Genomic DNA, 55,708 nt, shown 5'->3' with positions numbered 1-55,708 from the left:
CTGCTGGTGGCTTTCGGTATCAAGGCGGCTGTCTTCCCGCTGTCCTTCTGGCTGCCGGACTCGTACCCCACCGCGCCCGCGCCGGTCACCGCCGTGTTCGCGGGCCTGCTCACCAAGGTGGGCGTTTACGCCATGGTGCGTACCGAAACCCTGCTCTTTCCCGGGGACACCCTGAACACACCCCTGATGGTGGCCGCGCTGCTGACCATGGTGGTGGGAATCCTTGGTGCGCTGGCCCAGGACGACATCAAACGTCTGCTCTCGTTCACGCTGGTCAGCCACATCGGCTACATGGTGTTCGGCCTGGCCATGTCTTCCACCGCAGGGCTGGGGGCGGCTGTCTTCTACGTGGCCCACCACATCACCATCCAGACCAGCCTCTTCCTGGTGACCGGCCTGATTGAACGCCGCGGCGGCAGTTCCTCGGTGGACCGACTGGGCGGCCTCGCCAAACTTTCGCCGCTGCTGGCGCTGCTCTTCTTCGTTCCCGCCATGAACCTGGCCGGCATCCCGCCGTTCTCCGGGTTCCTGGGGAAGGTGGGGCTGATGCAGGCCGGCATTGAGCTGGGCACTCCGCTGGCCTACGCCCTGGTGATCGGCGGGGTCCTCACCAGCCTGCTCACACTTCTTGCAGTCGCCAGGGTCTGGAACCGCGCCTTCTGGCGCAGCCCCGCTGACGCCGAACATCCGGATCCCGTACTGCTTGCCCCGCCGCTGGCGCGAGTGGCCGGCCCGGGTGCCAAGCGGAACACCGTGACCCTCCTGCCGCGCACCATGGTGGGTTCCACGCTGGGACTGGTGGTTCTCGGCGTCGCGCTTACGGTCTTCGCCGGGCCGTTGTTTACGGTTTCGGACCAGGCCGCGGAGGACATGCTGGACAGGACCTCCTATATCCACGCCGTTCTGGGCGAGGACACCGTGGTTCCGATGGTCCTGACGTCCGGAGGGGGAAAATGAGCCGTCGTCGCATTTCACTGCGCCAGGAGCTTCCCCTCCTGGTGTGGCTGGTCATTGTCTGGGGTGCCCTCTGGCAGGACTTCAGCCCCGGAAATCTCCTGTTCGGTGCACTGCTGGCCGTTGCCGTCGCCAGGTTGTTCTATCTCCCGCCGGTGGAATTGAGCGGCCGGTTCAACGTTCTTTACGCCGTACCCTTCGCCCTCGTGTTTTTGGCCAAGGTGGTGGTTGCCAGTGCGCAGGTCCTGTACCTGGCCGTGGTGCGCGGACCGAGGGTGAAAAACGCAGTGGTGGCCGTGACGCTGCGGAGCCACCAGGACCTGCTGGTCACGGCGACGGGGCACGTGATTTCCCTGATCCCGGGGTCGCTGGTGGTGGAGGTGGACAGGTCCACGTCCACCCTCTACCTGCATGCACTGAACATCAGTTCCGCTGCGGACGTTGACAACCTGAAGAAAGAGGTGCGTGCCATCGAAGCCGGGCTGATCAGGATCATGGGCACCAAGGAAGAACTCGACGCCGTCCGGCTGGAGGCATCGGCATGATGCAGACAGTCCTGGTCCTTACGGCCGTCATTTTCTCGCTCGCCGCAGCCGGTGCCATCATCAGGATCGCCCGCGGGCCCTCGCTGCTGGACCGCGTGCTCGCAGCGGACGTCCTGCTGGCTATCCTCGGCGGCGCCCTGTGCGTGGATATGGCCGTGAACCGGCACCTGAACAACCTGATGCTGGTGGTGGCCATCTCCATCATCGGCTTCTTGGGGTCCGTGACCGTTGCCCGGTTTGTGGCCGACCGAAGGGAGGTGCCAGGTGAGTCCTGACGCTACCGGCATGGACTACTGGGTGGACCTGGTGTCCGCCGTCTTTATGGTGGTGGGTGCCGTTATGTCCCTGGGGGCCGCGATCGGCCTGCTCCGCTTCCCGGACCTCCTGAGCCGCATGCACGCCGCCACCAAGCCGCAGGTGCTGGGGCTGTTCCTGCTGCTGGCGGCCATCGGTCTGCAGATGCGCACTTGGTGGGTGTGGCCCGTCCTGGTGGTCGCCTGGATCTTCCAGCTTCTGACGGTACCGGTGTCCGCCCACATGGTGGGCAGGGCGGGTTACCGCACCAAACACCTGCACCGCGAGTTGCTGACGTCCGACGAGTTGGAGGCAGTAGTGCAAAAAGCCGCCGCCAAAACCGCCCGTGAGGACGATTCCGGCGACGGCTCTAAAAAGTAACTGCTGAACGGTCCCGTCTGGTCAGGCGATGTCCTTGCTCTTCGCGAACCGGGTGATGGCCCGCTGGGTACCGCGGTTGGCCAGGACCTGGATGATGGTGCTTACCGAGGCCGAGATGAGCGCGAAGGTCAGCGCGGACTGAAGGCTCGTGGGGATGTCCTCGTCTTTGCCGGTAGGCGGCTTCCGTCCGGTGGATTTTTCCCAGATGGTGTTGACCAGCTTGGTCCCGACGAAGCCGGCGCCGAGGCTCACACCGGTGCCGAGCAGCTTGATGAAGAGATTCATTCTTGGTACTCCTTGGGGGCGGAAAACAGGCTGTACCCAGCCTAACTGCCCTCTGCCGTTCAACAGCACAGGCCCGCCAGCCACGCAGCGGCAGTGAGTAGCCCGGAGGACCAGACGGCGCCGCTACGGCGCCTTGACCAGGCCTTCCCAAACCACGGTCCAGTCCGGCGGGAAGCCCGGGGCATGCCGGTCCGGTCCGCCGTCCCAGCCTGCAGCCATCAGGGCGACGGCCGCCAGCAGCCCGCCGTTGCCCGGCAGATACAGGGGCAGCGGGTCGGTTTGCCGGTTGTGCCCGTTGGGCAGCACGGTGTTCTTGGCGGCGTCCAGCAGCAGGGCGTCGACGGCGGCTTCCGGATCATCCATGCGCGCCGCCGTCATAGCCATCACCGGGTAGTCCCAGCCCCAGGTGCTGTCCCAGTCCCAGTCCGTGAGAACTCCGGCCAAGGTGGCCCGCATGATTTCCGGATCGATGAGATCGGTCAGCGGCAGGACGCCGAGGGCGCAAAGCATGGACGGGTGGTCGGTGCGGATGGTGAAAGGCTCGACGCCGATCGCGGCGTAGGTGCCGTCGATGACCTTTGGCCGGACCAAGCCGTCCGCCACCGCCCGCCAGTGCTCCCGCGGTTCCAGGCCAAGGCGTGACCGCCAGCTACTTGCAACGCGCAGGGCCCACTGCCAGTAGGCGAGCTCGAAGGTGGGGTTGGTGACAGCGCCCCTCATTGCCTCGTAGCTTTCCTGCGCCGGGACCAGGGGCGGGCCCAGTTCGAACCCCCGCACCGTGGGGTGCGAGAAGCTGGCCATAAATTCCGCCGTTTCGAACACGATCCCTGCGAACTCCTCCAGCAGCTCCCTTGACGGCTCGGCGCGGTAAGCCAGTTCAGCGAGGTGAATCGGGTGCGGCTGCTGCCAGACCAGGAAGGTGCCGATGGTGCTGGGGCTCTCCCGCCCGTCCGGCCCCACCTGCTTGGGCCAGCGGACGCCGTCGAACCCTTGGCTCCTGGCTGTTTGGCCCGCCCGTTCCAGGATGGAGCCGTACCAGCGCAGCGCCGGGAGCAGGAGCGTGGTGCGGTTCCAGTGCGCGAAGTGGGCTGCGTGCCACCAGTGCATTTCAAGGTGGAAGCGGCCGCGCCAGGAGTTGCACACCAGCCCGGTCTCCTGCGGTGGCAGGGAACCCGCGCAGTTGATGGCCGTCAGGTACTGGGAGAGGACTATCCTGCGTTCCAGTTCCGCTGCCCGGGGATCATCCGTGCCTGCGAGTTCGACGGCGCCTCCTGACTTCCAGAAGTCCGGCCAGTAGGCCCGGGATGCCTCCACCACGGCGGTGCCCGGCATGGCGGTGGCCGACGTGCCGGATCCGGACTCGCCCTTGCCGTGTGCAGCGCCGCCACGAAGCAGGCAGTCACCTTGACCGGTGCTGATGAAATGAACGGCGACGTCCAGGACGTCCTGTCCGCCTGCGGCGCGCAGCAGAAGCTCGTGCGGACCCGTGGAAATGAGTTCCACCCCGGCCCCCGTGACCGCCACCTGGTAGCCGGAGGCGTCCAACTCCCGGTGTATCAGCCAGCGCCGGCAGGTTCCGTCCCCGGGCAACTCCAGGAGCGCGGTGGTGTGGGCTTCAGGGTGGGACCAGTCTGCGGCGTCATGCCAGGCCTCGGAACCGTAGGGGAAAGCGAAGGAGATGCCCAGGCCTTCGCGGAGGGCGGAGGACTCCACGCGAATCCCTAATTCGTCCCGGCGCGGATGGCACGCCGTCGTCACGCTCACCGGATGGCCCCGGAAGGTGAAGCTGCTGGTGACCGTGCCGGTCCACAGGTCGAGTGCCTGGCAGGGGCCCAAAATGTCTTCATCATCCAAAGGGCCCGCGTTGCTGCCGGAAAGGGCGAAGCCTATCCTGCCCAGGTCGAGGCGGTGCGGGTTGGCGCGCAGCCAGGCCTCCGAAGGGGACGTCCAGGTCTCCTCCCCGTCCACCATGCCGCCTGCCATGTCCACGTACGGCACCGGTCCCCGCGGCGAGTCGTAGAGGACGACGGAATCGTCCAGCCGGTAGTCCCCGTCCGGAGGAACGGAGTGCCAGCCCCACTGGGACTGCGTGCCCAGCAGCGTGCCCGGTGGCAGTTCGCCTCGGGCCCCCACCGGGTAGGCCGCTGGGAAGCTTTGCAGGCCGGTGAGGTCCACGGTGAAGCAGAACTCCCCGTTTCCTACTGTGACGGGACTGCGGGGATCAAGGCTTCGTTGTTCCACGTTGTGGCGGCGGACCAGGGACTTCCGGTCGATGGCGGTGTACTGGCTGTGCAAGACACACACCCTCCTGCCGAGAAAGCGATTTCTGGAACAGCACCTATCCTTCTGGACCAGCCCCGGACTGTCAACAGCGGGGCCTGACGCTGATCCTCGGCGCGGCGTTGTCAGTCCGCCGGCGGTTCCGTCCTGAACTTGATCATTTTGTGCGTGCCGTCGCAGTAGGGCTTGATGGCCGACGCGCCGCAGCGGCACAGTGCCACGGTCTGGCGCTGGCGGGGGACCGGGGCCCCGGAGGGCGTCACGATTTCAAAGTCGCCCCGGACAATCAGCGGCCCGTCGGGGCACACCACTATTGAGCTTTCGGCGGGTTCCTGGTTCATTGCTGCTCCTGGTGGGGATTGCGGGCGGAAGTCTGTGTGTCTTGCTGGTGCATGGCGGCCAGTTTTCCGGAGTGCCGGCGCTTGAGCTCGGCCTCAGAGTGGGCTGCGGTCTTGAGCCGGGTCCCGGCATAGGGGATGCCCCCGCCCAGGCGGTAGGCAAGGGCAATCCAGATGCAGACCGCCCGCTCCAGAACCCATAGCGGGGCGCACCACACCGCGCGGAAGGGAAAGACGGTTGTCCCGTTGTGCCGCCGTCGCCCGATTCCGGCAATGATGACCGGTGCCGCCGCCAATACCAGGAAGGCTTTCCCGCGGTGCCTTGCGGGGAGGCAGGCTGCTGCGGCAATCACCGGAAGCAGGGAAAGTTCCGCGGCGAGGCGGAGCGGCTGGGCGAAATCGTCGTATGCCTGGCGGGTGCGCTGCTTGAGGAAGTGGCGCGGCCCGGGCGGCTTGCGGGCAACGAACAGGTCCGGCAAGACCTTCTCCACGCCGCCCGCTGCAATAACGGTCCTGATCAGCTCGAGGTTCTCGAAGAGGACCGGACCGTAGCCGCCGGTGGCCAGCAACGCGCTCCGGCGCACGGCCAGGGTGCCGGGGAAGTCCGCGGACCAGGCCCGGTTGATCAGGGTCCTGGACGTGTCCCACCAGGCGTGCCACGGCAGGGGGTCGAAGTAGTTCTGCGGCCGCACAACATCCGCTGACCGAAGGTGATTGACGACGGCGGCGAGCGATTCACGCGTGTAGCGCACGTCGTCGTCGGCGATCACCAGCAGCTCCGCCCTGGCAGCCCCGACGCCGGTCATCACACCGGCCACCTTACCGTTGCCGCCGCCGTTGCCCCGCCTGCGGCCGAGGCCGCCCGGCTCCGGACGGATGTGGCGAACGGCAGGCGGGAAGGCGGCCCGATGCCGCTCGAACAGCTCCGGTGCGGAGCCGTCCACCACGGTGACAGGTATCCACCCGGAGAGGCGCCCGAGGTAGGCAGCAAGGTCCGGCAGTCCCGAATCCTCGGTCCAGCGCAGCGGCAGGATGTACTCTGCAGACTGCCCCATGGCTGCAGTGCTCACGCTGCCGCCGGCACTGCCGCCCTCAGTGAGGTCTCTCCGCTTTCCCAGCAAGCCAAAAGGTGCGTCGAAAGCCTGCCATCGATCGCCATCACAGCCGTCGCCCCGAACAGGACGTCCCCGAGCAGCTCGGGTTCGGCCTCCACAAGACCTCCTGCGAGGTCGCGGCCGGCGATCTGCTCGTGGACCGCGTCGGCTTCCACGTGCTCGTCAAAGTAGTGGGTGACCTCGGCGTCAAAGCCGTGCCGGCGGAAACCGTTGCCGTACAGGCGGTTGGGCTGGGAAGAGGTCATTTCGTAGATGGCCAGGTGTCCGGTGATGGCGCCCCGGAGACGCCGGTTAAGCCCGAACAGGGACATCATGTTGACCGCCGAAAGGGACACGGCCGGTACTGCTTCGACGTAGGCGCCGTAGTGGTCGTCCATTCCCAGGCCCCGCATGGTGCGGGCAAAGAGCGCACTGTGCATGCGTTCAGGGCGCCCTCCGCCGTACTCGTCGGCCTGGATCTCCACCAGTGCAGCCTTCGGCCTGCCGGTGAGCCGGGGGATGGCCCAGGTGTGCGGGTCCGCTTCCTTGAGCTGGTAGACGGACTTGTGGACCAGGAACTCCTTGAGCTGCTCCAGGGTCGCCTTCTTGGCCACATAGCGGGAGACGCTGGGTCCGGTGTCGGTGGCGGCCAGGCCGAACAGGACGTCGGCGACGGCGTCACTGGTCATCTCTGCCGCAGGTGGCAGGTCCAGCTGGCCGGCTGCGGACTGGGCAGCCGCCCGCAGCGCTTGCTCGAATGGCCTTTCGAGCAGGCGGCGGACCTGGATGAGGTCCGGCTCCCATTCCCACTCATCATCCACGCCTTCAAGGCCGGAGTAGTGGAGCTCGTAGAGGCAGAAAAGTGCCAGCTGGACGTCGTCGTCCCCGATGATGTCAGTGGTTGCCGGCAGCTGTTCCGTGACCAGCCGGCGCAGTTCCTCGACGCCCGCTGCGGCGTGGTCGGTCCCGGCTGCAGCTGCCAGGGCGCTGAACAGGGCGGTACTGATGGGACCTCTGGGTTCCGGGATCTTCATGATGCTCCTTCGGGCGGCAGCGGTGCTGCCGGTGCTGCGCCGTCGACGGTGGCGGCTTCGGTTAGGACTGGGCGTTCAGGCCGCGTTCGCGGCTGCGCCGTGGGGTGGTTCGCGGGGAAAGCAGGATGGCGAGGATGATCATGGCCAGGCCCAGGGCAAGGTGCAGCCAGTTGTCAGCGCCGTTGACGGGGACAAAATTCGCGGGGGTGTCATCGCCCACCAGGAGGCCGTACAGCCAGAGGACCAGGTAGATAACGCCCCCGTAGATGAGGAAGCTCCTTGCCTGTTGGTGGGTCCTTGCCAGCAGCAGTCCGGCCGCCCCGAAGGCCAGGTGCACGATATTGTGCAGGCCTGACACCTGGAAGACACCCATAAGCAGGGCTCCCGAGCCGTGCCCGGCCATGCCCAATGATTCGTAATTAGTGGTGATCCCGGGGATGAATCCCAGGACACCCACCAGCAGGAAGAGGGCGCCCGTGGCGAGGGCAGCCTTTTGCAGGCCTGTCCTCGCTCCGGTGGCGCGGGTGCTGACTGTCATGACCTGTCTCCTCAAAAGCCTGGAGACAACATAGTAAGCATGATTACTAATTTAAGCTAAGTGCGGCCATCCTGCTGAGGGGTCCGCCGCGCCCGGGTGCCCTGGCAGCCCCCGCCCGCAGCTTCCGCACCGTTGGTGGCCCTTAGTCCTCCGAGCTGCTCCACACATAGGGGTTTGAATGGTGCCCGCCGCGGCGGCCGTGCTCGTACCCCTGCTGCCAGGCATTTCCGACGGCGGACACCAGTTCCGCCAGCAGGGGATAGTAAGGGTGGTCCGGGCCAATGTAGATCATTTCCTCCGCGGCCTTGTCCACCGCCGCCCGCACCTGGTTATCGGCTGCATTACCGAGCATGGCGCCCCTCCTTTGGAACTTCCGCCACCCGCTTTGAATGTACTCCGGGCGTTCCGGGGGATCCATTGCGCTGGTTAAGGCGGGCGTCAGCCCGTCCGCATGGAGCTGAGGACCTCGCGCAGGGCCTGTACCACCAGTTCGTGGTCCTGCACCTGGGGAAGCCCTGAGACAGTTACCGTAGCGACCGCGCCCACCCCAGTGACGTATACGGGGAAGGAGCCGCCGTGAGCTGCATACCGGCTCTGGTCGAACCAGCCCTGGTCTTCAATCCGTCCGCCGCCGAGCCGGGCGCGCAGCCCCACCAGCAGGGAGGGCGCCTCGTACCGGGCAGCGGTTCGCTGTTTGGCCCGGATCCAGTGCTCGTTGTCAGGGGTGGCGCCGGTCAGGGCCACATGGAACAGGACCTGCTCGCCTTTGGTGATGTCAATCGCGATGGGGAACTGGCCCTCCTTGCCCAGCTCCACGAGCAGCAGCCCCAGGTTCAGTGCATCGTCCATGGAGAAGGCAGGGAACTGGAGCTCCCGGATTTCGCCCTCGATGCGGGCAATAAGTGCTTGCAGCGAACCTTCGGGCTGCGTGGCATCGGAATCCGGATCGAACTCAGTCACATGCGGGGAATTGGCAGTCATGGCCCACAATCTACCCCTCCTCCGGTGTAAACTGGAGCCCGCCCACCAGGGCAAATATTTACCCACAGAAACATTCAACGACAGGGGAGCGCCGCCGTCGGGCATCACTGGCCAAGCCAGGATCCGCAGGTGGGCGCTGAGAGTGCGGACAGCCGCAGACCCTCGAACCTGATCCGGTTAGTACCGGCGCAAGGGAGTCGAGTTCTCGAAGCACCGCAGCGGCGTGCCGTTGCCGTGCTTTCCCCTCCTGTTCCTCAGGAGGATCGCATGGCAACTACAGCAATCAAGAAGACCACCAGTAAGTCCTGGCGCGTCGTGGACATCGTGGTGGCAGCGTTGATCGCCATCGCAGGCGGCGTCATTTTCTGGGCCTGGTCCCAGGGGGCCGCCGCAGTCTCGGCACCCATGAACGCCCTTTACCCGCCGCTCACTGGCTTGTTGGCCGGCGGCTGGATGATCCCCGCGGTGCTGGGCATGCTCATCATCCGGAAGCCAGGAGCCGCACTCTTCTGTGAGACCGTTGCAGCCACCGGTGAACTGCTCATGGGTTCGCAGTACGGCGCCTCCGTGCTGTTCTCCGGGTTTGTCCAGGGCTTGGGCGCCGAAATCATCTTCGCGATTTTCGTGTACCGGAAGTTCAACCTGCCGGTATCCCTGCTCGCCGGCGCTGCTGCCGGGCTGTTCTGCGGCCTGAATGACTCCTTCGCGCCCTGGGGCTGGAACATCGCCTATTCCGGCGGGGACAAGCTGGCCTACATCGTCTTCACCGCGATCTCCGGTGCCGTGATCGCCGGAGTCCTGTCCTGGATCGCCACCCGCGGCCTGGCGAAGACCGGAGTCCTGAGCTCCTTTGCGTCGCGCAAGGCAGCTACGGAGCCCGTCTTCTCCTGATGACCGCTCCTTCCCTTCACGGCGCGTCGGTGGCGGCGCGGCCGGCTGCCGTCACCGCCCTCGGCTGGGGCTGGCGGCACGCCGGGAGGTCCAAGCCTGCTGTGCGTGCCCTTGACCTGGACATCCGGCCGGGGGAGCGCGTGCTCCTGCTGGGCCCGTCCGGCGCAGGCAAGTCCACGCTCCTCCATGCGTTGGCAGGGGTGTTGGGGGATGCAAACGACGACGACGGCGCGGCCAGCGATTCCGATGAGTCGGGTTCGCTGCTGATTGACGGCGCCTCCCCCCGCGAGCAGCGCGGCAGGGCCGGACTGATGCAGCAGGACCCGGAGACGCAGGTGGTCCTCTCCCGGGTGGGTGACGACGTCGCCTTCGGTGCCGAGAACCTCGCCGTGCCGCGCGCCGACATCTGGACCCGAGTGCACGAGGCGCTGGACGACGTCGGGCTCTCCCACCTGCCGCTGGACCACCCGACGTCCGCCCTGTCCGGGGGGCAGAAACAGCGGCTGGCGCTCGCCGGCATCCTTGCCATGAGGCCGGGGCTGATTCTCCTCGATGAGCCGACGGCCAACCTGGACCCCGCCGGGGTGGTGGAGGTGCGTGACGCCGTAGGCCGTTGCCTCGACAAAACCGGGGCAACGCTGGTGGTGGTGGAGCACCGCGTGTCTGTCTGGAAGGACCTGGTGGACCGGATTGTGGTGCTGCAACCCGGTTCTTTAACGGATCCTGCCGTGCTGCTGGATGGGCCGCCGGACCAGGTTCTCAGGGAAGCCCGAAGCATGCTTGTTGCGGCCGGGGTCTGGGTGCCTGGTTATGTTCCGGCTACGCGTCTCCGTGCGGCGGATCCTGCTCCCGGTACTGGGGATCTGCTGCTTGCCGCCGAGAAACTGGCCGTATCGCGGGAACGTGCCCGCCGCAAGGGTTTCCGCAAACTGGCGCCCGTGCCGGTGCAACAGGGCATTTCCGCACAGGTCCGGGCAGGGCAAGCCCTGGCCATCACCGGGCCCAACGGCGCAGGGAAATCGACGTTTGCACTGACCCTCGCCGGGTTGCTGCAGCCTGTCGCCGGCGAGGTTTCCGCCACCTTGGCGCTTAGCAGGGGCGCCGGAGTCGACCCGTACAGGTGGAAAGCCGAGCAGCTGATCGAGCGTGTGGGTACGGTTTTCCAGGAACCCGAGCACCAGTTCGTCACCGGAAATGTGCTGGACGAACTGCGCTTTGGCCCGCGGCACCTCGGGCACGGCCAGGAGCGGGTGGATGAGCTGCTGGAGCGGCTCCGGCTCACCGGACTCGTTGACGCAAATCCATATACGCTCTCCGGCGGCGAGAAGAGGCGGCTCTCGGTGGCCACAGTCCTGGCCGCGCATCCCCAGGTCCTGGTCCTCGATGAACCCACCTTCGGGCAGGACGCCAACACCTGGGCGGAGCTGGCATCGTTCCTGTCCGAACTCCTGGACGCCGGCGCCGCGGTGGTGTCCGTGACGCACGATGCCGAGTTCACGGCGGCGCTGGGCGGAACGGAATTGCGCTTGGCGGCAGCGGCGGTGGCGCCATGAGGGAGGAGCTGAACTTGCACGGCAACCACGCCCTCCTGACCCGCGCTAACCCGCTGAGTAAGTTCGCCGCCGTCTTCCTCATCACGGCCGTGCTGGCGCTGTCCATCGACTGGGTGTCCGCCTCCGTGGCGCTGGCCTTTGAGTTCCTGCTGTTCCCGTTGGCGGGACTCACTTTGACACTGCTGTGGCAGCGGGGGTGGCCGCTGATCCTCGCCGCGGCCGTCGGCGGCTGGAGCACCTCCATCCTGGCGGCGGACAGCGGAAAGACGCTGATCGACGTCGGCATCTGGACCATGAGCGAAGGCTCGCTGGAGCTGGGGGTCGGCTTTATGCTTCGTGGCCTGGCGATTGCGCTGCCGGCGGTGCTGCTGATGAGCTGCACCGATCCCACAGACCTAGCCGATGCGCTGGCGCAAAAGGCGCGCCTTCCACACCGGTTTGTGCTGGGGACCTTGGCCGCCATGCGCTTGGTGGGGCTGATGGCGGAGGAGTGGCAGACCATCGGGATGGCCCGCCGTGCCCGCGGCGTCGGTTCCCGCGGAAGTGCCCTGCAGCGGGTGAAGGCGACGCTGGGCCAAAGTTTCGGGCTCCTGGTTCAGGCCATTCGGCGTGCCTCAAGGCTGGCCGTCACCATGGAGGCGCGCGGTTTCGGCGGCGGAAGGCGGACGTGGGCGCGGGAATCCACCTACAGCGGACTGGACGTGTGGGTTCTTGGTGGTGGCCTGCTGATGGCGGGTGCAGCCTTTGCTGCGGCAGTCTGGGCAGGCACGTGGAACATGGTGTGGCTGGGAAGCTGACTGGGGCTTCTGCTGTTCGGCGCGACGGCGCCAAGGGCAGGCCCTCGCGCCGGAGTTCAACCGCAGTACGCCGGACGCAAAAGTTCAGTCGCAGGAGTGGTTGTAGTCGAATTTCCTGGACACGAACTGGGTAAGAACGACTTCGCCGCCGTCGGTCAGCGGCGGGTCTGAGCAGTTGGCTTTGGCCCCGGTAACGGAGCGCGCTCCGGCCAGCCAGCTTGGCAGCGAATAGAGGTTGCTCGAGTTGCTGACGGTACCCACGATCCGGCCCCATTGGAGGCCGGTCGAATAGATCCCGACTCCCTTGACGTCGATGCTGTGGAAGAAGTCCGTCATGCCCTCCAGCACCGTGCGGTTCGCATCCTTGTCTGTGGTGGACCAGCTGTTCTCGGTTTCCACGTCCAGCCACCAGAAATAGTCCGAGGGGTTGGTGATCCCGCGGATGTAGGCGTCGTCGTAGGCCTTGGCATAGCCGTACATGTAAGCGCAGGCTTTCCCGTAGTCGTTCTCCTCGCAGGAGCCGTAGGGGTTATGGACGGCCGATAATATGGGGTATTCGTTGCTGGTGGGCCACCACGAGCCGCTGCTTCCAGGGTTGGCCGTATTGACGTAAAGGGACACCTTCGGCTGGGGCGTAATGCCGGATGAGGTTTCCGCCCATTCGAGCTGTTCCCTGAGGCAAGGGTTGGTGTTGTTGGCCAACCCGTTGTTGACGCCGACGATGGCAAAAGCCTGGTCTGCGGGGAAAGGCTTGTCGCATTGGGGCCAAGAGATATCGTTGCCCAGGGTGGACTGCTGGCCTTCACCCGGCGAGGGCGCCGCGGAGGCGGGCCAGACGGGGCACAGGAGCAGGACAGCTGACAGCAGGGCGGCCAGCTTGGCCGCTACCCGGGCGTCTCGAGTTCGGCGCACTGTCACCTCCGTCGTCGTCGAAGTAAGAGGGTCTATCCAGTTTCCTCCGGTTGGGCAGGCGAGGTCAACAAAGGCGGCAGCGCCACTGCTATCGCATGTAGTGGGTAAATGCTCTTATGATGGCGCCAAACGGACCGGTACGGCTGTTCCTTAGCTCATTTGTGATATATTTGTGGCATGACGCAGGAAACTACGGAACACGTTGCCGCCATGCTCAGGGATGCCCGGGGCGAGAAGGGCTGGACCCAGGGCCAGCTGGCCTCCGAGCTCGGAACCAGCCAGAGTGCCATTGCCCGTATGGAGCAGGGCAAGCAGAACCTGAGCCTGAAAATGATCCAGCGCCTTGAGTCGATCTTCGGCAGGAGCATCGTCAACGTGGGAAAACCGCAGATGACGCACCTAAGGGTGGAGGGCGGCCGCACGCTCTCCGGCTCCGTGGACGTTAACAGCAGCAAGAATGCGGGCGTCGCGCTGCTGTGCGCAAGCCTCATTAACCGGGGGACCACCATTCTTCGGCGTCTTGCGCGGATCGAGGAAGTGAACCGCATCGTTGAGGTGCTCAGCAGCATCGGTGTGGAGTGCACCTGGCTCAACGATTCCGACCTCCAGCTCCGCAGGCCTGCCGTCCTTAACCTGGACGCGATGGACGTTGAAGCCGCCCGCCGCACCCGCAGCGTCATTATGCTGCTGGGGCCGCTGCTGGACGAGTCTTCGCAGTACCGCCTCCCATACGCGGGTGGCTGCGACCTGGGCACGCGCACCGTTGAACCGCATATGCAGGCCTTGCGCCAATTCGGACTCACAGTGGAAGCAACTGCCGGTTTTTATGCAGTGCAGGCACCGTCGGCTGATACCCGCGACCGTTCCTTCGTGCTGACGGAGCGCGGCGATACTGTCACCGAGAACGCCATCATGGCAGCGGCGCACCGTGAGGGGACAACGGTGATCCGCAACGCCAGCCCGAACTACATGGTGCAGGACCTTTGCTTCTACCTGCAGATGCTGGGTGTGACCATCGACGGCGTCGGCACCACCACCTTGAAGATCACCGGGCGTCCCGTAATCGATGCCGAGATTGAATACTTCCCGTCGGAGGACCCCATTGAGGCCATGAGCCTTATCACCGCCGGCATTGTCACAAACTCTGAGGTGACCATCCGCCGGGTGCCCATCGAGTTCATGGAGATCGAGCTGGCCACGCTGGGGCAGATGGGCCAGCAGCTGGAGATATCGGGCGAGTACGTGGCCCGCAACGGCCGGACCCGGCTGGTGGACGTGACCACCAAGCCTTCGGAGCTGCACGCCCCGGAGGACAAGATCCACCCGATGCCTTTCCCTGGCCTGAACATCGACAACCTGCCCTTCTTCGCCGTCATTGCCGCCAACGCCAGCGGGCAGACCATGATCCACGACTGGGTCTATGAAAACCGGGCCATCTACCTCACGGAGCTGAACCGGCTGGGTGCACAGGTTCAGCTGCTGGACCCCCACCGCATCTACGTCAACGGGCCCACCAAGTGGCGCGCTGCAGAGGTCGGCTGTCCGCCGGCCCTGCGCCCGGCAGCATGCCTGCTGCTGGCCATGCTCGCCGCCAGGGGAGTCTCCGAACTTCGGAACATCTACGTCATCGAACGCGGGTATGAGGAACTCGCCGAGCGGTTGAACGCTATCGGCGCCAAGGTGGAGTACTTCCAGGACTGACCATTCACCTCTCGTCATGAAGCCCTGAGGGCCGTCAAAAGGCGCTCGCCTGCCGCAGAATGTGAGTATGCGAACATTCGGCGTTGAGGAAGAACTCTTGATCGTTGATCCGGAGAGCGGAGAGCCGCTTGCCCTCGCTGATGCTCTCCTGTCGGGCCGCCGATTGGCTGCCGATGACGCTCCGAATGACCCTCGGGATCTCGAAACGGAAGACAAAACCGTTTACGACGACGACGAGATGGGCCTGAGTGCCGAACTCAAGCTGGAGCAGATTGAGACGCAGACGCGGCCTTGCCTGGAGTACGGTGTGCTGCTGGACCAGGTCCGAGCCGGGCGGGCGCTCGCTGACAAGGCTGCCAGGAAGAATAATGCCCGGGTGGCCGCGTTGGCCACTTCACCCCTTGGGCTGGCCAGCCACACCACTCCTGATCCGCGCTACGCAAGGATGCTGGAGCGTTTTGGCCTGACCGCCCAGGAGCAGCTGACCTGCGGCTTCCACGTCCACACCTATATTGAGTCCCGGGACGAGGGCGTGGCTGTACTGGACCGGATCCGCGACAAGCTTGCGGTTCTCACGGCACTGAGTGCGAACTCGCCGTTCTGGAACGGTCTTCAGACGGGTTTTGAAAGCTACCGTACCCAGGCGTGGAACCGCTGGCCGACGGCCGGTCCCGCCGGTATCTACGGAACTTATTCTGCCTATCGGCGGGTGGTCACCCGGCTTTTGGACAGCGGGGTGATGCTGGACGAAGGGATGATGTACTTCGACGCCCGATTGTCCCGGAACCACCCCACCGTGGAGGTCCGTGTTGCAGACGTCTGCCTCCGGGCCGAGGACGCGGCCCTCATTGCTGTTCTCGTCCGGGCGCTTGTGGAGACCGCGAGCCGTGAGTGGCACGAGGGCGTCGAGCCCGCGCCCGTGCCCACTGTACTTTTACGAATGGCTTCCTGGCAGGCGAGCAGCGACGGACTCAGCGGAGAACTACTCGATTTCGGTACCTTCCGGCCAGCCCGTGCTGCCGACGTGGCGCGTTCGCTGGTGGAGTACCTCGCCCCGGTCTTGCAGGAGCAGGGCGAACTTGCCTTGGCCAGGCAGGGGGTTGAAGCCGTTATTGCCCGTGGGACAGGGGCGGCTGAACAGCGGCGCATCCGGGACAAGGCTTTGGCCACCTGTACGCCTGAGGACTTGGGCTTTGGTGCAGTGGTCAAGCATGCAATAGACGTGACTATGCGCGGCTCCTTGGATTTTTCGAAGGTCGATGAGGCCCCGGATCTGCTGCGGGTCCGCCAGCCCTGACATCTCCGGAGCTGTCTGGGAAGGACTAACGCAACTCCTATCAGCGGACGGAAAGCGACCGCTCAGCCAGAGGTGCCAGTCCGGAAACGGGTCTTTGGGCAGTTCGCCTTCAGAAGCTTGGCAAGTCTTGCGGCAGGCCAAAGTCTTCCGGTACAGCAAAGTATTCAGGCACGTACAGGGCGGGCGGCTCTGGACCCCTTTCTGCGGCTGCAGTCCATAGCTCTGCAAACCAACTGGGCCAGTGGGGTGGTTCCCAGTCGTGGTGTTCGGCTTTGTAGTGTCGGCCGGTGGGGGAGGTCCAGGCGGGTGGTTCGTTTTTGGTGGCTGGGGTGGGTGTCCAGCCGGTGGCGTGTTTGAGGTGGTGGTGTTTGGGGCAGAGTTGGCCGAGGTTGGTGATTCCGGTGGTGCCGCCGTGGTGCCAGGCGGTGAGGTGGTCGGACTCGTCGTCGAGCGATGGGTTGTTGCAGCCTGGGAAGGTGCATTTGCCGTCCCGAAGCAGCAGTGCTTTTTTCATGGCTTTGGTGAGGCGGTAGTTGGTGCGTCCGATTTCCAGTGGTGCGCCGTCGCGGGGGTCCACGAGGACCCGGTAGAAGGAGCTTGTCCCGTCTGCGACGAGTTTGCGGGCCATGGAGGCGGGTATCGGGCCGTAGCCGTCCAGCAGGGCGGGTTCGTCGGTGGCGCCGAGCAGGGCGAACACCGGGACGGTGACGAGCACGTCAACCTTGGGTGCAGGGATCTTTCCTAGTTCGACAAGGTCGTCACTGCCACCGTGTTCGTTGCGGTGGTTGCCCGTGGAAGGTGCCTGGAGGAGCAGGCCGGCGGCGATGTCGGGCCGTATTTGTGCGAGCGTCCGGTCTCGTCGGGGCGTTGGAGGCCGCGGGCGAGGGCGGTGGTGCGGTTCCAGATGGCGCAGGCGGTGTCACCGGGGAGGTACAGCGAGATCCATGCCATCCCGTCCCGGTCCGGGGCGTATTCCATCCGCCGGTCCGCGGCGCACTTGGCGTGGCGTTTTTCGAGTGTTTCGGGGTGGTGGCGTTCGCGCCAGGCACGGACCTTGCGGCGGAACCGTGAGGGCACCAGTTCACCGGGGGCTGCTCCGCGGGCCGGGTGGGGTGCCTTCGGGTCGAAGAAGTGCGCTACGAGGGCTGCGGCGCCGGCAGGGTCAAGCCCTTCGGTTTCGTCGGCGATGATCCGGGCGTGCATCCAGGACATGGCCCCGGTTGACAGCGCCGCCATTGCTGGTGGCAGGGAGCAGATCTGCCGGGACGCGGTGATGAACGCCGCGGCGGCGCCGGAGCTTACGGTCAGGACGCCCGCGATTTCCTCGACTGCGGACATTTCGGTGTACGTCCGCTCGTGCACGGGCGCTTCCGGCGGGGTCATCGCGTGCTGCAGCTCCACACTCTCCGCGATGTCCCGGGCCTTGATGGCAGCAAGTTGTCCTTCCAGACGTTTCATCAGGGCCAGCCGCTCCAGCCGGATATCGAGCTTCTGCCGCAAAACATCAACGACAGGGTCATCAACAACGGAGTCCGCGGCAGCGTGGCCAACAACAGCAGTCGGATCTGACCCAGCAGCAACAGCGGCAGGACCTGAACGTGCAGTCTCGGCATCCAGCCGGGCGTCCTTCAGGAACAGGGCATCAAGGCGGGCAACGGAGGTCCGAATACCCTCCACCGCCACTGCTGTACCCGTCCCGATTCCCATAAAAACATCTTCTTACAGGGGTCTGACATTATGACTTAGCCAGCCGGCCAGCTGGAAAAACGTGAAAACTTTTTCGACGGCTCATCCGAGGGACCGATCGTGACATACTCGCCGCGTGGCGGCGTCGTATTCCTTCAAAGCTGAACTGTGGCTTTACCCCGGTGAGGCTGGCTGGCATTTCCTGACCCTGCCTGCAGACATTGCGGACGATATCCACGAACGAAGCGCCGGCTCCAACAAGGCGTTCGGCTCCATTAAGGTCACAGCTGAGGTTGGAGGACCTTCCTGGCAGACTTCGCTCTTTCGAGACACCAAGAGCGGCTCGTACCTTCTGCCCGTAAAGAAGGCCATCAGGGACAAAGCCCGGATTAGTGAAGGGGGCGCTGTGACCGTGCACCTTTCCATCCAAGACCTCTAAGCCATCCCGTACCCACCTAGCGGGGCACGGCTTGCCTGTACTCGGCAGACGCCTCGCCGAACGAAGCAGTCAAGCCGTCCGCTTAGGGAAGCAGGCGGCACATGGCGTCAGTGCCGGAGCGGAGCTTGGACGCAGCGCCAGCCGAACCTAGATCTGCTTCAGCGCCTGTTCGAGGTCGCCAATCAGATCGTCCACGTCCTCCAGGCCAACGGAAAGGCGCACGACGCCGTCGCTCAGGCCAATGGCTGCCCGCCCCTCGGGGCCCATGGCCCTATGGGTGGTAGTGGCCGGGTGCGTAATGAGGGACTTTGAGTCGCCCAGGTTATTGGAGATATCGATGATGCGCAGGCCATCCAAAAGCGCGAAGGCCGCTTCCTTGCCCGAGCGGCCGCCCGTCGTCGCAAGTTCCAGGGTGAGAACCGTGCCGCCCGCACTCATCTGCTTGGCGGCCAGGTCGTACTGCGGGTGCGACTTCAGGAGCGGGTATTTCACCCAACTCACGGCAGGTTGCTGCTCTAACCATTCGGCCAGCCGCAGGGCGGAAGCCGAAGAGTGGTTGACACGGAGGGCCATCGTCTCGAGGCCCTTGGTGAGCACCCAGGCGCTAAAGGGCGACAACGACGGGCCAGTGTGGCGCATGAGCTGCTTGACCGGGCCCTCAATGAATTCCTTGGTGCCGAGGATGGCGCCGCCCAGCACCCTTCCTTGGCCGTCGATGTGCTTCGTGCCGGAGTAGACAATGACGTCCGCGCCGAACTTTCCGCAGCGCTGCAGCAGGGGAGTGGCAAAGACATTGTCGACGACGACCGTGGCACCTGCCGCGTGCGCCAGTTCGCTGACCGCGGCGATGTCCACGATCTCCTGCATCGGGTTGGACGGCGACTCGAAGAAGACGGCGGTGGTGGGCTGGGACAGGGCATCGCGCCACTGCTCCAGGTCCGGGCCATCCACGAACACCGTCTCCACACCCCAGCGCGGGAGGATTTCATTCAGGATCACAAAGCAGGAACCGAACAGCGAGCGGGCGGCAACTACGCGGTCGCCGGCAGCCAGCAGGGCACCCAGGGCGGTGAAGACGGCGGACATGCCGGACGCCGTCGCGAAGCACGCCTCGGTCCCCTCGAGGAGGCGGAGCCGCTCCTGGAAGGTGGCCACGGAGGGGTTGCCGTAGCGGGAGTACACAAAGCGTTCGTCCTCGCCCGTGAAGGCGCGCTCGGCCGCGGCCGCGGATTCGTACACGAACCCCGAGTTCAGGAACACCGCCTCGCTGGTTTCCTGGAAGTTGGTGCGGTCCAGTCCGCCACGGACGGCCTGGGTGTCGGGGCTCCAGCCGGCGGCGTCTTCGTTAAAAGTCACTTAGTTCTTTCCGAGGTTGGTTGGCAGGCCGCGGTTCTTCCAGCCGTTGACCGTGCGTTCGCCGTACCGGTCAGGTTCGCCCTCGAAGCCCTCCAGTACGTTGTAAGAGGTGAAGCCGGCCTGCGTGGCAGCAATCGCGGCCGCGATGGAACGTTGCCCCGAGCGGCACAGGAATACCAGTTCGGCCGAAGCGTCTTCCGGCGCCTGCTGCGTCAGGTGAGTAATGAAATCCGGGTTGGGTATGCCGCCGGGGAACGTCCACTGGATGAACAGCGGATCGTTGTCGGTGGCCTTCGTGTCCGGGATGCCGATGTGGGCCCATTCGCCCTCGGTGCGCACATCCACCAGGATGGCGCCCTGCTCCAGCTTGTCCCACGCCTCTTGGGGCGTCAGGTCTCCTGCGTAGCTCATGCGTGGCCCTCGCCGTCGAACTCAAGGTCTTCGCCCGCGGATTCAAGGTCATCCACGGCGGTGGCAACGGCGGCATCGGCGGAAGCGATGGCTGCCGGAAGGACCAGGGCCTGCGCAACTATCACCTGGCCGCCGTTGGACGTTACGGCCGGGCTGCCGTGAAGCACGTAGCCCTCGGCCAGAGCGGTCGAAATCCGTTCACAGAAAGACCTGTCATCCGGCCCGGTGACGAGCCGGTAGGAAAGTCTCTCTTCACGGGCAGGTGCGTCAGACACGACGGATCTCCTTCTTTCACGCTTGCAACACGATTCGTTCGATATGCCGAGTATTCACCTGAGGCACCCCGCCGCAAAAGGAGGGTTGCCGACCGGACAGTCAGGGCTTGGCGCCGGTACTCATTACTCCCCAAAAACGTAACACTTGGCAGGCGGACCCGCACCGCCGCCTTCGTCATGTTCCGTAACTGAGCTCGTCTGGTCCGGCTGGGCGCCCTGCTTTCGGTTCCCACTGCTTTCTATTCCCACTGCTTCGGGATCGGACGACGGCGGGAGGCACCTCGTGTGGCACTGGCGGCTGCGCCTGCCGCCCCCAGATCAGCGTTTACTTTGCCGAAATGTGAACGCTACAACACCGACACTGTCACAGCATTTGACGAAACATTCCATCCCTAAGCTCACCTCGTAACACTCCGGTGAAAGGGAAAAACATGTCAGATGCTACTCGCAGGAATTTCCTCCGCTATGTGGGAATGGTTGGGGGAGCCGGGGTGATGTACCAAACAATGGCGGCAATGGGCCTGGCCCCGGACGCGGCGGCTCCGGCTTTTGCGGCACCCCGCGCGGACGACCTGCAGGGCAAAGGCAAGAGCGTGCTTATCCTCGGTGGCGGCATTGCCGGTCTGACGACGGCTTACGAGTTGGGCAAGGCAGGCTACAAAGTCACCATCCTGGAAGCCCGGATGCGCCCGGGCGGACGCAACTGGACCGTGCGTGGCGGTACGGAGGAAACCGACCTTCGCGGGGTTACCCAGCGGGCAACTTTTTCCAAGGACCAGTACATGAACGCCGGCCCCGGCCGTATTCCCCAGCACCACATCACGTTGGACTATTGCAAGGAACTCGGAGTGGCCATCGAGCCGTTCACCAACCAGAACGCCGACGGATACCTGTTCCGGGAGGGCAACACCAAGCTCTCCAATACCCCCGTCCGTCATCGGGCCGCAAAAGCCGATGTGTACGGCTACGTGTCCGAGCTGCTGGCCAAGGCCACGGACCAGGGTGCCCTGGACAGCTACATGAGTAGGGCAGACAAGGAGAACCTGATCTCCTTCCTGCAGAACTTTGGCGCGATTGGCGGCAAGGTTCCCGGTGATGCGGCGGCAAGCTTCAAATACGCCGGCACGGGCCGCAAGGGCTACTCAGTTGCCCCCGGCGCAGGCCTGGAAGCGGGAACACCTTTGGCGCCGGATGCCCTGTCAGATGTCTTCGCCAGTGGTGTTGGCAACTACTTCTCCTTTGAATTTGGCTGGGATCAGGCCATGATGATGTTCCAGCCCGTGGGCGGCATGGATCGCATCCCCTACGCGTTTGAAACCGCCATCGGCAAGGACAAGTTCGTTTACGGGGCCCAGGTCCTGTCCATGAACAACACTGCTGCCGGGGTTGCGGTGGAATACACCAACGCGGGCGGCCAGACCAAGAAAATCGAAGCGGACTTCGCGGTTTGCACCCTGCCACCGCATATCGCTGCCAAAGTTCCGGGCAACCTCCCCACAGACGTGCTCGACGCCCTCAAATTCGCCAGCCCCAGCGACGCCGGCAAGATCGGCATCGAATACTCCCGCCGCTGGTGGGAAGAGGATCACCGTATCTACGGCGGAATCACCAACACCAATATCGACCTTGGCAACATGTGGTACCCATCCACAGGCTTCCACGGACAGCGCGGCACCATGGTCGGGTACTACAACACCGGAGCCAGCGCGCGCGTCTACAAGGAACTCCGCCCCGAAAAGCGACTAAGCCGGGCCCTGGACCAGGGGGCCAGGATTCACGGCGACGTTTACCGGAAGGACGTCTCGGCGTCGTTCTCAGTCGACTGGGGAAGCACTGCATTCTCCGAAGGCGCGTGGGTGGGCTGGCCCTCACAGACAGACGCCAAGTACGCCAAGCTGCTGGAGCCGTCCGGCAACATCTACTTCGCCGGCGACCACTTAAGCCACGCCATAGCCTGGCAGCACGGCGCCATGACCTCGGCCCGCGCTGCAGTGACCTCCCTGCACAGCCGGGTCGCAGCAACGGTGGCCGGATGATCCCCGCCAAAGCTCCCGCAGGCACCCATACCCAGCCCCGAAAGAAGCCCATGTTCAGACGCCGCTTTTCCCTCGTCGCTGCCGGCATCGCCGGTATCAGCCTCACAGCCACTGCAGCTTTCGCTGCACCCGCCGTCTTCAAGGACCTTACTGATCCGAAGCCCGGCACCACTGTTTCCAACCTGCCCGCCGGACAAGACAATCCGATGATTGCCAACGGCGTGGCCATCGGAGCGAATACGCCCATCTACAAGACCAGCGGCCTGGGGCCGTCCGCCCTCAACACGGCCGCCCCCGCCGGCAGTGAGCAGCGCTATGTGGACACGTCGGTCTTCCCCGGCGGAAAACTTCCGCCGGGTGTCACAATCACCGAAGCCCAAGGCATCAACGCGCTCCGCAGGATCGGTGAAAACCTTGCCCAGGCGGGTTTGGATTACGACGACGTCATCACCATGCGCGTCTTCCTCCAGAACCCAGCCGGTGCCGAGAAGGCCGACTTTGACGGCTGGAACCGTGCCTACCGGCAGTACTTTGCGAACACCAGCCTTGCGGACCGCTCAGCAATCAAGGTGCCCCTGGGGTCAGCTGCCCCGGCAGAGCCGTTTGTACTCAACCCTGCCCGGCCTTCACGCTTCGCCCTTGAAATTGAGAACCTGCCCGTGAACGGTTGGCTCGTTGAGGTGGAAGTGGACGCCGCATACCCCACTCCTGGAGGCAAATAGAGGAAAGGCGAAAGGCGTGAAGCGCTGTCCGCTTGGGAGCGCTTCACGCCTTTCTGTGATTTCGGTGGTTACACGATCCCGGGGCAGCTCGCCAGGATGTAGTCGGCGGCGGCAGGGCCCTTCATTCTCAGGCCGTTGCAGCCCGGCGTGATCCGGCGTTTCATTGCTGCCCAGAAAGTGGCCTCCCTGCCGGGTGCCTGCTGGTTGATATAGCACCAGCTGGTGTAAAGGCCGAAAAGACGGTCATCGTTGAGGCTGTGCTCGGAGGCTCGGTCGAGGTGGGTGGCTTCTTGGAGAAAAGTATCGAACTGCGAATGTGCCATGACGGCGTCCCTTCGCTAAGTGCATGTGTACCGCCGTTCGGCTACAGCAGCGAAATCCTCAATGCCCTGCACGGGGCCACGGAGGGGTGATCGAAACCTTGGGAATCGATGGCTTATGGCGGTGTCGACGCCTTACTACGATGTAGACTTTACCCGTAGACTACAGATACAGCAAGCGTTTGGAGATATCCTCTCCATTGCGCTGGCCGCCGGCTCCAGAACGGAAAAATCATGCCCTCCCCGACAACCTCCGGCCCTGCCAAGGGCCGCGCCCGGAAGGAGCGGCTCAACCGTGATCTGGTGCTCAACAAGGCCCTGGAACTGGTGGATGCGGAAGGCCTTGACGCGCTGACCATGCGCCGGCTGGGACAGTCACTGGACCGGGATCCGATGAGCCTTTACCGCTACGCAGAGAACCGGGCGGCTTTGCTCGATGGCGTTTCGGAGCTGGTACTCAACGAGCTGCCCATCCACCCGGAGGACCCCGACTGGAAAGCCCAGCTTCGGCACATCGCGCATAACCTTCGGCGGCTCGCGCTCGAACACCCCAACGTGGTGCCGCTGCTGGTGACCAGGCCGCTCTCCACTCCGCTGGGGCTGCGCCCGCTGGGCACCCTGCGCCCGCTGGAGCAGATTCTCGCCCTGCTGATTGGGGCCGGATTCGGCCCTGCCGATGCCCTCCACGTCTATAGGGCCTACTACGGGTTCCTTTATGGCCACATTTTGAACGAGCTGCAGGAGTTCGTGGTGGACCCCGAAGAGAATGAAGTGCTGCTTCGGCTTGGACTGCACCGGCTGCCGTCAAAAGAGTTTCCCCATCTCCGTGCGCTGGCTCCGGCGCTCGCCGAATATGACGGCGAGGCCGAGCTGGACCAGGGCATCACCATCCTGCTTTCCGGCCTTGAAGCGCAGCTGACCACGCAGCCGAAAACTTCCTCCGCTTAGCGGCGGGCAGTGCGGCAGCTACTTGCAGGAAGCCCGGCGGCGGTCAGTAGTTCTGCAGTGCCAACCGCTACCCGATGCCGGCGAACAACTCGTTCAGCTCCGCGGTCAGCTCTTTCTGCAGCGACGGCGTGCCTACCTCTGTGCCGTCTATCCGGTTCACGGGAGCAAGCATGCGGACGCTCGAAATCAGCCAGACGGCGTCTGCGTCCAGCAGGTCCTGGGGCTCCAGCGGGCCGTATCCCAGCTCCCAGCCGGCCGCTTTAGCGGCCGCGAACAACGCACCCTGGGACGTGCCTGCCAGGATGCCGCTGTCCAGCTGCGGCGTAATCAGGCGCTTGACGGAAGTGCCGTCGTCGGACATTTCCACGTGGGCCATCAGCACAGTCGACGTGGGGCCCTCCAGGACGCGGCCGTCCGAGGAGATGAAGATGACGTCGTCGGCACCCTGCTTGTGGGCATGCCGCAACGCCGCCATGTTGACCGCGTAGGAGAGCGTCTTCGCGCCGAGCAGCAGCCAGGGGGCGCGCTCGGCAACGTCGCTGTCGTAGCCCCGGTCGAGGAGGATGACGTCGATGCCTGCCTCGCGCTGGCGGCGCCCGGCCGCCCCGACAGGTGAGACCTGCACCCAGGAAGTGGGGACTGAGGCGCCTTCGGCTCCGCGGGTCACTACGAGCTTGACCACCAGTTCATCGTCGGACCCTGAAGCAGGCTGATGCTGGGCGCGGTGTTCGGACAGAGCCGTGGCGATGGCGCGGCGCCATTCCTCCTCGCTGGGAATGGCGAGGTCAAGCGCGTCGGCCGAACCGGTGAGGCGGTCCAGATGGGCCTGGATTTTCCGCACGCTGCCGTCCACTGCAAGCATGGTCTCAAAGATTCCGTCACCCCGGGTGGCGCCCTGGTCCGTCACCAGCAATTGCGGCTTGGACGCATCGGCCAGCCGCCCGTCCGGGAAAGCTGAATCGAGGAACACGAGAACCACTGGAGCTGGAGAGGTCATGGCTCCAGCTTAGTGCGGCCCCCGCGGATAAGCTGGGCAGAGTGCCCCGGCCGGAACCGTCCGCCGGGAGCCCATCCTCCGGGGGTTATTCACGTGTTGTGGCCATTTTCGCTTGCCGGTTCCGCGCCGACTTGGATCGTGGTGCTGCTGGCCGTCGCCGACCTGGTGATCAGGGTGCTGGCCTTGGGCATCATCCCGGGCAACCGCCGGCCCACCACGGCGATGGCCTGGCTGCTGGGCATCTTCTTTGTCCCGTTCGTGGGCATCATCCTTTTCCTGCTGTTCGGCAACTTCAAGCTGTCCAGCCGCCGCCGCGAGCAGCAGCAGCAGGTCAACGAGCGGGTGCGCGCCGGAATCTCGTCGCTCGCTGACGTGGAAAGCGACTACCCTGGCCCTGAATGGGTGCGGTCCGCCGCAGAGTTGAACCGGCGGCTGGGCTCGCTGCCCATGGTGGATGGCAATTCCGTGGACCTTATCCCCGGCTACCCGGACTCAATCCTGCACATGACGCAGGCGGTGCGGAAGGCGAAGACGTTCGTCAACGCCGAGTTCTACATCATGAGCACGGACCACATCACCAACGATCTCCTGACGGCACTGGAGGAAGCGGCCGAACGCGGCGTGGAAGTCCGGGTGTTGTTCGACCACATCGGCACCCTCCGGGTCAAGGGCTACAACAGGCTCCTGAAACGGCTCAAAGCCAGCAAGATCCAGTGGAAGCGCATGCTCCCGCTCCTGCCCATCCACGGCCAGTGGCGCCGGCCCGACTTGCGGAACCACCGCAAGATCATGGTGATCGACGGCGAAATGGCCTTCACCGGCTCCCAGAACCTGATCGAGCCTTCCTACAACAACCCGAGGCACCGCAAGGCAGGCCGGGAGTGGGTGGAGCTGATGGCCCGCCTCCACGGGCCGATCGTCACCACCCTGAACGTCGTCTTCGCTACCGACTGGCTGAGTGAAACCGACGAGTCCCTGGAACACCAGCTGCAGCTCCCGGCGAACGTGCATCCCGGAAACGTCACCGCGCAGGTGGTTCCCAGCGGCCCGGGGTTCATCACCGAAAACAACCTGCGGCTCTTCAACACCCTCATCTACTCCGCGCAGCAACGGATCTCCATCTGCAGCCCATATTTCGTTCCGGACGATTCGCTGCTCTACGCCATCACCACCGCCGCGCAGCGAGGAGTGGACGTGGAGCTGTTCGTCTCGGAAAAGGGCGACCAGTTCCTGGTCCACCACGCCCAGCGTTCCTACTACGAGGCCCTGCTGGAGGCCGGCGTCCGGATTTACCTGTACAAAGCTCCGTTTGTGCTCCACGCAAAGCACTTCACCATCGACGACGAAGTAGCGGTCCTCGGATCCAGCAATATGGACATGCGCTCCTTCTCGCTGAACCTTGAGGTATCGGTGATGCTGCTGGGCGCGGACATCGTCACCAAGATGCGCGCCGTCGAAGACACCTACCGGGACATCTCGCATGAACTCAAGCTGTCCGACTGGCTCAACCGGCCGCTTGCTGCGCGGTATGTCGACAACGTGGCGAGGCTGACGGCAACCGTCCAGTAGCGTCAGGGAGCTTCATTCAGGCGTCCGGAAACTCCGCGCCGAGTGTCGAGAGGACACCGAAGGCCTTGGTCCGGATCTCCTCATACTCCTCGTCCGCGTCCGAGTCGGCAGTGATGGCGCCCCCGATGCCGAGGGTCAATTCCGCCGTTCCGTCACCTTCCTCACGCATCACCAGCGTTCGGATGGCGACGGCGAGGTCCGTTGCGCCGTTCAGCGAGAAGTAGCCGACGGCGCCGGAGTACAGCCCCCGTCCGTCGCCTTCCAGCCGGTCCAGAATGGCCATTGTGCTGATCTTGGGTGCGCCGGTCATGGAGCCGGCCGGGAAGCACGCCGCCACCGCCTCGGCACGGGACGATCCGTGCCGCAGCTGTGCGTCGATGGTGCTGACCATCTGGTGGACGGTGGCGTAGCTTTCGATGGCACAAAGCCTGCTCACCGTCACGGAGCCGGGGACGGCGAAGTGGCTGAGGTCGTTCCGCAGCAAGTCAACGATCATGATGTTCTCGGCGCGGTCCTTCAGGGACGCTTCGAGGTCGGACCGCAGTTGGGCATCTTCCGCCGGATAGGAGGCGCGGCGGCGGGTTCCCTTGATGGGTTCGGCGCGCATGCCGCCGTCGGACGCTATCTTCAGGAAGCGCTCGGGCGAGGTACTGGCCACAGTCAGGCTGCCGAACCTCAGGTAGCTGGCAAAGGGGGCAGGGTTTTTGCGGCGCAGGGCCAGGTATGTTCGCCACTGGTCCAGCTCTGCCGTGGGGACCCTGGCTGTGAGTGACGTGGTCAAACAGACTTCGTAGGTGTTTCCTTCGCTGATCTCGTGCTGCGCCGCAGCGATCTTGTCCTTGTAGGCAGCGGCAGTATCACGGCTCCGGAACGCGGGGGCATTCGGAAGTACGACGCCGTTGCTGCCGCCCACTTGGGCAGCCACGGCGGCTTGGGCGGCGGGACCGGAGGCAGCCTCGGTGGCGGTCCGCGCGTCGTTTAGCCACTGGTCCGCGTCGGGAACGTCGAGGGCCAGGAGCCAGGCTGTGCCTTCGGCGTGGTCCAGGACCACAGCCCTGCCGGCGAAGATCAAGGCGGCATCCGGGGTGGGCGCGGAAAGATCGGATCCGCCGGTTTCGCGCTTGAGCTCGTACCCGAGACAGCCCACCCAACCTAGGGTGAATTCAAAGGGGTAGCCGTCCGGGGTGCGGACTGTTGCCTCGCCCCACACCGTGTCCAGCCAGCGGAAGAAAGAGCCTTCCACCGTAGCTGTGGCGCAGCCTGCGCGGATCAGGCTTTCGCCGGAGCGGTGCGTCACCGACTGGCCTGACAGGCCGCCGTCGTCCGCCATGATGCTAAAGCGGCTCCGCTCAGCAGCTGCGGACCCGGCCTCGTGCGCCCTGGTTGCGGTTGCACCGGCCGTGTTGGAAGAGTCCAGCCAGACGGCATTGGGTGAGCCGCCGTAGAGGGTGTTGAACAGTGTGGCCACATCCGGGCGCAGCCCGAGGCGCTCGGCGCGGATGCTCAGGCCGCGGCGGGCGGCCAGCTCAGGGGAGAGGGCAGTCGCAAGGGCCGGGAGGTACGGCAGGAGCTGCAGAACGTCGGCCGGTGCGCTGCCGTCAGCGCGGTTCAGGACGCGGATGTCAGCGTGGCGCGGGACGTCATCGGCGCGCAGCCACTCCTCTTCCTGTGCCGCCCATTGGTCCCAGTACGGTTCGTAGGTTCCGCCGTCGCGGTCCAGGGCGCGGGTCCGGCGCACCTCCTCGGGCGAGTCCGCCCAGATGACGGCGCTGAGGAGGGGGCGTGCGGCGGCGGCAGCGGAACCGACGCCCTCTACGATGACGATCTCGGCAGGCAGTGTGACGCGGGCCTCGCCGTCGTCATGGCTCTGCCAGTCCCAGCTGGTCCAGGTGGCCGCGTCGCCGCGGCTCAAGGGTTCGAGGACGGTGGAGACGTAGCGGTCGACGCCGGCCGCCAGCCCATCCCAGCCGGGGTAGATGTCCTCGAGGTGGAAGAGGGCTACCTTGTGGTGGGCGCGCAGCTGTGTTGCCAGTTCGATGGCGAGCGTCGTCTTCCCAGCGCCGGAGCGTCCGTCAATGGCGATGATGACGGGGGCTGGGCTCATGGGTTAGAGCGTACCGTCATCCCTTCCGTGCTTTTATCCGGGCTGGAGCTGAAAGTCCTTGAGGACCGCCCCCTTGATATGGCCCACTATTCCCGGCAGGGCTGCGTGGATCTGGTGCCACACGGCGTCGAAGTCGGACTGCCCGCCGTACCAGGGGTCCTCGATGCCCTGGTCCAATAGGTCCTTTTCCGCCTGCCGGGGGTCAAAGCTGCGGAGCATGCGGACCTTGTTCCTGGACTCCTGGTCCGGGGCGGACTGGCTCAGCCACGCGTAGTGGTCGATGTCGAGTGCCAGGATCAGGTCGCGTTCGCGGAACCATTTTGGCTGCCATTCCCGGGCGACATGCTTGTCCGACAGGAGCTGCGTGGCGCTCAGGCGGCGCGCGGCCCGGGGGTCTATGGGCCGGCCCGCTTCGTAGCCGGTGGTACCTGCCGAGTCCACGGTGACTACGGTGTCCAGCCCCTCGCGTTCCAGCGCCGCGGAGAGCATCAGCTCGGCCATGGGGGACCGGCAGATGTTTCCCGTACAGACAGCAATTACGCGGTATGGGCTCGACATTGAGTTCATATACTAAGCATGCGTGCTAATTAGCCTTGTTGGCTAGCCGCGGGTTCACAATGGTTGACCGTCTTGTAAAGAAGCTTTGCTTCCGGGGTCACATTTGCTTCACATGTCCTGCCCGCTGGCGCGTGCGCGGAGCGGGTCAGTGGATGAAAGCCAGCAGGATTCCCACGGCCACGAACAGCACGCCAAACGCACGGTTGAGGATCAGTTGCCCGCGGGCACTGTGGGTGAACCGCTCGAAGGACCGGGCTGCGGCCGCGAAGAAAAACCACATCACCAGGATGTCGATGGCCACGACCGTTGCTGTGAGTACTGCGTACTGGGCCAGGAGGGGCTGGTCGGGCCGGATGAACTGGGGCATAAAAGCCAGGAAGAAAACGATTGCCTTCGGGTTCAGCAGGTTCACCCAAAGCCCGCGGCGGAAGATGGACCAGGCAGGCTCGTTTCGCAGGCCCGCAATCTTCTCCTGCTCGAGGTCCGGCTTGCTGAAGAACTGCCTGATGCCCAGATAGACCAGATACGCGGCACCGGCGAAGCGGATGACGTTGAAGGCCACTGGCGAGCTGGCTACCAGCACCCCGACGCCCAGGGCCACAATCACAACATGGATCACCAGGGCTGCCTGCTGGCCGAGGATCCCCCAGATGGAGCGGCGGAAGCCGGCGTTCAGGGAGTTGCTCATGGTGTTGATGGCTCCGGCGCCGGGAGTGAAACTGATCAGGGCGCCGGCGCCCGCCAAAGCGAGCCAAAGGGAGAATTGCACCAGTCAAGTTTAGTGGCAGCTGGCGGCAGGTGTTGACGGCTTGTGCTCCTAAGAAGATTGGGGGCTGCAGCTGCCGTGCTTCGAATGCACCCAGTGATCCATAGTGGCGGGGAGGCCGGGATGGTAGCGGTCAAAGTAATAATGCGGACTTTGTCTATGTGGACAACTCCCGCGGGCCTAGGCCCGTGCGATGACCTCTCCGTTGGGGATAAGGAACCAGCCGTCGTCGGTGGATCCCCAGCGGTGCCAGCCGGCCGAGATCCTCGCAAGGTCCGCAGGGTTGGCGAAGCCGTATTCCAGCGCCTGCTCCGCGAACGCCGAATGCAGCACGCGTTCGCCCCAAACGCGCGCCTGCCAGCGGCGTTGCTGCCCGGTGGCGTAAAGCCAGTTGCTACTGGTGGGCGCGACGTCGGTGAAGCCCGCAGACTGGGCCCAGCTGACAAGCCGCCGCCCGGCGTCGGGCTCTGCTCCGTTGCGCCGCGCGATGCTCTGGTACAGCTCCATCCACTCGTCCAGTTCGGGGATGGCGGGGTACCAGCTCATGCCGTGGAAGTCGGCGTCGCGTACTGCGACGATCCCGCCCGGCTTTGCGACGCGGCGCATCTCCCGCAACGCCTCCACGGGGTCGGTCAGGTGCTGCAGCACCTGGTGGGCGTGGACGACGTCGAAGGTTTCATCCTCGAAGTCGAGGTCATAGATGTTCCCGGCCACAAACTCGACGTTGGCGACCCCGCGCTCAACAGCGAGGGCCTTCGCTTGGGCGATGATGTCCGCGGAGCGGTCAAGGCCGGTGACTTTGCCGGGGTTGACCAGGGCGGCGAAATCGCAGGTTATGCTGCCCGGGCCGCAGCCGACGTCGAGGACTTCTGCCCCGTGTGTGAGGTGCGGAAGGACAAACGCCGCGGAATTTTCGGCTGTCCTGGCGGCATGGGCGCGGACCACCGACTCGTGGTGGCCGTGCGTGTAAACGTCGTCTTCGGGCTGCTGCGCACTCATAACCAAACGCTACCCCCAACAGGGTCGCACTAAGTGTCGTTTTGGTGCGTCAAAACGACACTTAGTGCGACCTACTTGGGTGGGGTGGGGGAGTTGGGTGCGGTGGACGCTTCTTCCCGCGCGGCCACCGTGGCTTCGATCATGGCCGCCATGAAACGGGTGACTGTTTCCAGTTCCTCCGGGCTGAAGTCCGCCATCGCGCCACCCATCCGGCGCGAGAGGGGAGCGAAGATGGCGCTCCCGTCCTGGAATGCCTTGGGCGTCATCCGAAGGTGGACCTGCCGGCGGTCGGCGCTGTCCCGTTCGCGCACCACGTGTCCGGAGCTGTCCAGTCTGTCGATCAGGGCTGTGGTGGCAGGGGAGCTGAGGTTCAGCTCCTTCCGGAGGAGCCCCGGTGTGACCGTGCCGCCGTTTGCGGTGTGGCGCATGATGACGGCCAGCGCGTTCAGGTCCGTCCGGTGCATATCCTTGCGCCCACCGGCTGTGTCCACGTAGCGGTTGGCCTCGAGGGTGAATTCCTGAAGGAGCCGGACCAGGGGGTGTGGCCCCTCGCCCGCCGGGGGGCCAGGATTGGCCGAGCTCTCCTTGCCAGCCATGTCCACCTCCAGGAACGTGCTCGGTGCCGGAAGCGTTTCCCGCCCCAGCCAACAACAGTGCCGCTAAACCGTACTGACGGATACTACTTCAGCCGCGCCAGCCCCCTCCCATCGTCACGGAGAAAAGAAAAAGCTAGGCAAACTCTTATCTCCATCGTGGAGATACTCTAGTATGGAATCAATCCTACTCCCGTCCACCATCCGGAAGGCATTATGAATTCCCAATCCCACGCCAAGGAACGTGTCCCGTTCTGGCTGCGTTGGCTGCTCCCCGTGATCCTGGTCCTGACCTGGCTGGCGCTCGCCGGGATCGGCGGACCCACCTTTGGGCGGTTAGAGGAGGTCTCGTCCAACGACCAGGCGTCGTTCCTGCCGGCCAGCGCCGAGGCCACTGCAGCGCAGGACTGGCAGGCAAAGTTCCGGGACTCCGATGAGGTTCCCGGCGTCATCATCCTGGAAAGCGACGAAGCCCTGAGCCCGGCCCGGCTGGGCGAGATTGCGGGCATGCGTGCCGACCTTGAAGGCCTGGAGCTCGGCAGTGCCGTCATCGGACCCATCCCCTCAGAGGACGGCAAGGCGGTCCAGTTCATCGCCCCCATTGATTCTTCAGCCGAAATCAAAGAAGCCGTCCAGGAACTGAGGGACACCGTCGCTGAGGCGGCACCCGAAGGCCTGCGCACCTTCGTCACTGGTCCTGCCGGGCTTGCCGCAGATCTCACGGCAGCCTTTGCAGGGATCGACGGCATCCTCCTGCTCGTGGCGCTGGCCGCGGTGTTCATAATCCTGCTGATTGTCTACCGCTCGCTGCTGCTGCCCATCGTGGTGCTCCTGACCTCCGTCTTCGCCCTGTGCGCGGCCATCCTGCTGGTCTTCGGCATGGCCAAAGCCGGCTGGATCCAGCTCAACGGCCAAAGCCAGGGCATCCTCTCCATCCTGGTGATCGGCGCCGCCACGGACTACGCCCTGCTGTATGTGGCAAGGTTCCGGGAAGCCCTCACCCACACCACCAACCGCACCGCCGCAGCGCTCAACGCCTGGAAGGCCTCCTTCGAGCCAATCCTGGCCTCCGGGGCCACCGTGATCATCGCGCTGCTGTGCCTGCTCTTCTCTGACCTTAACTCCAACAAGGCCCTGGGCCCGGTGGCAGCTGCAGGCATCCTCTGCTCACTGTTCGCGGCCCTGACCCTGCTGCCCGCACTGATGGCGCTCCTGGGGCGGGCGGCATTCTGGCCCTTCCGTCCCAAGCTTGTACCCGCCGATGAGCGAGAGCCGGAGCTGGTCACGGGGCTGGAAGGCCAGAAGGGTTTGTGGCGTGCCACCGGCTCGCTCGTGTCCAGGCGCCCGCGCATCGTTTGGGTTGCTTCGGTCCTGCTTCTGCTGGCGGGCTCCGCGGGTGTCCTGCAGCTCAAAGCCAACGGCGTTCCGCAGACCGACGTCATCCTCAGTGCGTCCAATGCAGTGGACGGTCAGGACGCCCTGGCGCGCCATTTCGACGCCGGCAGCGGCAGCCCCGCCGTCGTGGTTGCGGACCAAGGAAAGGCGCAGGAAGTGCTGGACACCGTGAAAGCGGCCGACGGCGTAGGGGAGTCTTACCTGCTGGCTGAAGGTTCGGTGCCCATCACCGGAGCCCCCGGCACTCCCAGCGACCCCGACGTCCGCGAAGGAAAGGTGCTGATCAACGCCACCCTGAACTCCGCGGCGGATTCCCTTGAGGCTGAGGAAGCCGTGAAGGCTCTCCGGGAAGAGGTCAAAGCTGTGGATCCCGGTGCGTTGGTGGGCGGGGTGACTGCGACGGCCCTCGATACCAACACCACCGCCCAGCGGGACCTGGTGATCATCATCCCAGTGGTCCTGGTGGTTATCCTCTTTATCCTGATGATGCTGCTTCGCTCCGTCCTGGCGCCTGTCCTGCTGGTGCTCTCGGTGGTGCTCTCCTACGCGGCGGCCATGGGTGTCTCGGCGCTTGTGTTCAACAACATCCTGGGCTTCCCCGGAGCGGACGCCACCGTTCCGCTGTTCGGGTTTGTGTTCCTGGTGGCGCTTGGGGTGGACTACAACATCTTCCTGATGAGCCGGGTCCGCGAGGAGTCTCTGAAGCACGGAACCCGCCCCGGCATCCTTCGCGGGCTCAGCGTCACCGGCGGTGTAATTACCTCAGCCGGTGTGGTGCTGGCAGCGACGTTTGCCGCGCTGGGCGTCATTCCCATCATGTTCCTGGTGCAGCTGGCATTCATCGTCGCCTTCGGTGTGCTGCTGGATACCGTCCTGGTGCGCTCGCTGCTGGTGCCCGCCCTGGCCTACGACATTGGTCCCCGGATTTGGTGGCCCGGCAAGCTGGGGCGTCCCGAACAGGACGCGGCCGTGCAGCGTGAGGCCAGCGGGAACCTGGAGACCGATCTGGAAGGGGCGGGCCGCCGGTAGGGCCGCCACGCGGCCATGGTCGACCACCACCTAAAAGTTTGGCAGGGGTTGCCGGCTTGGCAAGCATGGCGCAATGAAAGCCCTGTTGACGGAAACGCCGGCTGGATAGACTGCAAATGCGCCCGCATGGACGCGGAACTCAAAGGAGAGATGCACCATGACCGAAAACCAGGAAACTTTCGGCGAGGAGCCCCGCAAGGGAAGCACTGCCCCCGGGCTGGAGGGCGAGGGCGGGCAGTACGTGGACGGCGACTATGGCGATGCCGGGACTGTAGGAGAGCCTGCCGGGAACCTTGAGGACGGCGAGTACCAGGAGGGGGACTACGGGGATGCCGGTACCGCCGGAACGGCCCACGAAACGGACACCATCGGCGAGGGCATGACCGACGGGCAGGTCAACACCGCGGACGAGGAGCGGGGGCCCCTTCACGGCGACCGGGGCACCGAGAGGTAGCACCGCAGGCAAGCAGTCCGGCGGCGGGGTTCTCCAACAGCGAAACGGAGAGCCGCCGTCGTCCGCTTTTTAAGGCCGCTGTTCCGCGGAAATCCAAGTGATCCCTCCGCTGCACCACCAGAAGTTGAGCGTACCTCGCTCAACTTTGGATTGACATCGCCGTCGCCGTGAGTAAAGTTGAGTGCAGAACGCTCAATTGTCTGGGCGCCCGCAGTTTCCAAGGAAAGAAGGAAGCAACACATGTCACGTGCAGTAGGTATCGACCTCGGAACCACCAACTCCGTCGTCTCCGTTCTCGAAGGTGGCGAGCCCACCGTTATTGCCAACGCCGAGGGTGGCCGCACCACGCCGTCCGTCGTTGCATTCTCCAAGTCCGGCGAGGTCCTGGTTGGGGAGATCGCCAAGCGCCAGGCCGTCAACAACATTGACCGCACCATCGCCTCCGTCAAGCGCCACATGGGCACTGACTGGACCGTCAACATCGACGATAAGAAGTACACGCCGCAGGAAATCTCCGCGCGCATCCTCATGAAGCTGAAGAACGACGCCGAGTCCTACCTGGGTGAAAAGGTTACCGACGCCGTGGTTACCGTCCCCGCGTACTTCAACGACGCCGAGCGCCAGGCCACCAAGGAAGCCGGCGAAATCGCCGGCCTGAACGTCCTCCGCATCGTCAACGAGCCCACCGCTGCTGCACTGGCCTACGGCCTGGACAAGGGCAAGGAAGACGAACTCATCCTGGTTTTCGACCTCGGCGGCGGAACCTTCGACGTCTCCCTGCTCGAAGTCGGCAAGGACGAAGACAACTTCTCCACCATCCAGGTCCGCGCCACCGCCGGTGACAACCGCCTCGGCGGCGACGATTGGGACCAGCGCGTCGTTGACTACCTGCTGAACCAGCTCAAGGTCAAGGGCATCGACCTGTCCAAGGACAAGATCGCCCTCCAGCGCCTCCGCGAAGCTGCCGAGCAGGCGAAGAAGGAACTGTCCTCCTCCACCAGCACCAACGTCTCCCTGCAGTACTTGTCCGTCACGCCTGACGGCCCGGTGCACCTGGACGAGCAGCTGACCCGCGCCAAGTTCCAGGACCTGACCAAGGACCTGCTGGAGCGCACCAAGAAGCCGTTCCACGACGTGATCAAGGAAGCGGGCATCAAGCTCACTGACATCAACCACATTGTGCTCGTCGGCGGCTCCACCCGCATGCCGGCCGTTTACGACCTGGTCAAGGAACTCGCCGGCGGCAAGGAGCCGAACAAGGGCGTGAACCCGGATGAGGTTGTAGCCGTTGGCGCAGCACTCCAGGCCGGTGTGCTGAAGGGTGAGCGCAAGGACGTCCTGCTGATCGACGTCACACCGCTGTCCCTCGGCATCGAAACCAAGGGCGGCGTGATGACGCACCTGATCGAGCGCAACACCGCCATCCCCACCAAGCGGTCCGAGACCTTCACCACCGCTGACGACAACCAGCCGTCCGTGGCCATCCAGGTCTTCCAGGGCGAGCGTGAATTCACCCGCGACAACAAGCCGCTGGGCACGTTCGAACTGACCGGCATCGCCCCGGCACCTCGCGGTGTTCCGCAGGTCGAAGTCACCTTCGACATCGACGCCAACGGCATCGTCCACGTCTCCGCAAAAGACAAGGGCACGGGCAAGGAACAGTCCATGACCATCACGGGCGGTTCCAGCCTCTCCAAGGAAGACATCGACCGCATGGTCAAGGACGCCGAGGAGCACGCAGCAGAGGACAAGGCCCGCCGCGAGGCGACCGACACCCGCAACACCGCCGAGCAGCTCGCCTACTCCGTGGACAAGCTCATCGCCGACAACGCCGACAAGCTGCCTGAAGAGGTCAAGACCGAGGTTCAGACCGACGTCGACGACCTCAAGAAGGCACTCGAAGGCACAGACGACGCCGCGGTGAAGGCTGCCTTCGAGAAGCTGCAGGCTTCCCAGGGCAAGCTGGGCGAAGCCATCTACTCCCAGGCCGGTTCCCCCAACGGCGCAACCGGTGCCGCAGGTGCTGAAGGCGGGGCTCCTGCCGGTGAGAAGGCTGCCGAAGAGGACATCGTCGACGCCGAGATCATCGACGAAGACGAAGCGAAGAAGTAGCCATGCCGCATCACGGTAACGAGGAAGAGCACAACACGTCACCCCGTGAAGAGCACCTCCAGGAGCAGCAGGGCAACGGCCACCAGGAACCGGTCATCCGGGACAACCGCAAGGTTGACCCGGTGACCGGGCAGGCCCGGCACCCCGAGGGCGGCCAGTCCGTTCCCGGCGACGCTTCTGATGCAGTGGATTCCGACGGCGACGCACTGGCCCAGGCCGAGGAGATCCTTAACGGCATCGAGGTGCCGGCTGAGGAATCCGTGGCCCAGGGTGTTTCGGCGGGATCCACCTCCGCTGAAGCAGCTGAGCTGAAGAATGACCTCCTCCGCCTGCAGGCCGAGTACGTCAACTACCGCAAGCGCGTTGAACGCGACCGTGCCGTGGCAGGGGAGATGGCCGTCATCGGCGTCCTGAACTCCCTGCTCCCGGTACTGGACGACGTCGACGCCGCCCGGCAGCACGGCGACCTCACCGATGGCCCCTTCGCCGCGATCGCCACCAAGCTGGAGAACGCGCTGAAGACCTACGGCCTGGCACGCATTGATGAGACCGGAGTGGAGTTCGATCCCACGATCCACGAGGCCCTGATCCAGCAGCCCGGCGAGGACATCGAAGTTGACACTGTCAGCCAGGTACTTCGCTCAGGCTACAAGTCAGGCGAACGCGTCCTGCGGGCCGCCCAGGTCATCGTGGCCGTTCCCGCGTAGCCCGGGTTGGCCCGCGCTACGCCGGATATGGGGCGGTGCCCGCTCCGCGGTGCCCTCCACACCGCCGCCCCATATCCGGCCTCCGCGCCGCGGTCATCTCGCCTAAGGTGAGGTAACCACAAAGCTCGCAGCGGTACAGGGGCCCCGGGAGTGGCATCGGGCCTGCCGGAGCGTGGTGGCGTGGTCCGTCAGGACCGAGCCACCACGCGTAGGGGCGGGGGCCCCTGTACCGCGGAGAGCTGTTAGTTAGAAGACTTTGAAAGGAAACGCCATTGGCTAGCCAGGATTGGGTGGACAAGGACTTTTACGCGATCCTTGGTATCGCCAAGGACGCTTCCGACGCCGACATCAAGAAGGCTTATCGGAAGCTCGCCCGGCAGCACCACCCTGACACCAACTCGGGGAATTCTGCTTCCGAGAAGAAGTTCAAGGACATCTCCGAGGCTTACTCTGTACTTTCCGATCCAGAAGAGCGCCAGCAATATGACGCCATCCGGGCAATGGGCGGCGGTGCCCGCTTCGCTCCCGGCGGCGCAGGTGCAGGCAACGGCGGGTTCGAGGACATGTTCGGCGGCCTGTTCACTGGCAACACCGGGCGCCACTCAGGCGGGTTCAACCCCTCGGCCGGCGGCATCCCGCCCGAGTTCGCGGACTTGTTCGGCGGCGGCTTCGGGCAGCCCGGTTTTCAGCGCACGCCGCAGAAGGGCGCTGACCGTTCTGCCTCCACGAGTATTTCCTTCTCGGGTTCCATCCGCGGCACCACCATCGGGCTGCGGGAACCCAGCGGCGAGGTCATCGACGTCCGCGTGCCCGCCGGCATCAAGGACGGCCAGAAGGTCCGCGTCCGCGGCAAGGGCCAGCCGGGTCCGGCCGGGAACGGCGACCTCGTGGTCTCCGTGGCGGTCAAGCCGCATGAGTTTTACACGCGCGACGGCGACAACCTCCGCGTGCACGTCCCCGTCACCTTCCCCGAAGCGGCTTTGGGCGCCGACATCGAAGTGCCTACCATCGACGGCGAAAAGGTGCGGGTCCGGGTGCCCGCCGGTACGCCGTCGGGCCGTACACTCCGGGTCAAGGGCAAAGGCGTGAAGACGTCCAAGGGGACCGGCGACCTGCTGGTGACCATCGACGTCGCCGTTCCCAAGAACCTGAACAAGGAAGCCGAAGCCGCGGTCAAGGCGTTTGCTGATGCCACGGCCGGAGCCGACGTCCGAGAGGGCCTGGCCGCCAAGGCCCGGCTTTAGCAGCGGGTGAGCCGTGGACATCAACTCAGACCAGCCGATCTTTGTGATCTCGGTGGCGGCTGAACTGGCGGACATGCACCCCCAGACCCTCCGGCAGTACGACCGCTTGGGCATCGTCTCGCCCAGCCGCGCGCCGGGCAAGTCCCGCCGCTACTCGCAGCGCGACATCAACATGCTGCGCGAGGTGCAGCGGCTGTCCCAGGAAGGCGTCTCGCTCGAAGGGATTAAGCGGATCCTCGAACTCGAGAACCAGGTGGCCGCTTTGCAGCGCCGGGTTTCGGAGTTGGCTGACGAACTGAGCCGGCGGCCGCAGCCTTTCGATTCACGCATTTTTGCGGCTGGCGCCGCGGGCGACGTGGTGAGCCTGGCCCGCGGCCAGCGGCCCCGTCCCCGCTCACAGGCTGTGGTGCTGTGGCGGCCGCGCGCCATAGGCCCGTAAGCCCTCCTGCTGCGGCGGGCGTGCGCGTGGCCGGCCTTCTCCGTTCCTGAGATTTGTGAGTAACCGCAGTTCAGGCCGGGTTAGCGATGCCCGCAGCGGAATATGTCCGGTTTGCGTGCCAACGTTACGCGAAGGTGCGTTTCCCGCAGGTTAACTCTCAACCCCCTGCTTTCCAGCGGTTTCTTCCGCCCGTCGGGCCTTGCACCATACCTGCGGCCAGCCCCGGCAACAGTTCCGAAACTGTCCCGAAACCAACCCCGCAGCCGCCGAAACAATTCGCTCCTACATTCATCCCAAGAGGTCACTTCCCAGGACCTCGGAGGCGAGCCACTGCCAGCGCAGCGGCTGAGTGAGAAGCAGGTACACATGAGGGTTTCGGTTCACAAACGCGCTTTCCTTCCCCTGGCGGCGGCCGCCGTGGCCACAGTCCTGGCAGGCTGTGGCAGCCAGATTGCGGATCCAACGTCCGGGAGCTCCGCCGCCAGCACCGGCACTTCCTGTGTGGACACGTCGGGCAACAGCATCAAAGTGGGCTTCATCAACTCCCTGTCGGGCACCATGGCCATCAGCGAAAGCACCGTCTTCGATTCCCTGACCCTGGCCGCAGAGGAAATCAATGCCTCCGGCGGCGTCCTGGGCAAGCAGCTCCAGGTGGTCAGTGAGGACGGCGCCAGCGAACCGACCAAGTTTGCCGAGCGCGCCGGAAAACTAATCCAACAGGATTGCACTGCCGCGGTGTTCGGTGGATGGACCTCATCAAGCCGCAAGGCCATGCTTCCCGTGTTCGAAGCCAATGATGCGCTGCTGTTCTATCCGGTGCAGTATGAGGGCCTGGAGTCTTCTAAGAACATCTTCTATACGGGCGCCACTACCAACCAGCAGATCATTCCAGCCCTGGATTACCTGGCTGAGCAGGGTACCAAGTCTCTTTTCCTGGTTGGCAGCGATTACGTCTTCCCGCGTACGGCCAACAAGATCATCCAGGCCTATGCCGCCGCCAAGGGCATTGAAATTTTGGGGGAAGAGTACACGCCGCTTGGCTCCACGGACTTCTCCACCATCGTTAACAAGGTCCGGGACTCCAAAGCCGATGCGGTCTTCAACACCCTGAACGGCGACAGTAATGTGGCCTTCTTTCGACAGTACAAGAGCGTCGGCCTGACGGCGGACACCATGCCCGTGGTCTCCGTCTCCATCGCCGAGGAGGAAGTCCCCGGCGTCGGCCTGGACAACGTTCAGGGCCAGCTGACTGCGTGGGATTACTACCAGACCCTGGACACCCCGGCCAACAAGAAGTTCGTTGCCGCGTTCAAGGCCAAGTTCGGCGCCGAGCGGGTGACCAGCGACCCCATGGAAGCTGCCTACACCTCGCTGCACCTGTGGAAAGCCATGGTGGAGAAGGCCGGGTCATTCGAAGTGGACAAGGTCCAGGCCGCCGCGGACGGCGTGACCTTCGAAGCGCCCGAAGGGTTGGTGACAGTTGACGGGGAAAACAACCACATCACCAAGACCCCCCGGATCGGGAAGATCAATTCGGAGGGCCTCATCGACACGGTCTGGTCCTCACCCGAGGCAGTTGAACCGGACCCGTTCCTGGCCACCTATGACTGGGCCAAGGACCTGGCCAAGTAGCGGCCGCTCCAGAATATCGATGAAAGGCCTGCTGGAATGGAACTCCTGATAGGGCAGATGTTCGCCGGACTCAGCCTCGGCTCGGTGCTGCTGCTGGCAGCATTGGGACTCTCGTTGACCTTCGGCCAGATGGGGGTCATCAACATGGCCCACGGAGAGGTCATGATGGCCGGTGCCTACACGGCCTTCGTGGTCCAGCGGGCCATCTCCGACGCCGGCATCTCACTGCTGGTTTCCATTCCCGCAGGCTTTCTGGTGGGAGGTGTCCTGGGGCTGGTGCTCGAGGCGGTGCTGTTGCGCCGCATGTACCACCGGCCCCTGGACACCCTCCTGGTCACCTTCGGGGTGGCGCTGATCCTGCAGCAGGCCGCGCGGGATATTTTCGGCGCACCCAGCGTGGATGTCCGTGCACCGGACTGGCTGCAGGGGAACATCGAGCTGCTCGGCGCCCCCATCCCGCTGACCCGGCTCTTTATCCTGGGGCTCTCGCTGGTGTGCCTGGCCGGGCTGGTCCTGCTCCTGAAGGCCACGCCGCTGGGTCGCCGTATCCGGGCTGTTGTCCTGAACCGCGATCTCGCAGAAACCATCGGCGTCTCAACCCGGCGGAGCGACCAACTGACGTTCTTCATCGGTTCCGGCCTGGCCGGTGTCGCCGGTGTCGCCGTCACCCTTATAGGTTCCACCAGCCCCTACCTCGGCACCAACTACATCGTGGATGCCTTCCTGGTGGTAGTGGCGGGCGGCATTGGCCAGATCAAGGGCGCCGTCATCGCCGCGTTCTCCCTGGGAGTGCTGCAGTCCGTCTTCGAGTACTCGACGACGGCCAGCATCGGCAAGGTCCTGATCCTGATAGTGATCGTGGTGTTCCTTCAGCTTCGGCCGCAGGGCATCTTCAGCCTCAAGACGAGGAGCCTGGCATGAGAGGGCTGTTGCAAGGACGGATGGGAACCGCGGCCGGATTCACCCTGGGCGCGGTCCTGCTCCTGGGGGTTGCACCCGCCGTACTTCCCGCGTTCAACCTGGCCCTGCTCGGGAAGTTTCTCTGCTTCGCGATCGTGGCGGTCGGTATTGGCCTGGCGTGGGGGCGCGGCGGCATGCTGACCCTCGGCCAGGGGGTGTTTTTCGGGCTTGGCGCCTACATCATGGCAATGCACATGAAGCTTGCTGACGCGTCGCTCTTCGGCGGCTCCGGCGTGCCGGACTTCATGTCCCTTTACGGCAGCGGTGTGGTGCCCGGCTGGTGGGAGCCTTTCCGGAGCCCCGCGGTCACGCTGCTGGCGGTGGTGCTCATACCGGGGCTCGTGGCACTTGTCCTGGGCTTGGCGGTCTTCAAGCGCCGGGTCAAGGGCGCCTACTTCGCCATTCTCAGCCAAGCGCTGGCGGCTGCATTCGCTGTGTTTCTGGTTGGCCAGCAGGCTACCACCGGAGGCTCGAACGGGCTCAGCGGGTTCCGGTCATTCTTCGGCTTTGACCTGAAGGACCCGAACAACAAGGTGATGTTGTACATGATTGCGGCGACAGTCCTCCTGCTGTCCCTGGCCCTTGCCCGGCAGCTGATGCACAGCCGGCTCGGCGAGTTGCTGGTTGCGGTCCGGGACCAGGAGGAGCGCGTCCGTTTCCTGGGGTACGATCCGGCAACCATCAAAACCGTCATCTACGTGGTTGCAGCCGTCCTGGCAGGCATCGCAGGTGCTTTGTTCGTCCCGCTCGTTGGCATCATCTCGCCGGCAGACGTGGGCGTGATCCCTTCCATCGCCTTCCTTATTGGCGTTGCAATCGGCGGCCGGGCAACGCTTCTGGGGCCGGTCCTTGGCGCTGTCGGCGTCGCCGTGGCCCAGGCCGGCCTGTCCTCCACCTTTCCCTCCTTCTGGGTGTACTTCCAGGGCCTGTTGTTTGTCCTGGTGATCGGATTCATGCCGGGCGGGCTGGCCTCATTGCCGGCCTTGGTGGGCAGGCGGCGCAGAACCCGTTCCGCGGCATCATCGCCTGCGGCGCCGGCACGTCCGGCGCCAGTGGCAACATCGCCTGACGCTGAAGAGAAAGCCACCGTGCCAGAGGAGGCCCGCAGATGAGCACACCCATCCTGCTTCCTGACGGTGAGCCGCGGGCCGGAGGGCTGCGCCATGGCCGGCCAAAGTACCTTGAAGTACGCAACCTGTCAGTCTCCTTTGACGGATTCCTCGCCGTGGACAACGTCAGTCTCGATGTGATCCAGGGTGACCTGAGGTTCCTGATCGGCCCGAACGGCGCCGGGAAGACCACCGTGATCGATGCGATCACCGGCCTTGTGCCTGCCACAGGATCGGTAAACCACACCGGCACCGAGATCCTCGGACGCAAAGTACACCAAACCGCCCGGCTGGGGGTGGGGCGCACGTTCCAGACTGCCAGTGTGTTTGAAAATCTTTCCGTACTCCAGAACCTCGACATCGCCGCCGGTTCCGGCCGCGGCCCGCTTCGGTTGCTCCGGCGCCGCAAGACCGTGGATGCGGCGGTGGAAGAGGCGCTTGAGATCATCGGCCTGGAGGGGGCAGCCGCGAAAAAAGCGGGAATCCTCGCCCACGGACAGAAGCAATGGCTGGAAATCGGCATGCTTCTGGTGCAGAACTCGGACATCCTCCTGCTGGACGAACCCATTGCCGGGATGAGCCAGGACGAGCGCCTGGAAACCGGAGAGCTGCTGCGCCGGATAGCTGCCAGCCGCATCACGTTGGTGATTGAACACGACATGGATTTCGTGCGGGAGTTCGCAACTTCCGTCACTGTCCTTGCCGCGGGCAAAGTCCTCAGCGAGGGCAGTGTGGCACAGGTGCAGGCGGACCAAAAGGTGCAGGACGTCTACCTGGGGTCCTCGGGAGTGGAGGCAACCGATGCTTGAAATCGAAAATCTGCAGACCGGTTACGGCCGCACCCAGGTCATCTCCGGCGTCAGCGTGACCGTCCCGGACGGAGCCGTTGTCTCTGTCCTGGGGCACAACGGTGCCGGCAAGACAACCCTGCTGCGCGCCGTCGTCGGGCTTCTCAAACCCACTGCCGGGCGCATCAGGCTCGACGGGGAGGATATCTCAGCCATCCGCCCACACCGGCGGGTGGACCGCGGCATGGCATACGTGCCGCAGGGCCAGCAGTCATTCGGGCAACTGTCCGTCCTGGAGAACCTGCAGCTCGTGGCGGACGGGCGCAGGAACAGCGCCGGACGCGTGGCGGAAGCCTTGGACATGTTTCCGGCGCTCCGGCCATTGCTGGCCCGGCGGGCCGGTCTGCTCTCGGGCGGTCAGCGGCAGCAGTTGGCCATCGCCCGGGCACTTATCACTGATCCGCGCCTGCTGATCCTTGACGAACCTACCGAGGGCATCCAGCCAAACATCGTGGCCGAGATAGAAGCGACCATCATTGAGTTGTCCCAGCGCAACGGAATGAGCATCCTCCTGGTAGAGCAGCACATCGGTTTTGCCCTGCAGGCCGCGGACAGTTACTACGTAATCTCGGCGGGCAGGGTCTCCTCCTCAGGGGCCGGCGGTGCCGGATCCGCGGGAGACGTTCGGAAGGCGATGCTTATATGAGTCAAGGGAAAACCTCTGCAGATCAGGAAAATTAGAGTACCCACTACTCGTGACGGCACAGCCCCCGGAAACTTGAATGGAACCACTGTTGGATCAGCAGCAGTGGTTCCAAGTTTCTGGGGGTTTTGATGTTTGGTACCCAATGGCGGGCGCCCTCTCCATCCCGTTTTGATGGCAGGGGCATCCGGTGAGCCCAGGCATGGAAGCGATCGCCTCCTTCAGCGGCTCTCTTCCCGGCCAGGTGCTGCTGGCAATCGGACAGACCATTGTGGTGGTGTGCGTCTGCTTCGACATGGTGCGTGCGCTGTCCGTGCCGCGGTCGCACCGGCGCTATGTGGCCAGCACCGTCTTCCGGACCCTGGCCATTCCGTCCGTCATTGCCAACGGCCTGACGGTCCTTATTGCTTTGGTGCTGACGTCGTGGATCGATGTGGTGATGGGCATGTTTGTGCTGATTGCCTTTATCTTCCGGCTGCACCATGACAAGGACGAGGACAACTGGTGGAAGGGCAAGGGCAAGAAGCTTGCCCGCTGGGCCCGCCGCCAGGCCGCCGGACGGACAGCGCCCGCTCCTGCGATGGGGTAGCCCTGCAAGGGTGAAGCCGTGAGTTCGGCCACCTTATTGTTAGTTACTAAAAATAAGCCCGTACAGTTGAAATATGACCTTTACGACCGACCGTCCCGTAGCCACTGCACCCACGACGCCTGACACGAAACAGATCCCTCGCGGGGGCAGCTACGTCACCCTGCCTGCCGGTCGGGAGGTTCCTCCCCGCGCTGAAGGCAACTACGTCTCGTTGCCGGGCGCGCTTCCCGGCAACGCCAACAAGCGGCAGGGCACTTACGTGACACTCCACTCGGCTCCTCTGGGAGTGACAGAGATCAGCTACACCCGCGTCGGCTAGTCCACTGTGAACTACAAAGCGCCTGCCGGCCCCTTTCCGAAAGGGCCGGCAGGCGCTTTGACGTTTAAGAAGGGTTCGAGGGGCTCGAAGGGGTTGGCGGCGGGCTTGACCGCCGGGGGTCAGTAGCTAGGAGGGGTTTCGGCAGGCTCAACCACCGGATCGTTCGGCACATATCTGGCGGCGAGGGCTTCGGAGCCGCGGGCCAGGAGGGCGACGTCGGCACCCACGAGGATGAAGTTGGCGCCGTTGTCCAGGTAGTGGAGATGTCCCCATTGACCTGCTCCAAACCGTCTCCTCATCAAGTGCGAAACGTATACGATAACTATGGGCCCCCGGCTTCCCCCGTGTCATCCCTTTTTGTTCGGCGACTTCTGAGGCCCTTGTCGACCCCGTCGCAGGTGGCGTACAGTGTTGCTCCAACAGTAGCGGTTTCTCATATGGAAACTCAAGTTCTATTATCGAACACCATTCCGGCCGAAGAGCCACACAACGAAGTGAGGAATTCCGTGCAGTTTCACCACCACGGCTACGTATCCGGAGACCCGCGGGTAAAGCCGGCTGCCGGCGTCGGCCTCAACCGGCCCGAGGAGCTCCCCGACCAGGTCGACGTGCTGATCGTTGGGACCGGACCGGCGGGCATGCTCGCCGCCGCACAGCTTTCGATGTTCCCGGATGTCACCACGCGGATCATCGAGCGCCGTCCGGGGCGCCTTGCCATCGGCCAGGCTGACGGCATCCAAGCACGGAGCGTGGAGACCTTCCAGGCCTTCGGCTTCGCGGAGCGGATCATCGCCGAGGCCTACCGCATCACAGAGATGGCGTTCTGGAAGCCGGACCCCGCCAACCGCGCGAACATCATCCGGACTGCCCGGGCCGTGGATGACGAAATGGGCATCAGCGAGTTCCCGCACCTCATCGTGAACCAGGCACGCGTGCTGGACTACTTCGCCGAATTCGCGGCCAACTCGCCGACGCGCCTAAAGCCGGACTACGGCTACGAGTTCAAGTCCCTCAGCATCACGGACGGGGGCGAATACCCCGTCACCGTGACACTGCTCCACACCGCCGGTCCAGACGAAGGGCAGGAGCGCACTGTCAGGGCCAAGTACGTGGTGGGTGCCGACGGTGCCCGCAGCAAGGTACGCGAGGCAATTGGCTGCCACCTCGCCGGCGACCAGGCCAACCACGCCTGGGGCGTGATGGACACCCTCGCCGTCACGGACTTCCCCGACATCCGCACCAAGTGCGCCATCCAGGGTGAAAAGGGCAGCATCCTGCTGATCCCGCGGGAAGGCGGCCACCTCTTCCGGATGTACGTTGACCTCGGCGAGGTGGACCCTGCCACTCACGGTGCCGTCCGCAACACCAGCATCGAGGAAATCATCCTCAAGGCTAACGAGATCCTCCACCCTTACACCCTGGACGTCCGGAACGTCGCGTGGCACAGCGTCTACGAGGTGGGGCACCGGCTCACGGACCGGTTCGATGACGTCCTGCCGGAGGACCGTGGCACCCGCACCCCCCGCGTGTTCATCACCGGCGACGCCTGCCACACGCACAGCGCCAAGGCCGGCCAGGGCATGAACGTCTCCATGCAGGACGGCTTCAACATCGCCTGGAAACTCGGGCACGTCCTGGAGGGCCGCAGCCCGGAAAGCCTGCTGTCCACCTACTCCGCCGAACGTCAGGTGGTGGCGAAGAACCTCATCGACTTCGACAAAGAATGGTCAACGATGATGGCCAAGAAGCCCGAGGAGTTCGAAAACCCCTCGGACCTTGAGGACTTCTACGTGCGCACCGCCGAGTTCCCGGCCGGGTTCATGACCGAATACGCGCCGTCCATGCTGGTAGCCCCCGCCAAGCACCAGGACCTTGCCACCGGGTTCCCGGTGGGCAAACGCTTCAAGTCCGCACCCGTGGTACGGGTAGGTGACACCAACCCGCTGCACCTCGGCCACCACGCCACGGCGGACGGCCGGTGGCGCATCTACGTCTTCGCGGACCCCGCGCCGGCAGGTGCGCGCTCAGGTGTGGCGGACTTCGCCGAGTGGATCGCGAACTCGCCCGAATCGCCGCTGGCCGCGACGCCGTCGGACGCTGATCCTGACGCCTGGTTCGACGTCAAGGTGATCTACCAGCAACCGCACACCGCCGTGGACATCGGGAAAGTTCCCGCGGTCTTCAAGCCGCCGGTTGGCCCGTTCAAGCTGACCGACTATGAGAAGGTGTACGCCACCGACCCTGCCGCGGACATCTTTGAACTGCGCGGCCTGGACCGCGGCGGCGTGGTGGTGGTGGTGCGGCCGGACCAGTACGTGGCCAACGTCCTGCCCCTGACGGCGACGGCTGAGTTCGGGGAGTTCTTCGCACCCCTGCTGAAGCCGCACCACACGGCAGGTCAACCGCTGACGGTCTGACGCGTCCTGTACTCGGCGGCTGAATACACACCGAGGACGCGCACTTCGGTGGTGAAGAAGTCCAGTTCCTCGAGGGCCAGCTTCAGCGGCAGGTCCTCGGGGTGGCCCTCGACGTCGGCCATAAACATGGTGGCGGCGAACTCGTTGCCCACCATGTAGCTTTCCAGCCGCGTCATGTTTACGCCGTTCGTGGCGAAGCCGCCCAGCGCTTTGAAGAGCGCGGACGGGACGTTCCGCACACGGAACACAAAGCTGGTCACCGCGGGTCCGGGCAGTTCGTCCCGGGCCGGCAGTTCCGTTTCCCGTGCCAGGACCACAAAGCGGGTGGTGTTGGAGGGGTCGTCCTCCACCCGGGAGGCCAGCACTTCCAGGCCGTAGATCTGCGCGGCCAGCGGGGGAGCGAGGGACAGCTTGCGGGGATCGTTCCACTCGCTGACTTCGCGTGCTGAGCCGGCGGTATCACCGGCGATGACGGGCTTGAGGCCGTGCTCGCGGATGAGTTTCCGGCACTGGCCCAGGGCGTGGATGTGGCTGTGGACTTCGGTGGCGTCGTCGATGGTGCTGCCCGGGATGCCCAGCAGGTCGAAGTGGATGGGCAGGAAGAACTCACCTACGATCTGCAGGTTCGACTGGGGCAGCAGGATGTGGATGTCCGCCACCCGCCCGGCGATGGAGTTCTCGATGGGGATCATGGCCAGATCCGCCTCGCCGCTGGACACCAACTCGAAGGCGTCCTCGAAGCTCGCGCAGGGCACGCTTTCGAGGGCGGGGAACATCTGCTTGCAAGCAATATTGGAGTTGGCGCCGGGCTCACCCTGGTACGCAATCTTCTGGGCCATGATCCGTATGCTTTCACGCCCCGCGCCTGCGGGCCCAACTGAGTAGCGCTAAGTGTCGTTTTCGCCGGTCAATACGACACTTGGCGCTACCTAGTTAGGGTTGACGCGCAGCCAGACGTACTGGCGCGGCAGGAGCGTGACGCCCTCATCCAGCTGCAGCTCGGCTTCGGAGAGAAGGTCGACGGCGGCGGCTGAGAACGCGGAGAAGGTTTCGGCAGGCAGGGCCTGGGATTGGTCGCTGAAGTTGGCCAGCGCCAGGACCCTTGATTCCTTGCCTGATGGGTTGCGACCGCCGGGCCGCTGGTACGCCAGGACGCCGCGGTTGTTGGTGTGGAAGTCGATCAGCCGGGTGCCGGCCAGCTCGGGCGTGCCGGCCCGGACCTGGATCATGCGCTTCATGCCGGCGTAGACGGCACCTTCAGGGGTGGACGGGTCCAGTCGGTGCTCGTACTGCTCTTCGGGGAAGTGTGGGCGGTGCACCCAGCGGCTGTCAGTCTCGTGGCCCTCTTCCCGGTCGAATCCGTAGTCGTTGATCTGGCCTACCTCATCGCCCAGGTACAGCAGGGGGATGCCGCCGGTGCTGAAGGCAACCGAGTGGGCCAGGAGGATCCGCTCCACCGCCTCCGCCGGGTCAACCTCCATGCCGCACAGCGACGCCGTCGTGCCTGAGATCCTGCAGTCGCCTGTCTTCGGGTTGTCCTGGAACGGGACGCCGCGGGCGAAGCTGCCCGGGAAACGGTTGACGTAAAAGGAGTTCAGGAAGCGCCGGTGGTCGAAGCCGTTGATCCCTAGTTCCGCTGCATCCTCGTCCGCGAACGTCCAGCCGATGTCATCGTGGCTGCGGACGTAGTTCACCCAGGAAGTGCCCTCGGGGATGTTGTGCCGGCGCTCCAGTGCCTGGGCCAGCAGCGAGACGTCGCGGGTGGCCAGCGCCTCCCAGATCAACGCCATCTGCAGCGGGTTGTAGGAGATCTGGCACTCCGCGGGGTCAATGTATAGGGCCACCTCGTCCGGATGCACGATCGCCTCGGACTTGAACAGCAGCGACGGCGCGGCGAGCCGGCATACGGCGTTGAAGGCCTGGAGCAGCGTGTGCGCTTCAGGGAGGTTCTCGCACGGGGTGCCCAGCTGCTTCCAGATGAAGGCCACGGCGTCCATACGGAGGATGTCCACGCCCTGGTTCGCCAAGAACAGCATTTCGCCGGCCATCGCACGGAAAACGTCCGGGTTGGAGTAGTTCAGGTCCCACTGGTAGTTGTGGAACGTGGCCCAGATCCAGCGGCCGTCCTCCATCTGGATGAAGGACCCCGCATGGTTTTCGGGAAAGATCTCGCGCACGTTCTGTTCGAAGGCGTCCGGCATGGTGCGGTCCGGGAAAATCCAGTAGTAGTCGCTGTACTCGGGATCGCCCCCGGCCGCGCGCCGGGCCCACTCGTGCTCGTCTGATGTGTGGTTGAAGATGAAGTCCACCACCAGGCTGATGCCGTTGGCCCTCAGCTCGGTAGCCAGTGACCGCAGCTGCTCCATGGTGCCCAGCTTCGGGTTCACTTCACGGTAGCTGGAGACCGCGTAACCGCCGTCCGAGTGGGGTTCGGGTGCCAGGAACAGCGGCATGAGGTGCAGGTAAGTGAGGCCGAGCTCCTTGAAGTAGGGGATACGGCTGCGGACCCCCTCCAGGCTTTCCGCGTACCGGTCCACGTAGCAGACCCCGCCCAGCATGTCGTTGGACAGGAACCAGTCCCTGTTCGCCTCCCGCCCGGCGTCGATGACCTTCAGCTCTGCCGGACGTTCCTGCCACGAGCGGGCGCTGTGCAGAACCAGCGCGGTCAGCTGGTCCAGCCAGTCGGACCGGGCGCCGTACAGAGAGTGAAAGAGGCGGCAAAGGTCAGGAAAGTGTCGCTGGAGCCGCTGGTTGAAGTCAGCTCCTGCGTTGAGGTCCGCTCCAGCGAGGGCGCCGTCGACGTGCTGCCGCGCCGTTTCGTCCAGGCTTACGAATTCCTGCATGCCAACTTCCCCTTCCGGCCCGCCGGCACGTCCGGCAGGAATTTGTTATCGGAGTATCCCACGTCGCATGGCAGGGGAAGGCTACGACGGCGGCGCGCAACCTTCTGCGCTGCCCATGAGGCTAAAAAGTGGCGAGAGCACTGTAGAACGCGCGCATCGCATCCGTTGGCTGTCCCTCTGCTTCTGGAGACTGGACGTGGAACAGGGGGGAGCGGTGCTCTGGCGAAGCGCCGTGGCCTGACCCAGCCCTCCGGCCAGTACCTTCTCCAGACCGACATCAAGGGCTTAGTCGACGGGTTAGTGCTGTACTGACGCGGGGGATGGGCATTCCTGATCCCTCACTAACCCAGGCTGGAGGCGCTCGGCCTAGATGGTTTTCGTCCAGATGCTGTCGGCTTCTGCGCTGCGTTCCACGGCGTTTAGCACCCGTTGCACCTGCAGTCCGTCGGCGAAGGACGGCTCCGGTCGACGGCCCTCAGCGATGGCTTCAACGAAGTCCTTTGCTTGGTGCGCGAAGCCGTGCTCGTAGCCAAGGGTGTGCCCTGCAGGCCACCAGGCAGACAAGTAGGGGTGACCCGGTTCGGTAACCATGATGTCGGTAAAACCCTGGCGGGTGTCGGGCGCGGTTGCATCGTAGAAGCCGAGAGAGTTCATATTCTCCAGGTCAAAGGAGATGGCGCCGGCGGAGCCGGCAACTTCAATTCGCAGCGCATTTTTTCGGCCGGTGGACATTCGTGTCGCTTCGAACGAACCCACTGCGCCGCCGTCGAATCGCCCGGTGAAAAGGGCGAGATCGTCTACGCTGACGTTACCGCGCTCCGCTGCGGCGGTGCCCGTCGGGCCTGATGCCCCGCCGGGAAGCGGCCGCTCATGGACAAAGGTGTTCAGGATGCCGCTAACGCCCGTGATCTTCTGGCCGGTGATGAACTGGGAGAGATCCACCGCGTGGGCGCCAAGGTCTCCGAGTGCTCCGGATCCGGCGTGGTCTTTCTGCAGACGCCACGTCAGCGGCGCCTCGGCGTCAACCAGCCAATCCTGCAGGTAGGCGGCACGAACCTGCCGGACTTCGCCAATCGCCCCGGACTGGACCAAGTCCCTTGCGAAGGCTGCAGCGGGAACGCGGCGGTAGGTGAAGCCGACCATCGCGAGGACGTCGTTGCCGGCACGGTCCGCAGCGGCAGCCATTGCTTCAGCCTCTTCAAGGGTGTTTGCCAGCGGCTTCTCGCACAGGACGTGCTTGCCCGCCTCCAGTGCAGCAATTGCGATCTCGGCATGGGAGCCGCCGGGCGTAACAATGTCGATTACGTCAATATCGTCGCGGGCAATGGCGGCCCGCCAATCGGTGTGAGTCTCTTCCCAGCCCCATTTCCTTGCAGATGCCTCCACGCCGCGGGCATTGCGTCCCACCAGCAGAGTCATTTCCGGCCTGGCCGGCAAATCATAGAACCGCGGCGCAACCCGCCATCCCTGAGAGTGGGCAGCCCCCATAAATCCGTGTCCGATCAGGGCAACCTTCAGGGGTGGTACGTCGTTCAGCATGTTTCCTCATTATCCGGCGGCAGTAAATATTGGTTGGAACAAGATGGGGCGCCCTTGCCAGCGGCAGGGCGCCCCACCTAACACGGTCCTACGATTCGAAAGCCGTCGGCAGGTACTGGTCGACGTTCTCGCCGGTGACAACCGGGGCGTTCAGAACGATGCGCTTCGGGACTTCCACTTCCACGAGATCGCTCATGGCCTTTTTCTGTGAGATTAGGCGAGCGAGGCGGACTCCGTCCGCGGCCTGGGTCGAGGGGTAAATGACGGTGGCCTTCAGGACGCTCTCACCGGACTGGATCTCACGCATGGCGTTGGCGGAGCCGGCACCACCGACCATAAAGAAGTCTTTGCGGCCGGCGTTGTCGATAGCCGCGAGGACGCCCACGCCCTGGTCATCGTCGTGGTTCCAGAGCGCATCGATTTTCGGAGCAGCGGACAGGAGCTGAGACGTGGCCGCTTCTCCGCCCTGGACGGTGAAGTCAGCTGCAACGCGGTTGTCCACATTGAGGCCGCAGGATTCCAGCGCATCCTTGAAGCCCTTGCTTCGGTCCTGCGTCAGCGGCAACGAGTCGATGCCGGCGATCTCGGCGACGACTGCATCCTTCTTGTCTTTGAGCTGCTCACAGACGTAGGTGCCGGCGCTGACCCCCATGCCGTAGTTGTCGCCCAGGATAGTGGCGCGAGCCGCCGCGGGGCTTGAGAATTCGCGGTCAACGTTGATGACGGGAATGCCGGCTTCCATGGCCTGGGTGGCAACCGGTGTAAGGGCAGCGCCGTCGGTGGGAAGCAGCACGATGGCGTCCACGCGGTCGTTGATGAACTGCTCTACCTGGCTGATCTGCAGGTTGGCGTCGTTGGTTCCTTCAGCCACCCGCAAGTCGATGTCGCCGTACTTCTTCGCCTCGGCAATAGCTGCGGAGTTGATGGCGCCCAGCCAGCCGTGGTCCGCCGCGGGGCCGGAGAAACCGATGACAACCTTGTCACCCTGGGCTTCATTGCCTTCCACCGATGCATTGGTGGGCTGGGTGTTGGTACCGCCCCCGCCTTCTGTACACCCGGTAACAAGGGCGCCAACAGCAAGAAAGGCAGCGGTGGTGACGAGCAACTTCCGGCCCGTACGAACTGCAAGCATGTGTATCTCCTCAATGAGTTAAGTGCGTCTTCGCGTGGTGCAGCATGCTCTTTGTATGCCCGCTACTCTGCGTGACTGCCCTCACAATAACAGAAGATTGTAGGAAATCGACGACTTTATACCGATCGCCGACATAATGTGTTAGGTTCGTCGCATGTTCGAAGAAGATCAGCCACGGCCGTTGCTCGAAGTTCGGGGACTCACCAAGCGCTTTGCTGGTGTCCAGGCGCTGAAAGGCGTCGATCTGCAGGTACTTCCGGGAGAAGTCCACTGCGTCATGGGCCAGAACGGAGCGGGCAAATCCACCCTTATCAAGACGCTCTCGGGCGTCCATCAGCCTGACAGTGGAGAGATCCGCTGGGAGGGCAAGGAGATTTCACTCCCCCGTCCTACTGCAGCGCTCGACCTGGGCATTGCGACCATGTACCAGGAGCTCGACGTCGTCGATGGGCTTTCCGTTGCCGAGAACATTTTTCTTGGCCACGAACGTGCCACCGGCGGCGTCCTCCACGTAAAAAAGGCGAACGCGATTGCGCGTACCCTCCTAAAACGGCTCGGACACGGCAGCCTTTCGCCGTCCACTGAAGTAGGCACGCTGTCTGCCGCCAACAAACAGATCGTAAGCATGGCGCGGGCCCTGTCGCGCGATACAAAGCTGATCATCATGGATGAGCCCAGTGCAATCCTCGACTCCGGTGAGGTCTCCAACCTGTTCCGGGTGGTTCGCGAACTAACTGCCCAAGGGATCGCCGTCGTCTACATCTCGCACCGGCTCGAAGAGATCCGGCAGATCGGCGACCGCATCTCCGTGATCAAGGACGGGCGCAGCACTGCAAACGGCCTCAGCGTCACGGACACGCCCAAGTCGGAACTGATCCGCCTGATGACGGGCAGGGAGGTCGCGAACGTATTTCCGGAGCGGAAGCCCATCCCTGCGGATGCTCCCGTGGTACTCGATGTGGACAACCTTGAGCTTTTCGGGCACTTCGAGAAAGTCAGCTTCACAGTGCGCGCCGGCGAAACCCTCGGTTTCGCCGGACTGGTGGGCTCGAAGCGCTCCGAGATCCTTGAGACCATCTATGGTGCCAGGAAGGCCTCGTCGGGCCGGGTCTCCGTGAACGGCAAGGTCCTCAGGCCGGGATCGGTCACGTCCGCCGTCAACGCCGGAATCGGCCTTTCACCGGAGGAACGCAAAAGCCAGGGGCTCATCCTGGATGAGCCCGTGTTCAAGAACGTGACGCTCTCAACCTTTGAGCGTTTCGCCCGGGCCGGGCACCTGAACGAAGAGGCCGAGCGTGACGCCGCACGTGAGCAGATCGCCGCACTGGAGCTTCGACCGTCAGATCCCGACCGGCCCGCGCGGACCCTTTCCGGCGGTAATCAGCAAAAGATCCTCCTCGCCCGCTGGCTGGTGCACGGAACGCCGGTACTCCTGCTGGACGAACCCACCCGCGGGGTGGACGTCGGTGCACGCTCCGAAATTTACGCACTCATCCGCAGACTCGCGGCCGCCGGAACGGCGATGATCGTCGTCTCCAGCGAAATCGAGGAAGTCCTGGGCCTCGCCGACAAAGTACTCGTCATCGACGACGGCAAGGTCCTCACCCAAACCAAAGCAAGCGATATAGACGAGCACGGAGTGCTCGACCTCGTTATGAAGGGAAGTGCCGCGTGAGCGAGCAGAACACCAAGGTCGCTGAACCGCGCATCGACGCGCCGGCTGACCACACCACCAAGGCCAACCCCCTGCAGAATTTCTTGAGCGGCCCGGCGGGCCGCAGCCTGGGGCTGGTCATTGCGCTCGCGCTGCTCTTCGTTGTAGGTGCCGCCACCAGTGGAGACCGGTTCCTCAACCTGGAAAACCTGCTAACCATCCTCCGGTATGCCTCGATCATCGGTGTTATCAGTATCGGTGTTACGTTCGTCATCACTGCGGGCGGCATCGACCTGTCTGTCGGTTCGGTCATGGGCCTTACAACGGTGGTGGCCACCCTGGCCAGCGTCCAGTTGGCCGCCACACAGTCTTCGTGGATCCTGATTGTTCTCGTGGCGCTCGCGGTTGGCGTGGGCGCTGGACTGATCAACGGTCTGGTCATCGCGTACGGCAACGTCGTGGCCTTTATTGCCACCCTTGCCATGCTGGTCGGTGCCCGCGGCCTTGCCGAGCTCATCTCCGGCCGCAGCACCCAAATTGTCAGCAACCGGGACTTCCTGAGGGTCATGCGCTCTGAATTGCTGGGCGTTCCCCTCCTGATCTGGATCTTCGTCATCGTAGCGATTGCAGGATGGTTCCTCCTGAACCGCACCACCTTTGGCCGCCGCACCATCGCCATCGGCGGAAACCTCGAAGCATCCCGGCTGGCCGGCATCAAGGTAAAGCGCCATCTCGTCTCCCTCTACGTCCTTGCCGGGCTCGCTGCCGGCATCGCGGGCATCATGATGCTCGGCCGCACCACCGCAGGAACCTCGACGCACGGCCTCCTCTACGAGCTTGATGCGATTGCCGCCGTCGTGGTGGGCGGAACGCTGCTTATTGGCGGGCGCGGCACCATTGTGGGCACCGTCCTGGGCGTGCTGATTTTCAGCACCCTGACCAACGTCTTTACCCAGAACAACCTTGACACCTCCGTCCAGGCACTCGCC

General features: G+C 64.5%; 55 protein-coding genes, 1 pseudogene and 2 riboswitches (2 of these 58 running past the window's edge). Of the genes and pseudogenes, 30 read left to right on the top strand and 26 right to left on the bottom strand.

Features of this window, described 5'->3' with window-relative positions:
- The 4 genes in view from CXQ88_RS08065 to mnhG are tightly spaced (each overlapping or abutting the next) and all read left to right on the top strand, a layout consistent with a single transcriptional unit that may run on beyond the window.
- On the top strand, window positions 1-957 hold the 3' portion of the coding sequence (locus tag CXQ88_RS08065; RefSeq protein ID WP_104043635.1) for a Na+/H+ antiporter subunit D. Its footprint begins 648 nt before the window's first position; the window shows 957 of its 1,605 coding nt (coding positions 649-1,605); its start codon lies beyond the left edge, outside the window; its stop codon occupies window positions 955-957.
- Window positions 954-1,499, top strand: a complete 546-nt coding sequence (locus tag CXQ88_RS08060) for a Na+/H+ antiporter subunit E (protein ID WP_104043634.1) — start codon at window positions 954-956, stop codon at window positions 1,497-1,499. The genes CXQ88_RS08065 and CXQ88_RS08060 overlap by 4 nt, the downstream gene beginning before the upstream one ends.
- Window positions 1,496-1,774, top strand: a complete 279-nt coding sequence (locus CXQ88_RS08055) for a monovalent cation/H+ antiporter complex subunit F (RefSeq protein WP_104043633.1) — start codon at window positions 1,496-1,498, stop codon at window positions 1,772-1,774. The genes CXQ88_RS08060 and CXQ88_RS08055 overlap by 4 nt, the downstream gene beginning before the upstream one ends.
- Window positions 1,764-2,174: a monovalent cation/H(+) antiporter subunit G gene (gene mnhG, locus CXQ88_RS08050; protein ID WP_104043632.1), complete on the top strand. Its 411-nt coding sequence runs from the start codon at window positions 1,764-1,766 to the stop codon at window positions 2,172-2,174. The genes CXQ88_RS08055 and mnhG overlap by 11 nt, the downstream gene beginning before the upstream one ends.
- Window positions 2,175-2,195: 21 nt before the next feature.
- Here the strand turns inward: mnhG and CXQ88_RS08045 are convergent, their stop codons facing one another.
- From CXQ88_RS08045 to CXQ88_RS08010, 8 genes are all read right to left on the bottom strand, one after another.
- A complete protein-coding gene (locus tag CXQ88_RS08045) occupies window positions 2,196-2,459 on the bottom strand; it encodes a DUF4235 domain-containing protein (RefSeq protein WP_104043631.1) in 264 nt (87 codons plus the stop codon).
- Between the two features lie 123 nt (window positions 2,460-2,582).
- Window positions 2,583-4,754, bottom strand: a complete 2,172-nt coding sequence (locus CXQ88_RS08040; RefSeq protein WP_104043630.1) for a hypothetical protein — start codon at window positions 4,752-4,754, stop codon at window positions 2,583-2,585.
- Window positions 4,755-4,864: 110 nt separating this feature from the next.
- On the bottom strand, window positions 4,865-5,080 hold the full coding sequence (locus CXQ88_RS08035; protein WP_104043629.1) for a CDGSH iron-sulfur domain-containing protein: 216 nt from the start codon (window positions 5,078-5,080) through the stop codon (window positions 4,865-4,867).
- Entirely contained in the window at window positions 5,077-6,147 is a 1,071-nt protein-coding gene (locus tag CXQ88_RS08030) for a glycosyltransferase (protein ID WP_258061749.1), read from the bottom strand. Before CXQ88_RS08030 ends, CXQ88_RS08035 begins: the two co-directional genes overlap by 4 nt.
- Window positions 6,144-7,205, bottom strand: coding sequence for an iron-containing redox enzyme family protein (locus CXQ88_RS08025; RefSeq protein WP_104043628.1), 1,062 nt, complete (start codon window positions 7,203-7,205; stop codon window positions 6,144-6,146). The genes CXQ88_RS08030 and CXQ88_RS08025 overlap by 4 nt, the downstream gene beginning before the upstream one ends.
- A 61-nt stretch (window positions 7,206-7,266) precedes the next feature.
- Window positions 7,267-7,743: a DUF4383 domain-containing protein gene (locus CXQ88_RS08020; RefSeq protein ID WP_104043627.1), complete on the bottom strand. Its 477-nt coding sequence runs from the start codon at window positions 7,741-7,743 to the stop codon at window positions 7,267-7,269.
- A 142-nt stretch (window positions 7,744-7,885) separates the two neighbouring features.
- Window positions 7,886-8,095: a hypothetical protein gene (locus CXQ88_RS08015; RefSeq protein ID WP_104043626.1), complete on the bottom strand. Its 210-nt coding sequence runs from the start codon at window positions 8,093-8,095 to the stop codon at window positions 7,886-7,888.
- Between the two features lie 86 nt (window positions 8,096-8,181).
- The gene (locus tag CXQ88_RS08010; protein ID WP_104043625.1) at window positions 8,182-8,724 is read right to left on the bottom strand and encodes a heme-degrading domain-containing protein; all 543 of its coding nucleotides are present in this window, start codon (window positions 8,722-8,724) and stop codon (window positions 8,182-8,184) included.
- A 72-nt stretch (window positions 8,725-8,796) separates the two neighbouring features.
- A riboswitch (TPP riboswitch) is annotated at window positions 8,797-8,937 on the top strand.
- A gap of 54 nt (window positions 8,938-8,991) precedes the next feature.
- Between CXQ88_RS08010 and CXQ88_RS08005 the strand changes: the two genes are divergently transcribed.
- From CXQ88_RS08005 to CXQ88_RS07995, 3 genes are read left to right on the top strand one after another with little or no spacing between them, the layout of a single operon-like run.
- Window positions 8,992-9,615 (top strand): ECF transporter S component, encoded by a 624-nt coding sequence (locus CXQ88_RS08005; RefSeq protein WP_104043624.1) that lies wholly within the window; start codon window positions 8,992-8,994, stop codon window positions 9,613-9,615.
- Window positions 9,615-11,168 carry an ABC transporter ATP-binding protein gene (locus tag CXQ88_RS08000; protein WP_104043623.1) on the top strand — a complete coding sequence of 518 codons (1,554 nt, stop codon included), beginning with the start codon at window positions 9,615-9,617 and terminating at the stop codon, window positions 11,166-11,168. The genes CXQ88_RS08005 and CXQ88_RS08000 overlap by 1 nt, the downstream gene beginning before the upstream one ends.
- Window positions 11,165-11,965 (top strand): energy-coupling factor transporter transmembrane component T family protein, encoded by an 801-nt coding sequence (locus CXQ88_RS07995; RefSeq protein ID WP_104043622.1) that lies wholly within the window; start codon window positions 11,165-11,167, stop codon window positions 11,963-11,965. The genes CXQ88_RS08000 and CXQ88_RS07995 overlap by 4 nt, the downstream gene beginning before the upstream one ends.
- Window positions 11,966-12,049: 84 nt before the next feature.
- Here the strand turns inward: CXQ88_RS07995 and CXQ88_RS07990 are convergent, their stop codons facing one another.
- Window positions 12,050-12,877: a hypothetical protein gene (locus tag CXQ88_RS07990; protein WP_104043621.1), complete on the bottom strand. Its 828-nt coding sequence runs from the start codon at window positions 12,875-12,877 to the stop codon at window positions 12,050-12,052.
- A 177-nt stretch (window positions 12,878-13,054) separates the two neighbouring features.
- Here CXQ88_RS07990 and CXQ88_RS07985 point away from each other — a divergent pair, with 177 nt between their 5' ends.
- Both CXQ88_RS07985 and CXQ88_RS07980 read left to right on the top strand, forming a co-directional pair.
- The gene (locus CXQ88_RS07985) at window positions 13,055-14,578 is read left to right on the top strand and encodes a UDP-N-acetylglucosamine 1-carboxyvinyltransferase (protein ID WP_104043620.1); all 1,524 of its coding nucleotides are present in this window, start codon (window positions 13,055-13,057) and stop codon (window positions 14,576-14,578) included.
- Between the two features lie 67 nt (window positions 14,579-14,645).
- On the top strand, window positions 14,646-15,875 hold the full coding sequence (locus tag CXQ88_RS07980; RefSeq protein WP_104043619.1) for a glutamate--cysteine ligase 2: 1,230 nt from the start codon (window positions 14,646-14,648) through the stop codon (window positions 15,873-15,875).
- Window positions 15,876-15,984: 109 nt separating this feature from the next.
- Here CXQ88_RS07980 and CXQ88_RS22830 read toward each other — a convergent pair whose 3' ends face one another.
- On the bottom strand, window positions 15,985-16,701 hold the full coding sequence (locus tag CXQ88_RS22830) for a hypothetical protein (protein ID WP_441296478.1): 717 nt from the start codon (window positions 16,699-16,701) through the stop codon (window positions 15,985-15,987).
- On the bottom strand, window positions 16,617-17,582 hold the full coding sequence (locus tag CXQ88_RS07975; protein ID WP_441296477.1) for a hypothetical protein: 966 nt from the start codon (window positions 17,580-17,582) through the stop codon (window positions 16,617-16,619). The genes CXQ88_RS22830 and CXQ88_RS07975 overlap by 85 nt, the downstream gene beginning before the upstream one ends.
- Window positions 17,583-17,697: 115 nt before the next feature.
- Between CXQ88_RS07975 and CXQ88_RS07970 the strand changes: the two genes are divergently transcribed.
- Window positions 17,698-18,000 carry a DUF1905 domain-containing protein gene (locus CXQ88_RS07970; RefSeq protein WP_104043618.1) on the top strand — a complete coding sequence of 101 codons (303 nt, stop codon included), beginning with the start codon at window positions 17,698-17,700 and terminating at the stop codon, window positions 17,998-18,000.
- A 147-nt stretch (window positions 18,001-18,147) separates the two neighbouring features.
- Here CXQ88_RS07970 and CXQ88_RS07965 read toward each other — a convergent pair whose 3' ends face one another.
- From CXQ88_RS07965 to CXQ88_RS07955, 3 genes are read right to left on the bottom strand one after another with little or no spacing between them, the layout of a single operon-like run.
- Window positions 18,148-19,356 carry an O-succinylhomoserine sulfhydrylase gene (locus tag CXQ88_RS07965; protein WP_104043617.1) on the bottom strand — a complete coding sequence of 403 codons (1,209 nt, stop codon included), beginning with the start codon at window positions 19,354-19,356 and terminating at the stop codon, window positions 18,148-18,150.
- On the bottom strand, window positions 19,357-19,767 hold the full coding sequence (locus tag CXQ88_RS07960) for a rhodanese-like domain-containing protein (RefSeq protein WP_104043616.1): 411 nt from the start codon (window positions 19,765-19,767) through the stop codon (window positions 19,357-19,359).
- A complete protein-coding gene (locus tag CXQ88_RS07955; RefSeq protein ID WP_104043615.1) occupies window positions 19,764-20,042 on the bottom strand; it encodes a DUF1737 domain-containing protein in 279 nt (92 codons plus the stop codon). The genes CXQ88_RS07960 and CXQ88_RS07955 overlap by 4 nt, the downstream gene beginning before the upstream one ends.
- Before the next feature lie 13 nt (window positions 20,043-20,055).
- A riboswitch (SAM riboswitch) is annotated at window positions 20,056-20,170 on the bottom strand.
- A gap of 303 nt (window positions 20,171-20,473) precedes the next feature.
- Between CXQ88_RS07955 and CXQ88_RS07950 the strand changes: the two genes are divergently transcribed.
- Both CXQ88_RS07950 and CXQ88_RS07945 read left to right on the top strand, forming a co-directional pair.
- Window positions 20,474-22,078, top strand: coding sequence for a flavin monoamine oxidase family protein (locus CXQ88_RS07950; RefSeq protein ID WP_104043614.1), 1,605 nt, complete (start codon window positions 20,474-20,476; stop codon window positions 22,076-22,078).
- Complete coding sequence (locus tag CXQ88_RS07945; protein ID WP_258061745.1) at window positions 22,075-22,800, top strand: Rid family hydrolase; 726 nt, start codon at window positions 22,075-22,077, stop codon at window positions 22,798-22,800. Before CXQ88_RS07950 ends, CXQ88_RS07945 begins: the two co-directional genes overlap by 4 nt.
- A 68-nt stretch (window positions 22,801-22,868) precedes the next feature.
- Here CXQ88_RS07945 and CXQ88_RS07940 read toward each other — a convergent pair whose 3' ends face one another.
- Window positions 22,869-23,123 carry a hypothetical protein gene (locus CXQ88_RS07940; protein WP_104043612.1) on the bottom strand — a complete coding sequence of 85 codons (255 nt, stop codon included), beginning with the start codon at window positions 23,121-23,123 and terminating at the stop codon, window positions 22,869-22,871.
- Between the two features lie 231 nt (window positions 23,124-23,354).
- On the opposite strand from CXQ88_RS07940, the gene CXQ88_RS07935 reads away from it, so the two are divergent.
- Complete coding sequence (locus tag CXQ88_RS07935) at window positions 23,355-24,068, top strand: TetR/AcrR family transcriptional regulator C-terminal domain-containing protein (RefSeq protein WP_104043611.1); 714 nt, start codon at window positions 23,355-23,357, stop codon at window positions 24,066-24,068.
- 67 nt (window positions 24,069-24,135) lie between these two features.
- Here CXQ88_RS07935 and CXQ88_RS07930 read toward each other — a convergent pair whose 3' ends face one another.
- Window positions 24,136-25,065, bottom strand: coding sequence for an aminodeoxychorismate lyase (locus tag CXQ88_RS07930; protein ID WP_104043610.1), 930 nt, complete (start codon window positions 25,063-25,065; stop codon window positions 24,136-24,138).
- Window positions 25,066-25,158: 93 nt separating this feature from the next.
- Between CXQ88_RS07930 and cls the strand changes: the two genes are divergently transcribed.
- Complete coding sequence (gene cls / locus CXQ88_RS07925; protein ID WP_181037444.1) at window positions 25,159-26,634, top strand: cardiolipin synthase; 1,476 nt, start codon at window positions 25,159-25,161, stop codon at window positions 26,632-26,634.
- Between the two features lie 16 nt (window positions 26,635-26,650).
- Here cls and pabB read toward each other — a convergent pair whose 3' ends face one another.
- The 5 genes from pabB to CXQ88_RS07900 form a co-directional block, all read right to left on the bottom strand.
- Complete coding sequence (gene pabB, locus CXQ88_RS07920) at window positions 26,651-28,738, bottom strand: aminodeoxychorismate synthase component I (RefSeq protein WP_104043609.1); 2,088 nt, start codon at window positions 28,736-28,738, stop codon at window positions 26,651-26,653.
- Window positions 28,739-28,771: 33 nt separating this feature from the next.
- Window positions 28,772-29,305 (bottom strand): low molecular weight protein-tyrosine-phosphatase, encoded by a 534-nt coding sequence (locus CXQ88_RS07915; protein ID WP_104043608.1) that lies wholly within the window; start codon window positions 29,303-29,305, stop codon window positions 28,772-28,774.
- Window positions 29,306-29,441: 136 nt separating this feature from the next.
- Window positions 29,442-30,065, bottom strand: a complete 624-nt coding sequence (locus CXQ88_RS07910; protein ID WP_104043607.1) for a LysE family transporter — start codon at window positions 30,063-30,065, stop codon at window positions 29,442-29,444.
- Between the two features lie 177 nt (window positions 30,066-30,242).
- Window positions 30,243-31,061 carry a methyltransferase domain-containing protein gene (locus CXQ88_RS07905; protein ID WP_104043606.1) on the bottom strand — a complete coding sequence of 273 codons (819 nt, stop codon included), beginning with the start codon at window positions 31,059-31,061 and terminating at the stop codon, window positions 30,243-30,245.
- A 71-nt stretch (window positions 31,062-31,132) separates the two neighbouring features.
- Window positions 31,133-31,657, bottom strand: a complete 525-nt coding sequence (locus CXQ88_RS07900; RefSeq protein WP_104043605.1) for a MarR family winged helix-turn-helix transcriptional regulator — start codon at window positions 31,655-31,657, stop codon at window positions 31,133-31,135.
- 213 nt (window positions 31,658-31,870) lie between these two features.
- Here CXQ88_RS07900 and CXQ88_RS07895 point away from each other — a divergent pair, with 213 nt between their 5' ends.
- The 13 genes from CXQ88_RS07895 to CXQ88_RS07835 all read left to right on the top strand — a co-directional run bounded on the left by CXQ88_RS07895 (window position 31,871) and on the right by CXQ88_RS07835 (window position 45,134).
- Window positions 31,871-34,078, top strand: a complete 2,208-nt coding sequence (locus CXQ88_RS07895; RefSeq protein WP_104043604.1) for an MMPL family transporter — start codon at window positions 31,871-31,873, stop codon at window positions 34,076-34,078.
- Window positions 34,079-34,235: 157 nt separating this feature from the next.
- Entirely contained in the window at window positions 34,236-34,532 is a 297-nt protein-coding gene (locus CXQ88_RS07890; RefSeq protein ID WP_104043603.1) for a hypothetical protein, read from the top strand.
- 240 nt (window positions 34,533-34,772) lie between these two features.
- Window positions 34,773-36,644 (top strand): molecular chaperone DnaK, encoded by a 1,872-nt coding sequence (gene dnaK / locus CXQ88_RS07885; protein ID WP_104043602.1) that lies wholly within the window; start codon window positions 34,773-34,775, stop codon window positions 36,642-36,644.
- A gap of 2 nt (window positions 36,645-36,646) precedes the next feature.
- Window positions 36,647-37,351 carry a nucleotide exchange factor GrpE gene (locus CXQ88_RS07880; RefSeq protein ID WP_104043601.1) on the top strand — a complete coding sequence of 235 codons (705 nt, stop codon included), beginning with the start codon at window positions 36,647-36,649 and terminating at the stop codon, window positions 37,349-37,351.
- Window positions 37,352-37,623: 272 nt separating this feature from the next.
- Complete coding sequence (locus CXQ88_RS07875; protein ID WP_181037443.1) at window positions 37,624-38,595, top strand: DnaJ C-terminal domain-containing protein; 972 nt, start codon at window positions 37,624-37,626, stop codon at window positions 38,593-38,595.
- Window positions 38,596-38,608: 13 nt separating this feature from the next.
- Window positions 38,609-39,034, top strand: coding sequence for a heat shock protein transcriptional repressor HspR (locus CXQ88_RS07870; RefSeq protein ID WP_104043599.1), 426 nt, complete (start codon window positions 38,609-38,611; stop codon window positions 39,032-39,034).
- Window positions 39,035-39,400: 366 nt separating this feature from the next.
- Window positions 39,401-40,666, top strand: a complete 1,266-nt coding sequence (gene urtA / locus CXQ88_RS07865; RefSeq protein WP_104043598.1) for an urea ABC transporter substrate-binding protein — start codon at window positions 39,401-39,403, stop codon at window positions 40,664-40,666.
- A gap of 36 nt (window positions 40,667-40,702) precedes the next feature.
- Entirely contained in the window at window positions 40,703-41,587 is an 885-nt protein-coding gene (urtB, locus tag CXQ88_RS07860; RefSeq protein WP_104043597.1) for an urea ABC transporter permease subunit UrtB, read from the top strand.
- Window positions 41,584-42,738, top strand: a complete 1,155-nt coding sequence (urtC, locus tag CXQ88_RS07855; protein WP_104043596.1) for an urea ABC transporter permease subunit UrtC — start codon at window positions 41,584-41,586, stop codon at window positions 42,736-42,738. Before urtB ends, urtC begins: the two co-directional genes overlap by 4 nt.
- A complete protein-coding gene (gene urtD / locus CXQ88_RS07850; RefSeq protein WP_104043595.1) occupies window positions 42,735-43,544 on the top strand; it encodes an urea ABC transporter ATP-binding protein UrtD in 810 nt (269 codons plus the stop codon). Before urtC ends, urtD begins: the two co-directional genes overlap by 4 nt.
- Window positions 43,537-44,229, top strand: a complete 693-nt coding sequence (urtE, locus tag CXQ88_RS07845; RefSeq protein ID WP_104043594.1) for an urea ABC transporter ATP-binding subunit UrtE — start codon at window positions 43,537-43,539, stop codon at window positions 44,227-44,229. Before urtD ends, urtE begins: the two co-directional genes overlap by 8 nt.
- A 199-nt stretch (window positions 44,230-44,428) precedes the next feature.
- Entirely contained in the window at window positions 44,429-44,815 is a 387-nt protein-coding gene (locus CXQ88_RS07840) for a hypothetical protein (RefSeq protein ID WP_104043593.1), read from the top strand.
- Between the two features lie 73 nt (window positions 44,816-44,888).
- Window positions 44,889-45,134: a hypothetical protein gene (locus tag CXQ88_RS07835; protein ID WP_104043592.1), complete on the top strand. Its 246-nt coding sequence runs from the start codon at window positions 44,889-44,891 to the stop codon at window positions 45,132-45,134.
- Between the two features lie 119 nt (window positions 45,135-45,253).
- Here CXQ88_RS07835 and CXQ88_RS07830 read toward each other — a convergent pair.
- A pseudogene (locus CXQ88_RS07830) lies at window positions 45,254-45,394 on the bottom strand (2-dehydro-3-deoxyglucarate aldolase); the annotation flags it as partial.
- A 246-nt stretch (window positions 45,395-45,640) separates the two neighbouring features.
- On the opposite strand from CXQ88_RS07830, the gene CXQ88_RS07825 reads away from it, so the two are divergent.
- Window positions 45,641-47,551, top strand: coding sequence for an FAD-binding monooxygenase (locus CXQ88_RS07825; RefSeq protein WP_104043591.1), 1,911 nt, complete (start codon window positions 45,641-45,643; stop codon window positions 47,549-47,551).
- Here the strand turns inward: CXQ88_RS07825 and CXQ88_RS07820 are convergent.
- The 4 genes from CXQ88_RS07820 to CXQ88_RS07805 form a co-directional block, all read right to left on the bottom strand.
- Window positions 47,533-48,390 (bottom strand): prephenate dehydratase, encoded by an 858-nt coding sequence (locus CXQ88_RS07820; protein ID WP_104043590.1) that lies wholly within the window; start codon window positions 48,388-48,390, stop codon window positions 47,533-47,535. The genes CXQ88_RS07825 and CXQ88_RS07820 overlap by 19 nt on opposite strands.
- A gap of 90 nt (window positions 48,391-48,480) precedes the next feature.
- Window positions 48,481-50,394 (bottom strand): amylosucrase, encoded by a 1,914-nt coding sequence (locus tag CXQ88_RS07815; protein WP_104043589.1) that lies wholly within the window; start codon window positions 50,392-50,394, stop codon window positions 48,481-48,483.
- Window positions 50,395-50,760: 366 nt separating this feature from the next.
- Window positions 50,761-51,933, bottom strand: a complete 1,173-nt coding sequence (locus tag CXQ88_RS07810; protein WP_181037442.1) for a Gfo/Idh/MocA family protein — start codon at window positions 51,931-51,933, stop codon at window positions 50,761-50,763.
- 88 nt (window positions 51,934-52,021) lie between these two features.
- Window positions 52,022-53,065: a substrate-binding domain-containing protein gene (locus tag CXQ88_RS07805; RefSeq protein WP_104043588.1), complete on the bottom strand. Its 1,044-nt coding sequence runs from the start codon at window positions 53,063-53,065 to the stop codon at window positions 52,022-52,024.
- 154 nt (window positions 53,066-53,219) lie between these two features.
- Between CXQ88_RS07805 and CXQ88_RS07800 the strand changes: the two genes are divergently transcribed.
- Both CXQ88_RS07800 and CXQ88_RS07795 read left to right on the top strand, forming a co-directional pair.
- Window positions 53,220-54,740: a sugar ABC transporter ATP-binding protein gene (locus CXQ88_RS07800; RefSeq protein WP_104043587.1), complete on the top strand. Its 1,521-nt coding sequence runs from the start codon at window positions 53,220-53,222 to the stop codon at window positions 54,738-54,740.
- Window positions 54,737-55,708, top strand: the 5' portion of a protein-coding gene (locus CXQ88_RS07795) for an ABC transporter permease (protein WP_104043586.1). The gene runs 78 nt beyond the window's last position; only the first 972 of its 1,050 coding nucleotides appear in the window; the start codon lies at window positions 54,737-54,739; the stop codon falls past the right edge of the window. Before CXQ88_RS07800 ends, CXQ88_RS07795 begins: the two co-directional genes overlap by 4 nt.

It is taken from the genome of Arthrobacter sp. ZGTC412 (genome assembly GCF_002929215.1).
Classification (GTDB): domain Bacteria; phylum Actinomycetota; class Actinomycetes; order Actinomycetales; family Micrococcaceae; genus Arthrobacter.
This window is presented reverse-complemented; position numbering and strand designations above follow the sequence as displayed.

Coding starts and splice junctions, on each gene's coding strand:
- CXQ88_RS07975 (WP_441296477.1), bottom strand. CDS start 17,582: ATGGGAATCGGGACGGGTACAGCAGTGGCGGTGGAGGGTATTCGGACC.
- pabB (WP_104043609.1), bottom strand. CDS start 28,738: ATGAGCCCAGCCCCCGTCATCATCGCCATTGACGGACGCTCCGGCGCT.
- CXQ88_RS08020 (WP_104043627.1), bottom strand. CDS start 7,743: ATGACAGTCAGCACCCGCGCCACCGGAGCGAGGACAGGCCTGCAAAAG.
- CXQ88_RS07940 (WP_104043612.1), bottom strand. CDS start 23,123: ATGGCACATTCGCAGTTCGATACTTTTCTCCAAGAAGCCACCCACCTC.
- CXQ88_RS07820 (WP_104043590.1), bottom strand. CDS start 48,390: ATGGCCCAGAAGATTGCGTACCAGGGTGAGCCCGGCGCCAACTCCAAT.
- CXQ88_RS07810 (WP_181037442.1), bottom strand. CDS start 51,933: ATGCTGAACGACGTACCACCCCTGAAGGTTGCCCTGATCGGACACGGA.
- CXQ88_RS07880 (WP_104043601.1), top strand. CDS start 36,647: ATGCCGCATCACGGTAACGAGGAAGAGCACAACACGTCACCCCGTGAA.
- CXQ88_RS07945 (WP_258061745.1), top strand. CDS start 22,075: ATGATCCCCGCCAAAGCTCCCGCAGGCACCCATACCCAGCCCCGAAAG.
- CXQ88_RS08000 (WP_104043623.1), top strand. CDS start 9,615: ATGACCGCTCCTTCCCTTCACGGCGCGTCGGTGGCGGCGCGGCCGGCT.
- CXQ88_RS07800 (WP_104043587.1), top strand. CDS start 53,220: ATGTTCGAAGAAGATCAGCCACGGCCGTTGCTCGAAGTTCGGGGACTC.
- urtC (WP_104043596.1), top strand. CDS start 41,584: ATGAGAGGGCTGTTGCAAGGACGGATGGGAACCGCGGCCGGATTCACC.
- CXQ88_RS07995 (WP_104043622.1), top strand. CDS start 11,165: ATGAGGGAGGAGCTGAACTTGCACGGCAACCACGCCCTCCTGACCCGC.
- urtE (WP_104043594.1), top strand. CDS start 43,537: ATGCTTGAAATCGAAAATCTGCAGACCGGTTACGGCCGCACCCAGGTC.
- CXQ88_RS08060 (WP_104043634.1), top strand. CDS start 954: ATGAGCCGTCGTCGCATTTCACTGCGCCAGGAGCTTCCCCTCCTGGTG.
- CXQ88_RS07835 (WP_104043592.1), top strand. CDS start 44,889: ATGACCTTTACGACCGACCGTCCCGTAGCCACTGCACCCACGACGCCT.
- CXQ88_RS07890 (WP_104043603.1), top strand. CDS start 34,236: ATGACCGAAAACCAGGAAACTTTCGGCGAGGAGCCCCGCAAGGGAAGC.
- CXQ88_RS07900 (WP_104043605.1), bottom strand. CDS start 31,657: ATGGCTGGCAAGGAGAGCTCGGCCAATCCTGGCCCCCCGGCGGGCGAG.
- CXQ88_RS08025 (WP_104043628.1), bottom strand. CDS start 7,205: ATGAAGATCCCGGAACCCAGAGGTCCCATCAGTACCGCCCTGTTCAGC.
- CXQ88_RS07895 (WP_104043604.1), top strand. CDS start 31,871: ATGAATTCCCAATCCCACGCCAAGGAACGTGTCCCGTTCTGGCTGCGT.
- CXQ88_RS07815 (WP_104043589.1), bottom strand. CDS start 50,394: ATGCAGGAATTCGTAAGCCTGGACGAAACGGCGCGGCAGCACGTCGAC.
- CXQ88_RS07950 (WP_104043614.1), top strand. CDS start 20,474: ATGTCAGATGCTACTCGCAGGAATTTCCTCCGCTATGTGGGAATGGTT.
- CXQ88_RS07935 (WP_104043611.1), top strand. CDS start 23,355: ATGCCCTCCCCGACAACCTCCGGCCCTGCCAAGGGCCGCGCCCGGAAG.
- urtB (WP_104043597.1), top strand. CDS start 40,703: ATGGAACTCCTGATAGGGCAGATGTTCGCCGGACTCAGCCTCGGCTCG.
- CXQ88_RS08005 (WP_104043624.1), top strand. CDS start 8,992: ATGGCAACTACAGCAATCAAGAAGACCACCAGTAAGTCCTGGCGCGTC.
- CXQ88_RS08035 (WP_104043629.1), bottom strand. CDS start 5,080: ATGAACCAGGAACCCGCCGAAAGCTCAATAGTGGTGTGCCCCGACGGG.
- urtD (WP_104043595.1), top strand. CDS start 42,735: ATGAGCACACCCATCCTGCTTCCTGACGGTGAGCCGCGGGCCGGAGGG.
- CXQ88_RS07980 (WP_104043619.1), top strand. CDS start 14,646: ATGCGAACATTCGGCGTTGAGGAAGAACTCTTGATCGTTGATCCGGAG.
- CXQ88_RS07930 (WP_104043610.1), bottom strand. CDS start 25,065: ATGACCTCTCCAGCTCCAGTGGTTCTCGTGTTCCTCGATTCAGCTTTC.
- CXQ88_RS08015 (WP_104043626.1), bottom strand. CDS start 8,095: ATGCTCGGTAATGCAGCCGATAACCAGGTGCGGGCGGCGGTGGACAAG.
- CXQ88_RS07915 (WP_104043608.1), bottom strand. CDS start 29,305: ATGAACTCAATGTCGAGCCCATACCGCGTAATTGCTGTCTGTACGGGA.
- CXQ88_RS07905 (WP_104043606.1), bottom strand. CDS start 31,061: ATGAGTGCGCAGCAGCCCGAAGACGACGTTTACACGCACGGCCACCAC.
- CXQ88_RS08010 (WP_104043625.1), bottom strand. CDS start 8,724: ATGACTGCCAATTCCCCGCATGTGACTGAGTTCGATCCGGATTCCGAT.
- CXQ88_RS07805 (WP_104043588.1), bottom strand. CDS start 53,065: ATGCTTGCAGTTCGTACGGGCCGGAAGTTGCTCGTCACCACCGCTGCC.
- CXQ88_RS07985 (WP_104043620.1), top strand. CDS start 13,055: ATGACGCAGGAAACTACGGAACACGTTGCCGCCATGCTCAGGGATGCC.
- CXQ88_RS07840 (WP_104043593.1), top strand. CDS start 44,429: ATGGAAGCGATCGCCTCCTTCAGCGGCTCTCTTCCCGGCCAGGTGCTG.
- urtA (WP_104043598.1), top strand. CDS start 39,401: ATGAGGGTTTCGGTTCACAAACGCGCTTTCCTTCCCCTGGCGGCGGCC.
- CXQ88_RS08045 (WP_104043631.1), bottom strand. CDS start 2,459: ATGAATCTCTTCATCAAGCTGCTCGGCACCGGTGTGAGCCTCGGCGCC.
- dnaK (WP_104043602.1), top strand. CDS start 34,773: ATGTCACGTGCAGTAGGTATCGACCTCGGAACCACCAACTCCGTCGTC.
- CXQ88_RS07960 (WP_104043616.1), bottom strand. CDS start 19,767: ATGAGCTACGCAGGAGACCTGACGCCCCAAGAGGCGTGGGACAAGCTG.
- CXQ88_RS08055 (WP_104043633.1), top strand. CDS start 1,496: ATGATGCAGACAGTCCTGGTCCTTACGGCCGTCATTTTCTCGCTCGCC.